The sequence below is a fragment of the Mesoflavibacter sp. CH_XMU1404-2 genome (assembly GCF_037029465.1).
Taxonomy (GTDB): Bacteria; Bacteroidota; Bacteroidia; order Flavobacteriales; family Flavobacteriaceae; genus Mesoflavibacter.
Genome location: NZ_JAYMEM010000003.1, coordinates 115,344 through 173,014 on the forward strand (window position 1 = coordinate 115,344; position 57,671 = coordinate 173,014).

Sequence of the window (57,671 nt, forward strand, 5' to 3'; positions counted from 1 at the left end):
AATCTATTACTAAAAAAATAATACTTTTGTAAGACTAAGTAAAGCATAATGAGTTACGAATTTACGATTATCGTTCCTGTTTATAATGAAGAGGATAATTTAGCTAGAGTTGAAGAAGAACTTTTAGCGTACACAAAAATAGCTAGCAAAACCACAAAAATATTATTTGTAAACGATGGGTCTAAAGACAAAAGTCAGCAACTAATCGAAGACATTTGTACACGTAATGATGCATTTTACTATATTCTTTTTAAAGAAAATAGAGGCTTAAGCGCTGCTATAAAAGCTGGTTTTGATTATGCAGACACAGCACTTGTTGGCTATATAGACTCTGATTTACAAACTGCTCCTTCAGACTTTAACCTACTTTTAGAACATATAAAAGACAACGCATTAGTAACTGGTGTTCGTTCTAACCGAAAAGATAGTTTTGTAAAAAATATGTCTTCTAAAATAGCTAACGGTATTAGACGTGCTTTTACTAAAGACGGTATGGATGATACAGGTTGCCCATTAAAAGTCATAAGAACAGATTATGCCAAACGTATACCCATGTTTAAAGGTTTGCACCGTTTCTTACCAGCTATGATTTTATTACAAAACGGTAACATAAAGCAAGTACCTGTTCAACATTTTCCGCGTATTGCTGGTCAAGCTAAATTTGGTTTATGGAATCGGCTTTTAGGTCCTTTGATGGATTGTTTTGCTTATTTATGGATGAAGAAAAAGTATATTAATTACGATGTTGCTAAGAAAAAATAAATGAGTGACTGGTTAATATATAGTATTGGTTTTTTGGCTCAAATCCTCTTTTCGTCTAGGCTAATCATACAATGGATTACTAGCGAAAAACAAAAAAGAGTTATTACTCCTACTCTATTTTGGACGCTTAGTTTAACTGCTTCTTTTTTACTGTTTATTTACGGTTATTTAAGGCATGACTTTGCAATAATGTTAGGTCAAGCACTTACATATTATATCTATATTAGAAATCTTCAACTACAAAATCAATGGAATAAGTATCCTACACTAATGCGATGGGTGTTACTACTAATGCCAGTTTTTGTGGTTATTTTTTATTTTAATAATAACCGTATAGATGTCAACCATTTATTTAAAAACGAAGCTATTCCGTTATGGTTATTAGTTTTAGGTATTGTCTCTCAAATAGTATTTACTTTAAGATTTGTGTACCAGTGGATGTATTCTGAAAAAAATAAAGAATCCTCTTTGCCTTTCGGGTTTTGGGCATTAAGTTTTATAGGCTCTTTACTTATTTTAACGTATGCTATTTTTAGAAAAGATCCCGTATTATTAGTTGGTCACTTACTTGGCGCAATTATTTATATTAGAAATCTTTTAATTTTGAAAAAACAAGATGCCTAAATTTATAAAAAACTATCCATTAATTTTACTTTGCCTTTTTATAGGCATTATGCTGTTACCTAATTTAGACAGCATACAGGTAACTATTATGGAAGCCCGTAATTTTATTACCGCCAGAGAAATGATTACAGATAGCAACTGGTTACTAACCACTATGAATGGTGTACCACGTTATCAAAAACCACCATTACCAACTTGGATTACTGCTTTATCTGCATTAATCTTTGGGATTAAAAGCGTATTTGGAATGCGTTTACCTGCTATATTAATGGTTATGATTTTAGGTGTTTTTACTTATAAATTATCAAAATTCATACTTAAAAGTAGAGCACATAGTTTAATAAATGCATTAATATTAATCACATCTTTTTACGTTATAGGTATTACTATAGAAGCGCCTTGGGATATTTTTACTCACGGATTTATGATGATTGCTATTTATTATTTATTTCTACTATTTAAAAGCGAAACAGTTAATTGGAAACACATTCTTTTAGCTAGTTTAGGTATTGCTGCTTCTCTATTAAGCAAAGGTCCTGTGTCGTTTTACGCATTGTTATTACCATTTTTAATTGCTTTTAGTTTCTCATTCAATTATAAAAACTTAAAAGCTAAAATTATTCCTTTTATAATCATATTAATTCTTGCTGTTATTTTAGGTGGTTGGTGGTATCTTTATGTAAGATTAGAAGATCCTCATACTTTTGAAGCTATAACAAGTAAAGAAACCGCTAATTGGACAAGCTACAATGTTAGACCTTTCTATTATTATTGGAGCTTTTTTACGCAAAGCGGAATTTGGACAATTCCAGCATTTATAGGATTATTGTATCCATATATGAAACGTAGAGCAATACATTACAGAGCTTATAAATTCACGTTTTTATGGACTATTGCTGCTGTAATTTTACTCTCAATAATTCCTGAAAAAAAGTCACGTTATTTAATGCCTGTCTTAATTCCGTTAGCATTAAACACAGGATTTTATATAGAGTTTTTAATTAGAAAATTTAAGTACTTAAATAATAAAAAAGATACTTTACCTGTATACTTCAATTTTACATTAATTGCTATTATCGGTATCGTTTCCCCTTTTGGATTAGCCTATTTATTTTATGAGCAATTTCATAGTAACATTATTGCATTTTCAATTTTTGGTCTAGTTTCTATAGTTATTTCATTTTTTATTTTAATACAACTATACAAAAAGAAAATTAAGTACGTATTCTTGTTAACAGTAGTCTTTTTTGCGAGTCTTTTTGTGTTTGGCTTACCTGTATTTAAAACATTTACTAGCAAAAATTATAAACCAGTGTCAAGGTTATTAAAGCAAAATGAAATCAACGATATTAAAACTTATAGCTTAGGTGAAGCAACGCCTGAAACCGTTTGGCAATATGGCGAAAAGATTCCGACAATTATTAATTTGAATACTATTGAAAATCTTCCAAAGGACTCAAAATTTGGATTATTAACTTATGGTCTTTCTGAAGAAAAAATTTCATTTTTAAGCTCCTATTTCAATGTTAAAAAGATAAATCATTATGATTTAAATGAAGCTGAGCCAGGTAGCAGGCAATACAGAGACAGATTAACTTTTGATTATTACGAACTAGAAAGGAAATAAAAATTACCTTAGCGTAAAGCGTTTATGTAAGTAGCTTTCAAATCTATAGAACATATAACCTGAAAATCCGCCAAAAATCATACCTGATAAAACATCTAACGGATAATGTACACCAATATATATACGGCTATAACCCATTGCTAAAGACCAAACAATTAATATATATATTAAATATTTAAATCGCTGTTTTAACATAAAACCTGAAAAAATAGCTACTGCCATACTATTACTGGCATGACCAGAAAAGTAACCATATGCTCCGCCACACCAAGATTTAACTAAACGCATAACATCTATCAAATCTGCTTCGTGACAAGGTCTTGGTCGTTTTAAACCATATTTAAATAAGTTTGTAATTTGATCTGTAAACAGGATCATTAAAGCAATAACTACAGCGGTTAGAATAATGGATTTATCATTTCTTTTTTTATACATAAAGAAGAAAAGCACTGCATAAAAAGGAATCCAATGCAATTTATCTGTATAAAACATCCAAAATCCATCCCAAGAAGGATTACCTAGATTATTAAGGAATAAAAAAACTTGTTTATCTAATTCTAAAATTTGTTCTAACATGTAATTAGTCTTCGTATCGTGCTACTTCTCTGTCATAAAATGCAGTAGCTTCGTTGATTAAATTTTCCATTTCTAGCTCTAATTCTTTTTCATCATGTTGATCAAAATCTTCAAGCCATTCTACTTCATCGTCTTCTAAGTTTATAATAAACCGAGGAAAATCGGTATGTATTACAAATATAGCGTTTGGAAAATCTGTATTGTCGCCTAATATGTATTTTGGTAGTTCCATTTAATTAGTGTCTAAAGTTGAAAGTATTTAAAGTGGCTAAAGTTAAAAGTATTTAGAGTATATTAAATTTTTAATATGTTTATTTTTCAAAGTTAAAACTTATTTGCGATAGAAGTGAAAAGTGCGAGTAGTTCTTTTGCTTCATTTCTTATTTCTTTTAAATTTTTACTTTCAACAAAACCTAATTCTTCTATAATTTCTAACCAATAATCTGTTTCGCTAGCTTCTGCTAAAGATATTTTTAGTTTATTAGAAAAGTCTTTTGTACTTCTACTTCTATTGGCTTCTCTATAATTTGCTCCAATGCTAGTTCCTGATTTTGATAATTGATTTCTCAATACAAGTGCTTCTGGCGTATTGGGTAAACTTCCTGATAATTTTAAGATTTTAATAGCAAATGTTATTGTTCTTTTTTCTAAAACTTTAGCAAATTCTTTATTGGTCATAATCACTTATTGTTTAAACAAATATAACCAACAGAAATAATTAATCTTGAGTATTATCCAATACTTTAAATACTTTAGACACTTATAACTTAGGCACTTTAAGAATGAGTAACTAAAAGTTTTTTTGTAAGATAATTAAACCTAATAAACAATAAAATTGCTGCACTAGTTAAGCCTGCTAATAAGCCAATCCAAATTCCAAAGCTTCCGTACGCATCTTCTTTTCCTAAAATCCAGCTTATAGGAAAACCTATTAACCAATAGGCAATAAAGGTAATTAATGTTGGTATTTTAACATCTTGCAAGCCACGTAAGGCGCCTAAAACAATAACTTGTAAACTATCACTGATCTGAAAAATAGCCGACGCAATTAGTAACTGTGATGCTATTGTGACAACTTCGGTATTGTCTTTAAAATTAATAACATCGTCAAAATCTACGTACAGTTTTGGCAGTGCTTCATTAAAAATTAAAAATAAAACTCCAAAAACAACAGCAAAAATAAACCCTAATAAAAACAAAGAAAAAGCGATACGACGTAATTCGAAATAGTGTTGTAATCCTTTTTGGTTACCGACTCTAATCATAGATGCTACACTTAATCCCATAGCTACCATAAAGGTCATAGAACTTAAATTTAAAGCAATTTGATTTGCTGCTTGCGGATTTTTACCTAACAAGCCACTTAACCAGATTGCTGCTGTAAAAATGGCTACTTCAAAAAACATTTGCATTGCACTTGGCGCACCAAGACCAATAAGTTTATTAATCATTGTTTTGTCTAAAACTAATATTTTAATATTGGTGACAAAATGTTTTGATTTTTCTCGTCCTTTTAACAACCACCAAATATGTGCTACCATTACAAAACGAGAAATTAAAGTCCCATAAGCTGCACCAACTATACCCATTTCTGGAAAACCAAACTTACCAAAGATAAGCACATAGTTAAAACCCACATTAACCACGTTAGCTACTATAGTAGCATACATTGGATATTTGGTTAAAGACAATCCATCACTAAATTGTTTAAATGCCTGAAAGACGACTAAAGGTATCAAAGAAAATGCTACCAAATCTAAATACGGAATAGCTAATTCTACAACCTCAACTGGTTGTTTCATTAAATACATTAATGGTTTGGCAAAAAACACTAACAGAAACAACAACACGCCTAAAACAGTACATAAAAATAATCCGTGTTTAAAAGCAGATTTTCCTTTAGCAAAATCGTTTGCTCCATCTGCTTCGGCTACCAAAGGTGTAATGGCTGTACTAAAACCAATACCTAAAGACATAGCTATAAACATAAAACTATTACCTAAAGATACTGCTGCTAACTGCGCCGTACCTAATTGACCTACCATAATATTGTCTATAAAACTAACAAAGGTATGTCCTAACATACCTAACATGACTGGTGCTGCTAGTTGCCAATTGTACTTAAATTCTTTTGTGTAATTGCTCAAAACCATTTTGCAAAAGTAGTGGTTTGAGAAAATTTATTTATAAGAAATCAACTTAAATTCACTTAAAAATTAGCCACTTCTTTTTTAGCCATTTCAAACTCCTCAACCATCTCTTTTACAATCTCAGCAACTGGTTTAATGTCATGAATTAATCCTGAAATTTGTCCAATTTCAAGCTCACCTTCATCTAAATCGCCTTCAAACATTCCTTTTTTTGCTCGAGCACGACCTAATAATTCTTTAAGTTGTTCTGGTGTTGGGGCTGATTTATACAACGCTTCAACATCATTAAAAAACTTATTTTTTACTAATCTTACTGGCGCTAATTCTTTCAAAGTTAATTGCGTATCGCCTTCTTTGGCATCTACAACGACTTGTTTAAACGCTTGATGCGCACTACTTTCTGTACTCGCCACAAAACGACTACCAACTTGCACGCCATCTGCGCCTAAAACCATACATGCAAGCATGGCTTTTCCTGTTGCAATACCGCCTGCTGCCAATAAAGGAATTTTTAAATGTTCTTTAACCATTGGTATTAGCGTAAGTGTTGTTGTCTCGTCACGACCGTTATGTCCGCCAGCTTCAAAACCTTCTGCAACAACAGCATCTACACCAGCGTCTTGAGCTTTTAATGCAAATTTTACACTACTAACTACGTGTACAACTGTTATTCCTTTGTCTTGCAACCATTTAGTCCATGTTTTTGGATTTCCTGCTGAAGTAAATACAATCTTTACCCCTTCTTCAACAATAATATTCATAATTTCCTCAATGTTAGGATATAACATTGGCACGTTTACTCCAAAAGGTTTATCGGTTGCTTGTTTACATTTTTGAATATGTTCTCTTAGCACATCTGGATACATACTTCCTGCGCCTATTAAACCTAAAATCCCTGAATTACTTGCAGCAGAAGCTAATCGCCAACCGCTATTCCAAATCATTCCGCCTTGTACTATTGGATATTTAATATTGAATAAGTCTGTAATTCTATTTTGCATATTTATTATTAAGTTGTTGATTTATGACCTCTCGACTGCGCTCGAGGTGAATTGGTTTTTACTTCTAGTTTTTTATGATTTTTTTGGTGATACTTAATCCGTTAGCTTCAATTTTTGCTAAATAAACACCTTTAGATAGATTACTTACATTGATTTTTTTCTGTGTTGAAGACACTGTTTTTTCAAGCACTTTTTTTCCTAAAATATCATATAATTTTACGGTTGCAGTGTCATATTGGCTAGGAATTTCAACATACAATAAATTATTTACTGGATTAGGATATACTTTTAGTTTAGTAGTTTCATTTTGAAATTCGACCAAAGACAATCCATTGGCTAATGCTAATGATAAATCAGGAATACCATAACCTAAAAAATTATCAGAATTATTGTATTGTGAAGCAGACTCACGAACCAATTGCATAATTTGTTGATTGTTTAATGTTGGTAATGCTTGCCACAAACATACAACGCCGCCAGCTAATATTGGTGAGCTAAACGATGTACCGTTTAATGTAATAATAGCATCGTTTGTACCAATAACATAACTTGCTTGACCTTGCGCTACAACGTCTGGTTTTTGTGTTGGTTGTGCGCTACTTCCTTGAGAACTAAACGAGGCGTAATTACCAGATGCATTTACTGCTCCAACACTTAATACGTTAGGCGAATCTGCTGGCGCACCAACAATTTGCCAAGAAGAATTACCTGAATTTCCTGCAGAATTAACCAATAACATTCCTTTTTGCGCTGCAAAATTAGCGCCACGAGTTATAAACGCAGTTTGTCCATTCATTTCGGCTGGAGTATAACTATAATTTGGATTATCAAAAGTGGTGTAACCAAGTGATGTATTAATAACATCTACACCTAAACTATCTGCACGTTCTGCAGCTTCAACCCAAAGTGTTTCTTCTATTGGTGTTTCTGTAGCTGCGTTTTCGGTTCTAAATAAATAATATTCTGCATCTGGTGCAGTACCAACAAACTGATCTTGTACATAACCTGCCATATCGCTTAAAACCCAAGTACCGTGAGCGTTTCCTGTATACGCATACACGTCTGGATTTCTGTCTACAAAATCATATCCGCCTAAAATTCCATTATTAGAATTTAAACGGTTAAAGCCTGACATGGTTGGCACATTAGGAAAACCTGAGTCTAACACAGCTACTGTCATTCCTGTTCCTGTAAAATCTGCAAGATGCAAATCGTCGCCATTAAACATTTCTATTTGGTTGGTAGCGCTTCCGTAATTAAAAACTGTTTGGTTAGTTTCGATATCAAATTTGTTTTGATTTTGAGATTGTCTTGCATTAAGATTACCATCTGCAAATTCGATATGATCAACAAAAGTTAATCCTGTTAACGCATTAATATCGGTTTCGGTTCCTAATACATGAACCACGTTTAACCATTTGGATTTAGCAAGAACTGTAATTCCTGTTTGGACTTTTATTTGAGTAATATATCCTTCGTCAACAGGTACATCATTATAATCTACAGTAACGTTGTGTGCTGCTTTACGATCCAACGCTTTTTGAGTTAAAATTGAAATTGGATTTGCTAACGCAGTTGCACTATTTGGTTTGTCATTAAGATAAACCCAAGCGTGCTCTTGAGCAAAAACTGAATAGCTTATTAGAAAAGCAATTATAAGTAAAGTCTGCTTCATTTCAGTAACCATTTATAGTTACTGCAATTTAAGAAATTACTCCGGAACCAACTAATTCTTCACCTAAATACCAAGCTACAAATTGACCTTCGGTAATTGCAGATTGCGCGTCTTTAAATTCAACATACAAACCAGTTTCTACTTTGTATAAAGTGGCATCTTGTAAGGGTTGTCTGTAACGTATTCTGGCTTTAACTTGCATAGTTTCGCCTTCATTAATTGCTAAATCTTCTCGGATCCAGTGTAATTCGTCATTAGACACAAATAACACGTTACGTAATAATCCTGGATGGTTTTTACCTTGACCTGTATAAATCACGTTTTCATTTACGTCGGTTTCAATCACAAAAAGTGGTTCAACAGTTCCTCCAACCGCTAATCCTTTACGCTGTCCTTTTGTAAAATAATGCGCACCTTGATGCTTGCCTACAACTTTTCCATCGGATAACGCGTAGCTTTTTTTCTGACTTAAGTAGTCTAATTCTTCTAATTTATTATTGAAGTTTGGCTGTGTTTGGTTATAAATTCCGTTAGATTTTTCAACCTCAACAATAACACCTTCTTTTGGTTTTAATTGTTGTTGAAGAAATTCTGGCAATCTCACTTTACCTATAAAACATAAACCTTGCGAGTCTTTTTTATCTGCTGTAATTAAGTCTTGCTCTTTAGCAATTGCTCTAACTTCTGGTTTTAAAAGTTCGCCAACCGGAAATAATGCTTTTGCTAATTGGTCTTGAGATAATTGACATAAAAAATAAGATTGATCCTTATTATCGTCTTTACCTGCTAAAAGTTGATGAATTTCTTTTCCGTCTTTTTCAATCGTGCTTTTTCTGCAATAATGACCTGTTGCTACATAATCTGCACCAAGGTCTAAAGCAATTTTCATAAAGACATCAAATTTGATTTCTCTATTGCAAAGTACGTCTGGATTTGGTGTACGACCTTTCGCGTATTCATTAAACATATAGTCTACAATACGTTCTTTATACTGCTCGCTTAAATCTACAGTTTGAAAAGGAATATCTAGTTTATTTGCAACTAACATGGCGTCGTTACTATCTTCTAGCCAAGGACATTCATCTGATATTGTTACAGAATCGTCATGCCAGTTTTTCATAAAAAGACCTATAACCTCATAACCTTGCTCCTTTAATAAATAAGCAGCAACACTAGAATCTACGCCTCCTGAAAGTCCAACAACAACTCTTTTATTCATCTGAAATCTTTTTTTGATTTGCAAAGATACGTCATTTTTTAAACTCAAATTTAGTCATAGTCACTTAATTCTGTACTTAATTCTGTACTTAATTAATTTATTGCAATTCATTGATTTTTAAAGTTTAACAAAACATTAAATATTTTTTGTTCAAACTTTATTTAGATTTGTTAAACAAAATTACAAACCAAAAAAAATTGCTATGAAAAATTTAAAATCACTCAAAACACTTCCCTTATTATTACTAGTTACATTATTATTTTGGTCATGCAGTAATGATGATGATGGAACTATTGTTATTCAAGAAGAATTTAACATTGTAGAATTAGCCCAAGCAAATCCAAATTTATCTAGTTTAGTTGATGCAGTTATCGAAGCTGATTTAACTGCTACATTAAGTGGACCAGGACCTTTTACTGTATTAGCACCAACTGATGAAGCTTTTGCAGAGTTTATGTCTGATAATGGATGGGCGACAGTACAAGATATTCCTGATGCTGCTTTAACGCAAACATTACTTAACCATGTTATTTCTGGAACGGTAACATCTTCAGATTTAGCTAGTATGGGACGAGGTTATACAAACACATTAGCTGATGGACCTTCAAATACTAATATTAGTCTTTTATTTGATACTAATAATGGTGTTATGTTTAATAATACAGCAGAAGTTACCGCAGCAGATGTTGAAGCATCTAATGGAATTATTCACGTTGTAGACAAAGTAATTACCTTACCTACAATAGTAGACCACGCAGTAAACAACACTAACTTTTCAAATTTAGTTGCTGCATTAGGCGCAGCTGATGGAAACTTAGTTGATGTTTTATCTGGCGTTGGTCCTTTTACAGTTTTAGCACCTGATGATACCGCTTTTACTACATTTTTAGATGGTGCTGCACTTGCTGATGTTGATACTGGTATATTATCTCAAATTTTACTAAACCATGTCATTAGCGGAACAATTACATCTACTGATTTGACAGGTTTAGGTGAAGGATATTCAAACACTAATGCTTCTGGACCTGATATGAACAATTTAAGTATCTATTTTAATACTTCTAATGGAGTAATGTTCAACGGAATATCAACAGTACAAACAGCAGATATTGTAGGTACAAACGGAATTATACACGCAGTAGATACAGTAATAGATTTGCCTACCATTGCTACATTTGCGACATCTAATCCTGCATTATCAAATCTTGTTGCTGCATTACAATATGCAGATACAGGAATGCCAACTGTACCATACATAGATACTGTATCAGATGCTGAAGCTGGTCCATTTACAGTATTTGCACCAACAGATAATGCTTTTGGAAATTTATTAACCGAATTAAATGTATCTGCTTTAACAGATATACCAACAGCAACAGTTGATGCTGTTTTAACTTACCATATTGTAGGTGCCAATGTACAGTCTTCTATGTTAACTAGCGGAACTGTAACTACACTAGGAGGAAATATTACAGCAGATGCTACAAACTTTACTTTAACAGATGCTAATGGAAGAGTAAGTGATATAGTCACTAGCTTAGTTGATATACAAGCTGTAAATGGAGTTGTTCACGTAATTGACAATAACGTTATTTTACCGCCACAATAGTTTTTAGATGATTGATGTTAAGTTGAATAAATTGAAACAAACAGTTTATTTGAAACAAACAGTTTATTCTTAAAAAAAAAACGCCTTAATTAATTAAGGCGTTTTTTTATTGTTCTTATATGGGTTTTTACTACGTCTAGTAAAGTCGTTTTCTTCAATAAGCTTACCGTCTTTATACGTTTTCCAGATACCATGTCTGTAATCATTTTGGTATTGTCCTTCTAAAACTAAGTTTCCTTTTTCGTCATAAGATTTATAAAAACCATGTAACATGTTATCTTTATAGGTGTACTCTCTAATTATAATACCTTCACCAGAAAACCATTGGGATAGTCCATTTAACTTTCCGTTTTTGTAGTTTGCTTTTTCAGCTACATTTCCGTTAAGATAATAGGTCGTTCTTAATCCATCTAATTCTCCTTTATTATTATAAAATTCAGAAGTCATTAATTGGTCACTATTTTTATGATAGTATAACCATTTACCTACGTAAGTTTTCCTACGCATTGTACCTTCACTTACCTTGTTTCCTGTAGACGTAAAAAATACAACTTGCGCCAAATCTGAATCTTTTTTAAACGTACGTGTTGCTGCTAAAACTGCTTTATTCTCATGGTTTTGGTAAAACTTGAATACACCAACTTCTTTACCATGTTCAAATTGTCCTTCGTATCTTAATACTTCTGTGCCGTCAAAGTTTTTTTTCCATTTTCCGTGACGTTTACCATTACTATCAAATTGGTTAAATTGTTGTGCCAACATTAATGTTGATGATAACGTGAAAATTAAAAGGGTTAAAATGTGTTTCATTATTAAATATTATATCGCTTTCGCGGAATTTAATTTACATCTATTATTTGTTAACGACATATAGCCAGTTTTGTTATAACAAAAAAGCTGCCAAATTTAATTTATTTTTTGACAGCTTTTATCTTTATAAGTTCTCGATACTATTTTTCGTTTTACTTCGACTTCGCTCAGCAACCACTAAAAATCACTAGAACTGACAATTATTTACGTTTCTTCTTTTGTTGCTCTTGCATTTGCTTTTGCTTTTCTGCCTGCTCCATCATTTCTTTCATCTTTCTTTGAAATTTACTTTCCTTTTTAGGCTGTGCTTTTTTCACTTGGATATTAGCATGGATTTTGTCTTCATCTAAAATAAAATTCTTGATGACTAATAAAATACCAATACTAATTAAGTTAGAAATGAAGTAGTACAAACTTAAACCAGATGCATATTGGTTAAAGAAAATAAGCATCATAATTGGTGCAAAGTAAATCATGTACTTCATCATCTTTGTCATGTCTGGCATGCCTTCTTGTTGTGGCGCAGACATTTGGTTTTGCCCAGTAGTTAACTTCATGTAGAAGAAAATAGCAATTGCTGCCAAAATCGGGAATAAACTTACGTGATCACCATATAATGGAATATTAAAAGGTAATTCTGCTATTACATCATACGATGATAAATCGTCTGCCCATAAAAACTTTTTCTGTCTTAAAGCAAATGCTGTTGGGAAAAACATAAACAAGGCGTAAAACACTGGCATTTGGATTAATGCTGGTAAACAACCTGCTAATGGACTTGCGCCTGCTTTGCTTTGAAGCGCCATAGTTTCTTGTTGTGCTTTTAACTTGTTGTCTTTGTACTTCTCACGAATTGCTTCTAATTCTGGCTTTAAAATTTTCATTTTCATTTGTGATAAATACTGTTTGTATTGCACAAATGACATAGCTAATTTGATTAAAACCGTCATTACAATAATAGCTACACCATATGGTAAAAAGCTACTTAAACCGCTAAATAACGGAATGAATAAAAACTTGTTGATCCATCCAAAAATTCCCCATCCAAATGGGATACTTTCAACAACATTATTGTCGTAATTCTTTAAGATTTCACTATCTGTTGGTCCATAATACAGTTGCATTTTGTTGTCTAAATTAGCACCACTTAAAGCCAATGTTGTTTTAGTTGAAAATTGCTTTGTAAAAATAGAGTCTACTTCTTCGTCTTCAACTAAATTTTTAGACGTAAAAGTAACACCATTTAATGGCTTATCTGACATTAATATAGAACTAAAAAAGTGTTGACGGTAACTTAACCAATCTACTTCATCTTCAGTTTCGTCATCATCACTCATTTGTGATAATTTGTCTACATCTCCATCTGTTTGGTAGGTTAGACGCGTGTATCTGTTTTCGTAACTAATACTTTGATCGTGTCTATATAATTTTTGCGTCCAATCTAAAGTAATTGGATTTGAAGTATTAATATTAGTCTCTATACCTTGAGATCTTATGGTAAAATCTACCATGTACTCATTAGGTTTAATCACATAATTATACTCAATAAACTTATCGGCTGCAGTTTTAAGTTTCATAGAAACTACAGTGTTTTCTCCACTTTTTGTAACCGTTGGTTGAAAGTATAAATCTTTTGTATTTAAAGTACGATTATCTGTAGTTTGAAATTGAAGATTGAATACCGAGTTACCATCTTTAACTAAGTAAATTGGTACAGAATTAAAATCTACAAACTGTTTTAATTTTACTTCTGAAAGATGTCCACCTTTAGTATTAAATTTTAAATCTAAAACTTCATTTTGAACTTCAATTTCTTTTTCTGAAGAAGTTGCTGTCGCTGCTGAATATGCAAAAGCACCAATTTTTGATTGAAGTACTGCCACTTGCGCAGAATCTTTTGCTTCTGTAAAGTCTTCTTCTGTTACTACTTTTGTATCTGCTTTTTCAGCTTCAGCTTTCTTTTTAGCATCAATTTTTGCTTGCTTTTCTGCTTCTTGAGCCTTTAATTCTTCTTCTGATGGTGCATTTTGCCACATCATGAATAATAAAATTCCGAAGATTAAGATAAATCCAATAATTGAATTAATGTCTAGTTTTTTTTCTTCCATAATTAATTAGTCCTCTAAGTTAAACGAGGAGATTAATGAGTTGTCAAATATACAACCACTTTTTAATTTAATGCCAAAGTGACATTATTTTGTCTTATGATGTTTTAAACTGGCTTTTACAAATGCAACAAATAATGGATGCGGATTAGCGACCGTACTTTTGTATTCTGGGTGATATTGTACACCAACAAACCAAGGATGTGATGGGTTTTCGACAATTTCTACCAGTTTAGTTTCTGGATTGTATCCTGTAGTTTTTAATCCTGCAGCTTCTATTTTTTCTTTATAATCACCATTAAATTCGTATCTGTGTCGGTGACGTTCTTTTATATCTTGAGATTGATACACATCGTATGCGATAGAATCTTTTTCTATATGGCAATCCCAAGCACCAAGACGCATTGTTCCGCCCATATCGGTGATATTTTTTTGGTCTTCCATAATATCTATCACAGGATTTGTAGTGTTAGGATCCATCTCTGTAGAGTTAGCATCTTTAAGCCCTAAAACGTTGCGACAAAATTCGATTACTGCCATTTGCATTCCTAAACAAATCCCTAAAAACGGGATATTGTTTTCACGAACATATCTTATAGCATCTATTTTTCCTTCTATACCGCGTTCTCCAAAACCTGGAGCGACTAAAACACCGTCAAGATGAGCTAATTTCATCTTAATATTATCTTCATTTAAGTATTCTGAGTGTACAGATTCTACATTTACTTTAACTTCATTTTCTGCACCTGCGTGTATAAATGCTTCTAGAATAGATTTGTAAGAATCTTGTAATTCTACATACTTACCGATAAGTCCGATAGTTATTTCTGACTTAGGGTTTTTATGACGTTGTAAAAATTTATTCCATTGGGTTAAATCTGGTGTATCTCCTTTTAAATCTAACTTTTTAAGTACAACAGTATCTAATCCTTGTTCTAACATTAGGTTTGGTACATCATAAATAGTTGATGCATCTATAGATTGTATGATAGCTTCTTCACGAACATTGCAGAATAAAGCTAATTTTCGTCTTAAATCGCTTGGTAATTCATGCTCTGTACGACATACTAAAATATCTGCTTGTACACCGCTTTCCATTAGGGTTTTAACACTGTGTTGTGTTGGTTTGGTTTTAAGCTCGCCTGCTGCAGATAAAAACGGAATTAACGTTAAGTGAATAACAATTGCATTATGTTCTCCTAAATCCCATTTTAATTGTCTTACAGCTTCTATATATGGTAAAGACTCAATATCTCCAACGGTTCCACCAATTTCTGTAATAACGATATCATAGTCACCAGAATTACCTAAAATTTGGACGCGGTGTTTAATCTCGTCTGTAATGTGCGGTATAACTTGTACAGTTTTACCCAAAAATTCACCACGACGCTCACGCTCTATCACACTTTGATAAATACGACCAGTCGTTACGTTATTAGCTTGACTGGTTGGTACGTTTAAAAAACGCTCGTAGTGACCAAGGTCTAAATCGGTTTCTGCACCATCATCGGTGACATAGCATTCGCCATGTTCATAAGGATTTAATGTTCCTGGATCTACGTTAATGTAAGGATCTAATTTTTGAATTGTTGTCTTATAACCTTGCGCCTGAAGTAACTTGGCTAGAGATGCTGCGATTATACCTTTTCCTAATGAAGAAGTTACACCTCCGGTTACAAATATGTACTTTGTTTTAGTTGTCATGTTGCGTTGTTAACGCGGGCAAATTTACAATTTTTAGTTGAAAACTTAGGCTGAATTTAGGATTTATTTTGAGTATCTTTTCTGTATCTCTCGTAGCAAATATTCTAGTCCATTTACTTTTAATGTATAAACAGTTTCTAGCATTTGTCCTAATTTATTTTTTGGAAAACCTTTATTATAATACCAAACTACATAATGTTCTGGCAGGTCTATTAAATACCTATCTTTATACTTACCAAAAGGCATTTTAGTGTGTGCTAATTTTATAAGAAAGTCTTTGTCTGGCTCTAGCACTAAGATTTAGATTTAAATTTTTCTAAAGTTTTTAATTGTTTGGCAACACTTTCCTGCCATTTAATTTGTGCTTCGGTATTTATAGAATGATTAGTTTCTTCATCATAAGAATTTTGCATTAAAGATAATTGCTTATTAATACTTTGATGTAGTTGGTTTAACTGATTATCTATGTCTAAACTTGGCTTTAATTTGGCTATTTGTTGTCTAAATAATCTGGCATGTAACTCTGTAATATCAAAATGAAGTTGTTCATGTCTCAAAATATTATCATCTACCATTTCTTTTTTACACCAAGAATGTTCTGGATAAAAGTGCGCTTTAACTAAAGTCCTAAAGCCATGTACTTTATTAGTTGTCTTTTTTATGGAATAGCTAAACGTAATCCCCGAAGCAGTTATAGCAACAGCATCTGTTTGGTTATTTGGTGCACCTTTAAAATCTGACCAATTTAATTTGTAATTTTCATTCCAAGAAACTTCTTCTATAACATCGCTATGAAATAGAATAAACAAACTTAATATTGAAATAAATTTTAACATAACCAATTAACGCTAAGTTAATTAAAAAATTACTCGGTTACTTCTACTATTTTTAAATCACTGTATTTTACTAAGTAAACAGCATCATTGTAATAACCGCCAAATAGCTTTTTCTTGTAAGCAAACTTATTTTCTACATAGGTTGTTAAAGGGTATTGGTTTGCAGACATATATAAATCTTCTGATGTAACTAAACGTAACACTATATCCATAGTTATATCAAAGCCTCTTGTTGCATAACTATTTGGTAATTCATTATAAGTACTTTTGTAGCGCTTTGCAAAACTATTGTTTTCGTCTTCGTTAAAAGATTTTTTAATATCTGAATACGTAAAGCTAAGATTAGATAAATGTGTATTTCTTACTTCTTCATCCTCAAACGCCTTATCCATTTTTGTAGTAGTTAAAATTATATTTGTTCCTGTTACAATTTTTGAATTTAAAAGACTTGAAACATTAGATACAAAACCTGGATTATCTGTTTCTAAAAACACCACATTTTTTCCTGGTTTTAACACGTTAATTATATCTTGATCTAATACATAATACGCATCTTTTCCTGTTTTTCTTTCTGTTCTTGAAGATAAAATTGATGCTCTTGTAAACTCTCTTTTTAATTTATCACTTATAGATTTATGTTTTTTATCTGAAATAATAATAACATGTGCTGTTGAGTCTTTTTTAAAGTAATTAATTATAGCGTCTTCTAACATATCTTCAGATGGTCTTGACTGAAAAACATTGTCTCTTAAATCTACTGTCTTAGTCAATGGTGAAATAATTGGTACGTTATCTTTTTTAAGACTTAATGCGACTTCATTAAATAATTTAGGCATTAATGGTCCAATGACTGCGCTAGTTTCTGAAAAATCATTTCTTCTTAAAATTGAAGTCACTTCGCTTTCTCTATTTTGTGTATCAAACACATCAACTTTTAGGTTTACTCCTAATTCTTGTAAAGAATCTAACGCTACTTTTACACCTGTATAAAAATCTAAAGACACACTTAAGTATCTATCTGTTTCGATTTGTTTTTTGGTGTCGTAAATAGAATCTGTATTTACCTTATTTAAACCAAAAGGAAGCATGATTGCTATCTTTTTAGTTTCAGGATTAATATTACTTTTTGTTAAATCTACTTTTCCTGCATTTGTAGTCATGCTACTTACAACACCTTCTATTGTCGAGTTACTTCCTTTAAAAGGTATTTTTAAAACCATACCTTCTTTTAGTCCTGTTTCTTCTAGTTCAGGGTTTAATTTTTCAAGGTCTTCTTGGGTTAACCCAGTTTTTAATTTAATACGATAAAAACCTTCTTTTGGCAAAACTGTATAGTAGCTATACTTTTCGTCTACTTCTTTTATGGTTTCAGCTTCTTTGTTTGGTACGTTTACAACATCACCTGGTTGTAAAACGTCTTTCATATCTGGATTTAAATCTTCAAGTTCTTGTACTGTAATTCCGTATTTATAAGCAATACGCCATTTTCCTTCTTTAGGTTGAACGGTGTAAGTAGTTAAAGGTGATTTTGTTACCACAACTTCTTTAACAATCTTATATTCTGGAATTTTTATTTGGTCGCCTTTACGTAAGTTATTAGCATACAATTCTGGATTGTGCTTTTTGATATCTTCTTGTGTAACGCCGTATTCTTTAGATAAACTGTATAGTGTTTCTTTACGTTTTACTTTATGAGTTATAAACCCTAACAGCGTTTTTGTTTCTTTTGTTGTGGTTTCTGATTCTTTTACAACTACACCTTGCTTTGGTATTATTAAAACAGAACTTACTTTTAACCCTTTTCTTGCATCAGGATTTAAGGCTAAAACAGAAGATTTTGAGACGTTGTATTGCTTTGCTATCTGCTCTAAAGTTTCTCCTGCTTGGACTTTATGGGTTTTGTAATTTTGCGCTTTCGCGGAAGCACAGCTAAAGACCATTAATAAGCCTAAAATATATAGTAATTTTCTCATATCTAATTATACGTTCTAAAAGTGCGTTAGGGATAGAACGGTTTGTTTAAGCTCTCCCAACTTTTGTTGGGAAGCGAGTAGTGAAAGCCCGACCCTTGTGGTAACGCCACTAATTTTATTAGATTTCTTTTTACAAAGAAATTTTATTCCCACTCTATTGTTGCTGGTGGTTTACTACTAATGTCGTAAACTACTCTATTAACGCCTTTTACTTTATTTATTATATCGTTACTTGTTTTTTGTAAAAACTCGTATGGTAAATTTACCCAATCTGCAGTCATACCGTCTGTACTTTCTACAGCGCGTAATGCTACGCATTTTTCGTAAGTACGCTCATCTCCCATTACTCCTACACTATTTACTGGAAGCAACATGGCGCCTGCTTGCCATACTTTGTCATACAATCCTGCTTCTTTTAATCCGTTGATAAAAATGGCATCTACTTCTTGTAAGATACGAACTTTTTCTGCTGTTACGTCTCCTAAAATTCTGATAGCTAAACCTGGACCTGGAAATGGATGACGACCTAAAAGGTTTTTATCCATACCCATTGAAGCACCAACACGTCTTACTTCGTCTTTAAACAATTCTTTTAGTGGTTCTACAATTTTAAGTTTCATAAAGTCTGGTAATCCTCCAACGTTATGATGACTTTTTATTGTTGCACTTGGTCCGCCTGTTGCACTAACACTTTCTATCACATCTGGATAAATTGTACCTTGTGCTAACCATTTTACGTCTTCTATTAAATGAGCTTCGTCATCAAAAACTTCGATAAATACACGTCCAATAGCTTTACGTTTTTTCTCTGGATCACTTTCATCTTTTAAGGCATCCAAAAAGCGTGCCGAAGCATCTACACCTTTTACATTTAAGCCCATTCCTTTGTATTGTTCTAATACATCTAAAAATTCGTTTTTACGTAATAATCCATTATTTACAAAGATGCAATATAGGTTTTTACCTATTGCTTTGTGTAAAAGCATTGCTGCTACGGATGAATCTACACCACCTGATAATCCTAAAACTACTTTATCGTTACCTAACTTTGTTTTTAAATCTTCTACAGTTTCTTCTATAAAAGCATTTGGTGTCCAATCTGGATTAACTTTTGCTATTTTTACTAAGAAATTTTCTAACAGTAATTTTCCATCTGTTGAGTGATATACTTCTGGATGAAATTGAATAGCGTAAGTTGTTTCATTTTCTATTTTATAAGCTGCGTTTTGCACATCGTGTGTACTTGCTAAAAGCACACCATTTTCTGGCAAAATCTTGATTGTATCACTATGACTCATCCAAACTTGACTACCAATATGTATGCCTTCTAAAAAAGTTTCGTTTTCTTCAACGTAACTTAAGTTTGCTCTACCGTATTCTCTGGTATTTGATTCTGCTACTTCGCCACCAGAAAAATGTGCTAAATATTGTGCACCGTAGCATACCGCTAGCATTGGTTTTTTACCTCTTATATCTGATAAATCAGGATGAAAAGCTTGCTCTGATCTTACAGACATTGGGCTACCAGAAAGTATTACCGCTTTGTAGTCTTCTAAGTTGTTTGGAATTTTGTTAAATGGGTGTATTTCGGAATAGATGTTAAGTTCTCTAACTCTGCGCGCAATAAGTTGTGTGTATTGCGATCCGAAATCTAAAATAAGTACTTTGTCGTGTTGCATGCACAAAAATAATAATTGCTTTGAAAATTACTATTTATGTCATGTGAAATTTCTACTTATTTTTTAACAAAACTATCAACTAAAGCATCGATTCTAATATTGCTTTTATATCTTGTTCTGTAGTATCTGGATTTATAAAGCAGAAACGTGAGACGGTTTCAAAAGTATTGCCTGTTTTCCATTTTGTAGGAGTCACTAATGCAAAACCTTTATCGTGATTTGTAAATGTCCAATTACGATAGTCTTCTGGTTGCCATCCTTTTCTTCTATACAATACGCACGATAAACTTGGATCTCTAACTAACTCTACATGATCATAATTTTCTATCATTTTACCTGCTATATTAGCTAATTCAATACCACGTTCTACAGCTTCTTTATATCTATCGGTACCGTGTGTAGCCAAACTAAACCAAAGAGGCAAACCTCTAACACGACGTGTTAATTGTATTTGATAATCTGTTGGATTGAATCCATGCGCACCTTCATCTTTAAAAATTTCTAAATATGATCCTTCTTGAGAATGTGCTTTTTTTGCTAATTCTGGTTGTTTGTATATTACTGCTCCGCAATCATACGGAGAAAACATCCATTTATGAGGATCTATTGTGATGCTATCTGCATGTTCAATTCCGTTAAATAAATGTCTTACAGAATCTGCTACCAAAGCGCCTCCACCATATGCGGCATCTACATGAAACCATAACTTTTCTTTTTGACAGATATCTGCAATTGCACTTAAATTATCAATAATACCGGCATTTGTTGTGCCACCAGTTGCAACAACTGCAAATAAACGTTGACGTTGGTGCTGGGTTAAACTGTTAATCGTACTTTGCAAAGCTTCTCCTTCTAAACGGTCTTCAGTATCTACCAATAATACATCTACATCCACCACTTTTGCCATAGCTTTTATTGAAGAATGCGCACCAATAGAGGTTATAATTAGTCCTTTTTCGTTTTTATTTTGCTCATTTAGGCTTCTCCAATATTCACGTGCAGTAACTATTGCTGATAAATTTGCTGCAGTACCGCCACTAGTAAAAACTCCAAAAGCACCTTCAGGCAAGCCTGTTAAGGATACAATCCATTTCATAGCTTCGTTTTCACAAAAAATACCGCCAGCACCTTCCATCCAATACGCACCATGAATACTTGATGCTGAAGCTACCAAATCAAACATTACAGCAGCTCTTGTAGGCGATGCTGGCACAAAAGCCAAATGACGTGGATGATCAATTTTTACATTAGCATGCATTAAATGTTCTTTCCACATATTAAATGCCGTTTCGCCTCCAATTCCTTTTTCTGTTATGGTCTCTCCTACTAAAGCTTTTAACGTTTCTGCTTTTTGTGGTTTACCAATAACATCATCTGTTTTAGAAATTCGGTCTATCGTATATTTCATGACATCTAATGTCATATCTACTAAGTCTATATCTATTTTATGCATTGTCTTGTAATTGAAGGACTAAAAACTCACTTTTTAAAGGCTCTAAATTATTAATTAATTGCGGAATTAAACGGTCTCCATACTCTAAATAAAATTGAGAAAAGTTAACACTACGCTCTTGCAAACTCTGATTTGGAAACAGTTGATTTTGCAAATCCGTAATTCGTTCTACATGATCTTTTAACTTTCTTTTTTGCGCGGTAAGCAGACGTTTTTCTAAATGTTCTAAACCTTTTATTTGCTTACGTCTTTGTGCATCTACTGCGCCAATAAATGATTTATCGGTTTGCTCTGCCAATGTATATAAATCTTCAAACTGTTGCTTTAAATGATTGATTTGAGGCGAAAAATCGATATCTATATTTGAAATTTCTCGAACACGTTTGTTAATAAACGTATCACGTTTTAAAAACAAAGAAGCATCTGAAATATTTAATTTTTCAAGTTTTTTGGCTTGTCTTTCGGTTTTTAATAATACCGAATTACGCAATAGCAACATAGGAAAGACGACATTATTTGCTTTAAAGTTTTCTTTTAACTGAAACCAATACGCTAATTCTCCGCCACCTCCAATATAGCAAAGGTTAGGTAAAATAACTTCTTGATATAACGGACGTAAAATTACATTTGGACTAAAACGTTCTGGATGATTTTTAATTTCTTCTTTAATTTCAGCAGTTGCCCACGTAATGTTTGTATTTAATACGCTATACCTTTCATCTTCAAAAACAATACGTTCTCTTAAATTTTTATCTATATAAAACAGGTTAATTTCTCTTGGATTAACTTGTATTTTATAGTCTTCGGAAGTTTTTTCAATTTCAGCATTGGTCTGCATCACTTTATCAAAAGACGTTTGCTCTATGAGTTCTTTCTCTATATAAGGCGCAAATAATTGCTTTAATTTTTTATGATTAGCATCAACAATTACCAATCCGTAATCTTTGAAAAGTTGGTTTGCTAAAAACAAGGTTGCTTTGGCTAAATTACCGTGTTTTAAATATGCTTTTTCAAACCATTCTCTTAACCTATTGGCATTGTTACCAAGCCCTAATTCTTGAGAGAAAACATCAAAAATCTCTTGCAATCCATCTGTAGATAATTCGCCAACTGCACCAGATGCTTTTTTGTTCCATCTAATCTTTTTTCCGTTGAAATTGAAATAATTAATTTCTTCAAAATCATGGTCTTCGGTTGCCATCCAATAAATGGGTACAAAATTGTATTCTGGATACGTCGCTTTTAAATTTTTAGTAAGATTTATGGTTGAAATAATTTTATATAAAAAATACAAAGGTCCAGTAAATAAATTTAGCTGATGTCCTGTAGTTACTGTAAACGTATTGTCTTTACGTAAGGCTTCAATATTATTTAAAGTTTGCAAAGATGTATCAAAAGACTGGTATTGCTCTATTAAAGTTTCTGCAAGAATTTTTCTATTTTCTGAAGGAAAAGAGGCTTGTTTTTCTTCAATTTGAAATTTAAAATTTTGAAGCTTTGGAAAGTGATTATAAAATGATTTTAGCTCTTCTTTTTCTGAGAGATAATCGGTTATTAAAGTAGAAAAATATCCTGTGTCTTTAAATGGAATACAGTCTGTTGGCATAAATGTAAAATTCTACTACAAATATAACACAGAATAGACTATTCTATGTCTTAAAATTAACATAAATCCTCAATAAACATGTTGCTTTTTTACGTATATTTATAGATAGCTCTTTAATTAAAAACGTTATGAAAACGATTAATTTTACATCACAAAAGATTATATTTTTAATGTTTACCTCTTTATATTGCTCGATATGTTTTGCTCAAAACTTAGTTGAATATAAAGGTGTTGTTTTAGATCAAAATAACAAAAACGAATTAGCTTTAGCAGACATAGCTCTTACAAACAGCAACATTAGTACGATTACGAACAGAGAAGGAGAATTTTCTATTAAAATTCCAGAAAACCAACTTAATGAGCGTTTAATAATTTCATTTTTAGGCTATAAACAGCAAGAAGTAAAACTATCTGAAATAGGTAAAAATAACGCAAAAATATACCTACAACCAGCTGCAACCATATTAGCTTCTGTAGATATTGTTAGACCTAAAAATGCGTATGATTTAGTTAAAAAAACATTATCCTTAAAAGGTGAAAATTATTTAGCTGAAAATGCATATATGACAGGTTTTTATCGTGAAACCATAAAAAAACGAAACAGAAATGCTTCTTTAGCAGAAGCTATTGTTAGCATAGAAAAACAAGCATATACCAATTCAAAATCTGATAAAATCACTTTAATAAAGTCTAGAAAACAAACTAATTATAATAGACTTGACACTTTAGCATTAAAATTACAAGGTGGACCTTTTGGCTCTTTATACGCAGATATGATTAAATACCCTGATTATGTTTTTAATAACGAAACTATCAAATACTATGATTTTAGTTTTGAACAATCAACTGAAAAAAATGGCAGAATGGTTTACGTTGTTAACTTTAAACAAAACTCTAATTATACCATGCCGCTTTACTATGGGAAACTATATATAGATTCTCAAACTTACGCACTTACAAGTGCTGATTACAACTTAAATGTTGAAAACAAAGCTAAAGCATCTTCTTTTTTTGTAAAGAAAAAACCTAATAGAGTCGAAATAACTCCTACAGAAGCTAATTACAAAGTAACTTACAGAGTTAAAAACGGAAAGTGGTATTACAGTTACAGCAACATGTTGTTAACTTTTATAGTAGATTGGAAGGGTAAACTTTTTAATAGCAAATACACATTAAATAGTGAAATGGCTATTACAGATTGGAATTTAGATAACAATACTATAAGCTCTAATGAAAATAAAAGATTAAGACCATCTAGTATCCTTCAAGATGAAGTTTCTGGTTTTACTGACCCAGAATTTTGGGGCGAATATAATATTATTGAACCCGAAAAATCTATTGAAAGCGCCATTAGAAAAATTAGTAGGCACTTAGACAAGTCTTAAATTATTCTACAACTTGTGCATACAAGTCAAAATCTTCTGCTTCTGTAACTTTAACGTTATAAAAATCGCCAGTTTTAAGGTAAGTTGTAGTTGCGTCGATTAGCACTTCGTTATCCACATCTGGACTATCAAACTCGGTACGACCAACAAAGTAATTACCTTCTTTACGATCTATAACCACTTTAAAGGTCTGTCCTATTTTTTCTTGGTTTAATTCCCAAGAAATTTGCGACTGTATTTCCATAATTTGATTTGCACGATCTTGCTTTACATCTTCAGGCACATCATCTTCTAGATTATACGCGTGTGTATTTTCTTCGTGAGAATATGTAAAACAACCTAAACGTTCAAAACGCATATCTGTCACCCATTGTTTTAAGGTTTCAAAGTCTTCTTCTGTTTCACCTGGATAACCAACTATTAAAGTGGTACGAATAGTCATTTCAGGCACAGCAGCTCTAAATTCTTTTAACAACTTAGTTGTTTTTTCTTGTGTTGTACCACGACGCATGCTTTTTAAAATCTTATCAGAAATATGCTGTAAAGGAATATCTAAATAGTTACAAATTTTTGGTTCACGATTCATAACATCTAATACATCCATCGGGAAACCAGTTGGGAATGCATAGTGTAATCTTATCCATTCTATACCTTCAACTTTTACAAGGTTTTCAAGTAATTCGGCAAGATTTCTCTTCTTATATAAATCTAATCCGTAATAAGTTAAATCTTGAGCAATTAAAATTAATTCTTTAACGCCATTTGCTGCTAATTTTTCAGCTTCAATCACTAAATCTTCAATTGGTGTAGACTTGTGTTTACCACGCATTAAAGGTATTGCACAAAAACTACAAGGTCTATCACAACCTTCTGCAATTTTTAAATAAGCATAGTTTTTTGGTGTTGTTGTTAGGCGTTCGCCTATTAATTCGTGCTTATAATCTGCTCCTAATGCTTTTAATAAACCTGGTAATTCTGTTGTTCCAAAATATTGATCTACATTAGGGATTTCTTTCTCTAAATCAGGTTTATAACGTTCACTTAAACAACCGGTTACAAACACTTTATCAACTTCGCCATCTTCTTTTTTCTGCATATAGTGTAAAATAGTATTTACACTCTCTTCTTTAGCGTTATTGATAAATCCGCAGGTATTAATAACCACAACGTTACCTTCTTGCTCATGCACCACTTCTTTACCATTAGCTTTAAGCTGCCCCATCAATACTTCACTATCGTACACGTTTTTACTACAACCTAAAGTAACAACGTTAATTTTATTTTTTTTAAGTGATTTAGTTCTCATACCTTAATTTTGGTTGGCAAAGATACGTAATGATTTATGAATTTTGATTGTTGAAACAGAATTAAAAATTATACATTAAACCTATTTAAATTAAATTAGTCTAAAATTGAAAACCAAACTGTTATGAAAAAACTGCTTTTTCTATTTTCATTTTCTTTTTTAATATTGAATTGCAGCAGTAATGACAATAATAAAATTGATGAAACACCAACTACCTATGAAGAGAGTTTATATTTTCCACCTATAAATTCAGACACTTGGGAAACTAAAACTTTAGCAGAAGCAGGTTGGAATGAAAGCCAACTTCAATCGTTATTAGATTTTTTAGATGAAAAAAACACAAAAGGTTTTATTATGCTTCATAACGGTAAAATAGTTGTAGAATCTTATATGAATGGTCATAACGCCAATAGTATTTGGTATTGGGCAAGTGCAGGTAAAACATTAACCGCAACTGTTTCTGGTATTGCTCAAGACGAAGGTTTTTTAAATATTGAAAATAAAGTTTCTGATTATATTGGTACAGGTTGGACAAGCGCTACATTAAACAAAGAAAACCTAATTACTTGCAAACATTTATTATCAATGACTTCTGGTTTAGACGATGAAACTGGAGATGATGTTTCTCCTGAAAATCTTCAATATTTAGCAGATGCTGATACACGTTGGGCTTATCACAATGTGTATGTGAAAATGCAAGATGTTGTTGCACAAGCTACTGGACAAGATTGGGATACCTATTTTAATGAAAAATTACGTGATAAAATAGGAATGACTGGTAGCTGGGTAAATTTAAATGCGTTAAGTGTGTATTGGAGTAACACACGAAGTATGGCTAGATTTGGTCTAATGACGTTAGCTAACGGTAAATGGGAAGACCAACAAATTATTAATGAAAGCTACACCAACCAAGCCACTAACACATCTCAAAACATTAATTTAGCTTACGGATATTTATGGTGGTTAAATGGTAAATCAAGCTTTCACTTACCAACAACGCAAGTTGAATTTACAGGTGAATTAATCCCAAATGCTCCAGCTGATATGTTTGCTGGTTTAGGTAAAAACGATCAAAAAGTTTACGTTGTACCTAGCAAAAACATAGTAGTCATAAGAATGGGAGAAGTTGCTAATCCTGACAACTCTTCTTTTGGTTTATCTGGTTTTGATAACGACCTTTGGCAAAAAATTAATGCGGTAATAAACTAAAAAAAAGCCTCTTTAAATAAGAGGCTTTTTTTATAATAATTTATGTTGAAAAACTTCTACTTAAAGAAAGAATCTACAAATTCATATTTATTAAACACTTGTAAATCTTCTATACCTTCTCCAACACCTATATATTTTACTGGTATTTGAAATTGGTCACTTATACCAATAACTACACCACCTTTTGCTGTACCATCTAACTTGGTAACAGCTAGACTTGTAACTTCAGTAGCTGCTGTAAATTGTTTTGCTTGTTCAAAAGCGTTTTGACCAGTACTACCATCTAAAACTAGTAACACATCATGTGGCGCGTCTCCAACTACTTTTTGCATCACGCGTTTCACTTTAGTTAACTCGTTCATTAAATTAACTTTGTTATGTAAACGTCCTGCAGTATCAATAATAATAACATCAGCATCTTGAGACACGCCTGATTGTAAAGCATCAAAAGCGACACTTGCTGGGTCAGATCCCATTTCTTGTCTTACCATTGGTACGTCTACTCTATCTGCCCAAACTTGTAATTGATCTATTGCAGCAGCTCTAAATGTATCTGCAGCACCAAGTACCACTTTAAGTCCTTTCTTTTTAAACTGATATGCTAATTTACCTATGGTTGTTGTCTTACCAACACCATTAACACCCACAACCATTAATACATAAGGAGTTTTTTGTCCGTTTGGTTGTGCTGGTAAATTTGGTATTGTGTATTCGGTTTCTTCTCCAGAATTGGTTTCGGATAACAACCCTGCGATTTCTTCGCGTAAAATTTTATTTAATTCGTCTGTACCTAAATATTTGTCTTTAGCTACACGTGCTTCAATACGCTCAATCACTTTTAATGTTGTATTTACACCAACATCACTAGTGACTAAAACTTCTTCTAGATTATCTAAAACATCATCATCTACTTTAGATTTTCCTGCAACTGCTTTACTTAGCTTACCTAAAAAGCTAGTACTAGACTTTTCTAATCCTTTGTCTAGTGTTTCCTTTTTTTCTGAAGAAAATATTTTTTTAAAAAAACTCATTTATTTTATTGTTAGTTTGTCTTGCGTTAGGGATTGAGCTATTGTTGGAGCACATCTTTGATTGCGACTAGCGAAAGCCCGACCCTTGTGGTAACGCCCTAAAATATATAACAATTTTAAGACCTAAATGATTAACCTGCTACATTGTCATAATTACATTGTAAAGAAACACAATATTTTAAAATAAAAAAAGCCACTTTCGGACAGAAAGTAGCTTAAGAGGATTGCGAAAGCGCAATTCTTATTTTTTTAACCAGTCGTTTACTAAGTCTGGCGCTATAATAGTTTCTACAAACATGTAAGCTCCTGTTTTTGGAGACTTAACCATCTTTATAGCTTTTGATAATCTCTTTGATCCTGTTTGTAAGGTTGCTACTGATTTCTTTGCCATCGTTTATCGTTTTAAATTCTTTGCAATAAAGAATATTACTTAATTTCTTTATGAACTGTCATACGCTTTAAGATTGGGTTAAATTTCTTTAACTCCATTCTGTCTGGCGTATTCTTTTTATTTTTTGTTGTAATATAACGAGATGTTCCTGGTTGTCCAGACTCTTTGTGCTCTGTGCACTCTAATATTACTTGTACTCTGTTACCTTTCTTTGCCATAATTACTATTCTTTACCTATTAGGCTAATATTATTTTACAAATCCGTTAGCTCTTGCTTTTTTTAATGCAGCAGAGATACCGATTTTATTGATTGTTTTTAACGCTGATGTAGATATTTTTAAAGTTATCCACTTATCTTCTTCAGGAATGTAAAAACGTTTCTTTATTAAATTAGCATCAAATGTACGCTTAGTTTTATTCATAGCGTGAGACACGTTGTTTCCAACCATTGCCTTCTTTCCTGTAAGTTCACAAACTCTTGACATTACTATATAACTTTAAAAGTGTTATTAAAAATCGAGGTGCAAATATACTAATAATTTACTATTTGACAATAGCTAAATAATTAATTTTCAAAAATTTCTTTTTGAAGCAACTCTAAAGTCTTATTTACGGTTTTATTTATCACGCGTTCGCGATGATTTCCCATATTAAATTGAAAGGCTTTTACGCCTTCTTTAGTGGCAAATCCAATAAAAACTGTTCCGACGTCTGCATCTGAATCGCCTTTTGTCGGTCCTGCATTACCTGTTGTTGAAATCCCTATATCTGCTTTTAATTTTTCTCTTACCTGACTTGCCATAGCTTTTGCAACTGCTTCACTAACTACAGAATGTTCTTCTATAATTGCTTGATCAACACCCAAAATATCAACTTTACTTTGCGTTGCGTAAGTAACTAATCCTCCTTTAAAATAGGCTGATGCTCCAGAATGTTGTGTAAAAGTTTGGGTTAATTTCCCGCCAGTACAACTTTCGGCAATAGCCAATGTTTGATTGGTTTTTACTAATTGATTGGATATAATTTGCTCTATACTATTATTATTATCTTCAAAACCAATAAAAATATCTTTTATTAAGGGTAAGATGTTATCTACTTGCGTTTGAATATCTGCACTTAATATATCTTCATCATTGCCTTTACCTGATAATCTTAAACGTACACGACCTAAACTTGGCAAATACGCTAATTTAATATGTTTTGGTAATTGTTCTTCTATTTGCTCTAAACGTTCGGCAATTGCACTTTCACCTAAACCATAGGTTAAAATGGTTTTATGTAAGATAAATGGTCTTTTGTATTTGTGTGCTAGTTTTGGCAGTACTTCGTCATCAATAAGCGCTTTCATTTCATAAGGTACGCCAGGTAAAGAAATAAATACTTTGTTTCCTTTTTCTATCCACATTCCTGGTGCTGTACCATATCTATTCATTAAAACTTCACAGGTTGAAGGCACTAAAGCTTGTTTTCTATTTAAGTCAGAAATTGAAGTCGTTATATACTTCTCAAAAAGCTGCTCTACATGTGCTAAAATCTCATCATTTTGCACCAAAGTATCATTAAAATACTCGGTTAATGTATGTTTGGTAATATCGTCTTTGGTTGGTCCTAATCCACCTGTAATGATAATAATATCTGCATTTTCTTCGGCTTCTTTAAAGGCTTTGATTAGGTGTTCTTTTTCGTCTTGAATAGAAGTAATTTGATATATAGAAACACCTATTGAGTTTAGCGCTTTACCAATAAACGCTGAGTTGGTATCGATAATTTGACCAATGAGAATTTCGTCTCCAATGGTTATTATTTCGGCTTGCATTATAAATTAAAATCTTCTTTAATTTCTTGACTTGCATTGTCTACTGCTGTCAACACAATAGCTAATTTGTCAGAAACATCTTTATCGGTTTGCTCAAATTTGCCCCAATCTTGTACTTCTATCAAATCGTTTAACACGCCAAGTTCAAACATATCTACTGTTGGTTTCATCTTGTGCGCTGTTTGGTAAGATAGCTTGTAGTTTTTATTTTCTACTGCTTCTTTTAAGATAGCTGCATCTGCTGGCACTTCTTCTAAAAATGTTTGCGCTAACGCCATAATAAAATCTTGATCGTTATCTGCCAGCTCTTTTATTCTATCTAATTTATAGTGTTGTTCCATTTATTTAACTTTAATCGAAAACATTTCTTTGTCTTCTATAAAACCTTTTAGCTCGTCATTAGCAACAACTTTGCCAACTCCAGCAGGCGTACCCGTAAATATAATATCTCCTATTTTTAATGTGAAATATTTTGACACATATTCGATAATCTCGTCAATTTTATAGAGCATGTGACTAGTGTTACCGGTTTGTACGGTTGTTTCGTTTTTTTGTAAGCTGAAATTTAAGTTGTTTATGTCTGAAATTTCTGATTTATCCATCCATTCTCCAATCACTGCTGCACCATCAAAAGACTTTGCTTTTTCCCACGGTAATCCTTTTTCTTTTAGTTTTTGCTGAAGGTCTCTTGCTGTAAAATCGATACCTAAGCCAATTTCTTCATAGTATTTATGCGCAAACTTTTTGTCTATATGTTTCCCAACACGATTTATTTTTACCAATACTTCTACTTCATGATGCACATCTTCTGAAAAATCTGGAATAAAAAACGGTTGCTTTTTCAACAGTATAGCTGTATCTGGTTTGATAAACACCACTGGTTCTGTTGGACGCTCGTTTTGTAATTCTTCTATATGTTTGGTGTAATTACGACCTATGCAGATTAATTTCATATTTAGATTGACTAGATTTTTAGATTACTTGATTGTTGGATTTTTAGATTTTCTTATGATTACTTAAACTGATATATTTCTGTTTAAAATTAGGTCTCGACTGCGCTCGACCTGACAAACTGCCTACTGTCTACTGCTTACTGTCTTCTGCCTACTGTCTTCTGCCTACTAACTTAATTTATTATTAAACGCTCTTAGCTTAATTGCGGTTAGCACTTTTTTAGTATACAACGGAAAATCTGCATTTAGCAACCATCCAAAATAACCTGGTTCGGTTTCTAAAACATCGGTTACTAATTTGCCTTTATGCTTTCCAAAACTAAACACTTCTTGTCCTTCTTTATTAAATGCAATAAAACCGGCAAAGTCGGCAAAACGCTTGCGTGAGCTAAACTCGGCTAAAAACTTCGCATTGTTTTCTAAATCTTCGTAACGCTCTACTTGCGCTTCTAACACTTCATAAGTTGCCAATGTATCTGCTGCTGCAGTATGTGCGTTTTCTAGGTTTTTATCGCAGTAAAATTTGTACGCTGCACTAAGTGTACGTTGTTCCATTTTATGAAAAATAGTCTGTACATCTATCGCAAGGCGAGATTTCATATCAAAATCCATATCGGCACGTAACATTTCTTCGGCTAACAACGGAATATCAAAACGGTTAGAGTTAAAACCTGCCAAATCTGCATCTTTAATCATGTTGTTAATCTCTGTTGCTAATTGCTTAAACGTTGGCTCGTTTGCTACTTTATCGTCAGTTATACCGTGTATTGCAGAGACTTCTGCTGGAATTGGCATTTCTGGATTAACCAGCCAAGTTTTACTTTCTTTATTTCCGTTTGGATAGACTTTTAAAATTGAAATTTCGACAATTCTATCGGTTGTAATATTGATTCCGGTAGTTTCTAAATCGAAAAAACAAAGTGGTTTTGTTAATTGTAAAGACATGTATTTTGCTTTAATTTATGCAAATATAAATGTAATCTGTTACTTTTACTTTGTAAAGCTTTTTTAATTTTGAAACCTTTAATTGTTTTATTTACAAACCAAATGTCATGCTGAGCTTGTCGAAGCATGATTGTTATTAATAAGCACTTCGACAGGCTCAGTGTGACAATGTAGATAAGCTCAGTGTAACCATATAGAAAAGCATTACTAGATAACTAGAATAACCTATTTAACTAATGAAAAACTATATACTTCTTTTACTTTTAACCCTTTTTACTATTAGCGCTAACGCACAAAACGACCATAAATACGTTAAGCTAACCGAAAAAATTAAAGGCAAACGTTATGAGTTATATATAGAAAACACAGACTCTATCTCTTATGATATTTTTTTAAAAGTAGATACCGAAGATTTTAGACGCAGTAGCGAAAGACCTATTTTAAAAACCATACCACCTAAGTCCAAACAACGCGTGCTAACTATGGTTGTTTTAAACGGAAAAGAAGGTAAATACACCTATACGTTAATCATAAACGAAGTAGCTTACGCCTTACAATTTGATAAAGATTTTGAGCTGTTAGACACCAAATTAGATGAAGCCTTAACATCTAAAACTGTTGAAATTTACACCCAAAACGATTGCAGTATTTGTCCTGATGCCAAGCGTATTTTAACCAAAAACAAAATTGGCTACCAAGAGTATAACATAGACCAAGACACAACCCATTACAATAAATTAATTAAAGAATTTAAAACCTTAAAACCCAATAGCGCTGTTAACCACATTCCTATTTTAAAAGTGGACAATAAAGTGTATAACCAAATTGAAAGTTTAGAAGATTTTATTGAAGCTTTGCGTGATGGGTTTAACTAAAAGTTTGGTTAATTGAATTTTTACTCTAACTTCGTTTAACTTTAAAAATAAGAAGTAAAAACTCTCTTTACGATTAAATTGTAACACTTTAAATTAAGTAACTGATGAAAACGTTTAATCAGAAAAAATTATTTACTAATAATGAATTCAGAATAACTGAATCAAAACTATACTACAATGTTACAAAATTTGGAGATGGCAACGAAATTGACATCCCTTATGAAAACCTTGTCGGAGACAAAGTATCTTTCAAATCTTCAAACGGTTTTGCTCTAGCTATTTCTATAGTTCTTTTCGCTGTTGGAATAATGACACATATAGATAGTTATAGCTACGGTGAGAATAGAGATCCATATTTAGCATTTTTTTGGATTGCATTAGGAATAATTATGCTAACTGTATATTTTTTTTCTAAAAAAGATTATTGGAAAATCAAACTATCTAATAACAGTCATTTATATATACATAAAAAAATACCTAGTGAAGAAAAAACAAACCAATTTTTATCTGACTTAATTGATACTAGAAATATTTACCTAAGAGAAAATTATGCTTATATCGACGAAAACCTAAATTATGAAAATCAATTAAGTAATTTTCGTTGGCTAAAATCAATAAACGCGATTACAAAAGAGGAGTTTGACCAGAAATATGCTGAATTAAAAAAAACCGTAAAACCTGATAAACCAAATATTGGATTTGGGAAGTAACGCTTTACAAAAACACATACAATTCATTGCATGTTAATTCAATATGATTAACTAACTATATAAAATGCTAAAATAACAACTAAAAAAGCACAATCTAAAAGTTGTGCTTTTTTTATATCATTGAGATACCTGCCTGCGCAGGTATTTTTAAATCTCTCTATTACTATCCCAAGCTTCTAAATAGTTTTTAACCGCTTGTACAAATTGTCCACCAAGCGCACCATTTACAACACGGTGGTCGTAACTATGCGATAAGAACATTTTGTAACGTATACCTATAAAATCGCCTTCTGGTGTTTCTATAACTGCAGGTACTTTACGTATAGCACCTAAAGCTAAAATACCAACTTGTGGCTGGTTAATAATTGGCGTACCCATAACGCTACCAAAGGTACCAACATTAGTTACAGTGTATGTTCCGCCTTGTATATCGTCTGGTTTTAACTTATTTTCTCTAGCTCTTCCTGCTAAATCATTAACTTGTTTTGCCATACCAACTAAGTTTAATTGGTCTGCATTTTTTATAACTGGTACAATTAAATTACCATCTGGTAAAGCTGCTGCCATACCAAGGTTAATGTTTTTCTTTTTAATAATTTTGTCACCTTGCACGGAGATATTCATCATCGGGAAATCGCGTAACGCTTTTGCTACAGCCTCCATAAATATTGGTGTAAAGGTTAAGTTTTCGCCTTCGCGCTTCGCAAAGTCGTTTTTAACTTTTTTACGCCAGTTCCAAATATTAGTAACATCGGCTTCTATAAAACTTTGTACGTGCGCACTTGTTTGTACCGACTCTACCATGTGATGCGCAATTAATTTGCCCATTCTGGTCATTTCTATAATCTCATCACCACCATTTACGCTAACTGGCGCAGCAGTTTTTGGTGCTGATTTTGGCGTTTCTGTTTTTTGTGGTGTTGCTGGTGCTATTTGTGTTGTTGCAGGTTGGCTACCTCTATTTTCTAGGTAAGCCATCATGTCGTTTTTAGTCACACGACCATCTTTACCTGTTCCAGGAATAGCGTCTAACTCCGATTGGCTAATACCTTCTGTTTTTGCCATATTTTTTACTAATGGCGAGTAAAAACGATCTCCGTTAGATGTGATAGGCTCTGCAGTTTCTTTAGCAACCTCAACTGTTTTTGCAACTTCTTGAGCCGCTTCAGGTTCTGGTGTACTTTCTTCTTTTGGTGCAGCAGCAGTTTCTGGTGCGTCACCATCGGTTTCTATAATTGCAATGGTTTGTCCAACGTTTACAACATCGTCTACGTTAAACAATTTTTCAACTAAAACACCATCGACTTCGCTCGGTACTTCGCTATCTACTTTGTCGGTTGCAATTTCTAAGACTGCTTCATCTGCTTCAATAGTATCGCCAACTTCTTTAAGCCAAGAGGTAATTGTTGCTTCTGCAACACTTTCTCCCATTTTTGGTAATTTTAGTTCAAATCTTGCCATATTAATAATTGAAATGTCATTTTATTGTTTCGTTTTGCAAAATTAATAAAAAATAAGCTAATTTACTGTTTATTATTTATCATTTTGAAATTTTAAAAGTGAATGACTTCACCTCTATTTTTTGAGGAATTACTTCCGAGTATAAAATTAGAGTTTTTTGGAAGAATTTTAAATGTTATGTTTTGATTTTTTTCTGAAGCCGAAATACAAGTTATTATCTGCTTGAAACTTAAATAATTTGCATCTAAAATAACTTGTGTATTGGCTTGAAAAACTTCAATTTTTGTTTGAATCCGGAATGGCTTTTTGAAAATTTCTGCCAATTTTGGATAATTTTTATCGCTAATTAACACGTATCTATCTACTGGCATTTTTTCCAAGGAAGTGTGACCTTTAAACAGTTTTACTAGTTTTATACCCAAACTAATCACGGTTTTGGTTAGCACATTACTTTTAAAGTGTTTTTTGTAAAATATCTGCATAGCACCGTAAAAACGTTTAGCATAAACACTGTCTTTTAAGGTGCTTTCGCCTTTAAAATGAATGGCTTTTATTGGTCCATAATACATATTATCGTAACCTGCTTTGGTGACTTTGTAGGACAGATCAATATCTTCTCCGTACATAAAATAGTCTTCGTCAAAACCTTGTACTTGTTGATATACTTTGGCTTTAACCATCATAAACGCACCAACAAGAATAGGTACAATACCTGTAGAGTCTTCTTCAACTTCTGTTGCATAATAGCTTTTGGTAAAACCCAACATTTTTTTAATTGCCACTTTTGGCGTTGGAATATGGCGTTTGCTTTCAGGTAAAAATGTGCCTGTTCCATCAATTAATCGGCAAGCAAATAAACCTAAATCGTTTTTGATTTCGGAGAATTCAAATAACTCTTTAAAACCATCTTCTGGCACAACGGTATCTGGATTTAAAATGCACAGATACTCGCCTTTTGCATGTTGTACGCCAATGTTATTTCCTTTTGAAAATCCTAAATTTTCAGTATTTTCAATGAGTTTTACCTTCGGAAAATTTTGCTTTACCATCGCACAACTTTCATCTGAAGAGTTGTTATCTACTACAATAATTTCGGCATCCAAATCTTTTATAGCCGCTTCCACACTTTGCAGACAAAGCTCTAAAAAATAACGCACGTTGTAGTTGAGTATGATGATGGATAACTTCAAAAAGCGCTTATAATTTTAATGAATTTTCAAAAGGAATTCGGTTTAAAATACTTCTTCCAAGAGTGATTTCGTCTGCGTATTCTAGCTCGTCTCCAACCGAAATACCACGAGCAATCGTAGATGTTTCTACTTCAAACTCTTTGATTTGCTTGTAAATGTAGAAGTTTGTGGTATCGCCTTCCATAGTTGGGCTTAGTGCAAAAATAAGCTCTTTAACGCTTCCGCTTTTTACTTTTTCAACTAAACTAGAAATGTTTAAATCATGCGGACCAACACCATCCATTGGCGATATTTTTCCGCCAAGAACATGGTATAACCCTTTATGAGACGCTGTATTTTCTATTGCCATAACATCTCTAATGTCTTCTACCACGCAAATAACATCGGTTTTTCGCATTGGGTTTGCACAAATATCACAAAGCTCGGTATCGCTAATATTATGACACGATTTGCACAATTTTAAATCGTCTACCATTTGGTTTAGTGCTTTGCTTAAACCATGGGTATTCTCTTTAGGTTGACGCAATAAATGTAGCGCCAAACGTAATGCGGTACGCTTACCAATACCTGGTAATTGCGAGATTTCGTTAACTGCGTTTTCTAGTAATTTTGAAGAAAATTCCATAGTTGCGAATTTACGACATTGCAAGATATTATTTTAGATTTTTGGATAAATTAATAGTTAGACACGAATTTCACGAATTGGCACTAATTATTTAAGTAAAGCGCAAAACCACTCGCTACTATCTACTAACTACTCACCACTAACTGAAGTCAAAACTTATTTCGTATTTTGGCAATCAGAAAATTCAATTTATGACATCTACTCAAATCATTTTATTAATCGCTGCCTATTTTGGTGTACTAATTTTAATTTCTTATTTCACCGGAAAAAAATCTGGAAACGACGCTTTTTTTAAAGGCAACAAGCAATCACCGTGGTATGTTGTCGCTTTTGGAATGATTGGCGCTTCTTTATCTGGCGTAACCTTTATATCGGTACCTGGTTGGATTGAAGCCTCAAAATTTAGCTACATGCAAGTGGTTTTTGGATATATGTTAGGCTATTTGGTGATTGGTACGGTATTGCTTCCGCTGTATTATAAAATGAATTTAACCTCTATTTACACCTATTTAGAGGAACGTTTTGGTAATTACGCTTATAAAACTGGCGCATCTTTTTTCTTATTATCGCGTGTGGTTGGTGCTAGTTTTAGATTGTATTTAGTAGCTAATGTGTTACAACTTATTTTGTTTGATGATTTAGGTATTCAGTTTTGGCAAACGGTAAGCATAACAGTCGCTTTAATCTGGTTGTATACTTTTAAATCTGGTATAAAAACAATTGTTTGGACCGATACTTTACAGACTCTTTTTATGCTAATTGCTGTTGGTGTTGCTATCTATTTTGTGAGCTCTGAAATGGATTTAGGCGGACAAAGTATTTTTGCTTTTGTTAATGATAGCGAACTGAGTAAAATTTTCTTTTTTGATGATATTAAATCAGGAGATTATTTTTGGAAACAGTTTATTTCCGGAGCATTTATAGCTATTGTCATGACTGGTTTAGACCAAGATATGATGCAAAAAAATCTAACCTGTAGATCTTTAAAAGATGCTCAAAAAAATATGTTTTGGTTTACGCTTGTGCTAACTGTAGTTAACTTTGTGTTTTTAAGTTTAGGGCTACTTTTAACGGTTTATGCACAACAAAACGGAATTGATGCACACAAGGACGATTTGTTCCCAATTCTGGCTAAAAACCATTTAGGTTTTGGTGTATTTGTATTTTTCTTATTAGGGTTAATTGCTGCTGCTTACAGTAGTGCAGATAGTGCTTTAACATCATTAACGACATCTTTTAGTATTGATATTTTAGACATTGAAAAAAAGCACAATACAGAAAAACAGGTTAAAATAAGAAAGCGTATTCATATCATGATTTCGTTACTACTTATTTTAGTCATTATAGCATTTAAATACATTATTAAAGATGAAAGTGTAATCTCTAAACTCTTTGTTTTTGCTGGATACACTTACGGTCCATTACTTGGTCTTTATGCTTTTGGATTATTTACTAAATGGCATGTTAAGGATAAATTCATCCCTATTATTGCTATTCTCTCTCCAATTCTATCCTACTTTATTAGTGTAAATAGCTTAAAATGGTTTGGGTTTGAGTTTGGTTTTTTCATCTTAATTCTTAATGGATTTTTGACGTTTTTAGGACTAATACTGATTAGTAGACAACAAAACTAACGTACAAGCTATCTCATAGCTAATATTGTTTTCTTCTAAAATTTTATAAAATTCAGGATTCTCTGTTCCTGGATTAAAAATAACGCGTTTTGGTTGCAGACCAACAACATAATCATAATACTCTTGTTGACGTGTTGGATTTAAATACAAGGTTACAGTATCTATATTTTTATAATCTTTTAAATCTGTATCAATACCAACATTTGCAACATCTCCTTCTTTTAAACCAAAAGCTACAGTATGTATGTTTTTGGCTACTAACCTATTAATAGCAATATTAGAATAACGTGTTGGATTTAATGATGCGCCAAGTACTAATGTTTTCTTCTTCATAAATGTTAAAATTTCTTAAAATTAAATTTTATCGGTAACAATCTTAAATAAAAGTAGTCTTAATAGCATAAATAAATTCATCAATCAATTAATCATTAAACCAAAAAATGAAAAAAATTCTAACCTTTGTTATGCTATTAGTAGCCTTTAGCATGCAAGCCCAAGACAATTCACAACCCAAAATCGGTACCGTTACCGGTAATGTATTAGACGCAAATTTACAACAACCCTTACCTTATGTAAATGTCGTTATAAAAGACGTAAATCAAAAAATTATAACTGGAGGAATCACAAACGAAGACGGAAGCTTTTCTGTAAATCAAATTCCTGTAGGAAAATCTGTTGTAAGCATAGAGTTTTTAGGTTATCAAACCGAAAGTAAAAACATTGAAATTACTAGTAGTAATAAAAATATCAACCTAGGTACTATTAATTTAAGTGAATCTGCTGAAAGCTTAGAAGAAGTAACCGTTGTTGCAGAAACCTCAACCATTCAACAAAAAATAGATAGAAAAGTCATTACCATTGGTAAAGATTTACAAACGGCAGGTGCAAATGCAAGCGATATTATGAATAACATACCATCTGTTAACGTAGACCAACAAACAGGAAATATTAGCTTACGCGGAAACGAAAACGTACGTGTTATGGTAGATGGTAAATTATCTAACGTACCAATTGCTCAATTATTAAAACAAATACCATCTACAGCAATTAAAAGCATCGAGTTAATTACTAATCCTTCGGCAAAATATAACCCTGAAGGAATGAGCGGAATTATCAATATTAAACTTCATAAAAACACAAAATTAGGCTTTAATGGAAACTTAAATGTTGGTCTTACTAATGAGGTTTATGCAAAATTTAATAGTTCTATAGACTTAAACTACCGCAACGGAAAATTCAACTTTTATGGTAGCTACGGTAATAATATTGGTAAATATGACAACTTTGGATACATCAGTCAATCTAATGATAACTCAAGACAAGATTTTCAGTTTTATAACAACAATAAATCTCATTTATTTAAGGTTGGTGTAGATTATTATTTAAATGACAATAACACATTATCTTTCTTTACCAATCAAAATATTTTTGAAGGAAATGGTATTGGTACAACCAATTTAAGTTTTCCAGATCAAAACCTTTATCAAAGACAATTTTTTGGTAGTGATTCAGAGAATAATTCAGGTCAATACAACTTTGTTTACAAACACCTTTTTAAAGACGAAAACGAAACTTTAGATATTGAAGTAGATTACAACGATTTTACTAATACAGAAGTAGCAGATTTTAATTATATCAACTTTAGTTTTCCCCCAGATTACAACGATTATGTTGACACAGAAAGAGACCAAACTACTATTAATGTAGATTACGTAAAGCCTATTAACGAGAGTTCAAAATTAGAAATTGGTGCAGAAGCAAGACTTTTTAATACCGATTTAGGATACAGATCTACAGGGTTTACTTTTAATAATCAAGGTAATGTTATACCTACACCAAGTACAGCGTTTGATTACAAAAGAGATATATTTTCTGCTTATGTCACTTACGGTAAAACTATTAATGAAAAATGGAGCTATCAAGTTGGTGCGCGTGCAGAGCAAGTAAAAGTAGAAGCAGAAGCTTTAAACATGTTTACAGATGGTACTACTGAAGTATTACCTTTTACTAACGATTATTTTCAAATATATCCTTCGGCATTTTTAACTTATACTGCTTCAGATAAAAACTCATATCAATTTAGCTTAAGCAGACGTGTTGACAGACCAGGTTTACAACAAGTTAACCCAATTAGAGAATGGAGCACACCAAGAGTTTCTTCTTACGGAAACACTGAGTTGCAACCACAATTCACAAATTCTGCAGAAGTAAACTACACAAGACAATTAAAAAAAGGAAGCATTACTGCTGGTGTGTTTTATAGAATAATCGAAGATAACATTAATCGTTTTGTAACTGTTGACAGAACAAATGTTCCTGCAGGTAACACAATATTATCTTATGACAACTTTGATAATATATCGGCATACGGCATAGAACTTTCTAGCAATTATAGACCTACAAAATGGTGGAATTTTAATACAAGTTTTGATTTATATTCTCAGTCTCAAAAAGGTCTAACGGAATATATAGACAAAGAAGATACAAATAATGCAACAGCAGATGATATAAAAACCTTAAATACCGAAGTACAAAATATAGTTTGGAACTTTAGAATGTTTAACAACTTTAAAGCTACTAAAAACTTAAGCTTATCATTATTCGCAATGTATCGCGGAAAAGAGAAAGGTATACAAATGACAAGAAAACCAATGTATTTTGTAAACACTGGTGTACGCTACACGTTTATGGAAAACAACAGAGCAACTATTAGCTTTAATTATAATGATATTTTCAATACTATGAGATGGGAATTTGAAGCTGACACACCTTATCCTTCTACAGGACAATTTAATTGGGAAAGTAACACATGGAACGTTGCATTATCCTATAGATTTGGAGGCGGAAAATACCGCGCATTACAACGTAAACAACGTGATGATAACGAATCTTCTGGTGGTGGCGGATTTATGTAAAAATCTTCTAGAAGTTTAGCAGTTTACTTAATAGTTGATGGTTAGTGTTAAGGTAAACTTGCTAAATAAAGGAGAACCCAAAGCCTGATCGACTTTGGGTTTTCTAATTTAAAATTAACTTATTTTAAGATAATTTTTTGTTTAATATTTAAGGTTTGTTAAATAAGCGTTAAATATTGACAATCAGTGTAATAAAACACGATTTTAATCGTCTTATATTAAACAAAGCAAACCAAAGTTTTATAATTTATTTGAATTAGTCCTCAACCTATAAAACAAAAGTTTAGTTAGTTAAGTTTTAATTATAAAAAAAATCCGAAACTCACGTTTCGGATTTTTTTATTTTTAATTGCGAGGACGCAGAAATTATTTACCACTTAATAATAACGCTTCCCCAAGTAAATCCACTTCCAAAAGCTGCTAAAACAACAGTATCTCCTTCATTAATTTTTCCTTCTTCCCAAGCTTCACATAAAGCAATTGGTATAGAAGCTGCTGTTGTGTTACCGTATTTCATAATATTATTAAATACTTGATCATCTCCTAAACCAAATTTCTTCTGGATAAATTGAGCAATTCTCAAGTTAGCTTGATGCGGAATTAACATGTCAATATCTTCCTTTTGCAACTTATTTTTCATCAAACCTTCCATAATAACTTCGCTAAAACGTACCACTGCGTTTTTAAACACAAACTGTCCGTTCATGTACGGGAAGTAACTTTCGTCATTTTCATCATTATCAGTAATAATATCGGTTACCCAACGTGTTCCCATACCTGGTGCCTTTACTACCAATTCTTCAGCATGTTCACCTTGACTATGTAAGTGCGTTGATAAAATTCCTTTACTATTATCCTCTTCTCTACTCACTACTACTGCTCCTGCTCCATCACCAAAAATAACAGATACACCTCTTCCTCTTGTCGTTTTATCAAGACCGTGAGAATGCAATTCGCTACCAATAACAAGCACATTTTTATACATACCTGTTTTTATAAAATTATCTGCAACAGAAAGCGCATACACAAATCCAGAGCATTGGTTACGTACATCTAATGCTCCAATAGTTTTTATATCTAAAGCATGTTGTACTTGCACACCTGGACCTGGAAAATACATATCAGGACTTAAGGTTGCAAAAATGATAAAATCAATATCGTCTTTATCTAAACCAGAGCGTTCTATAGCTTGTTTTGCTGCTTTTACACCCATTGTAGCTGTAGTATCATCGCTACCTGGTTTTACCCAACGTCTTTCTTTAATTCCGGTACGTTCTGTAATCCATTCGTCGTTGGTATCCATCATTTTAGACAAATCGTCGTTTGTTACCACATTGTCTGGCACATATTTACCAACACCTATTATCTTAGAATTATACATAACAATTTTTATTTAAACTCTTTTTGTATGAGTAGTTTGTCGTTAGTCGTGCAATTTAAGGTTTTACAACATAATGTTTATAATATTAATTTCTATTCGTTATGCACGCATAATACTTTAAAATTAATGTCAGTTTGTCACAATACTGTCATTGGCATTTTTGTTGCCTACTGAAGAGAAAATATTAATCATAACTTTTTGTTCTTTTTTTAGAACTGAAATAAAAAATAATACATCATGGCAAAAGGAAATATTAACGTTTCGGTAGAAAACATTTTCCCTTTAATTAAAAAATTCTTGTACAGCGATCACGAAATCTTTTTACGTGAGCTTATTAGTAACGCGACAGATGCTACGCTTAAATTAAAACATTTAACAAGCATTGGTGAAGCAAAAACCGAATATGGTAATCCTATTATCGAAGTAAAAATTGATAAAGAAGGAAAAAAATTACACATCATTGATCAAGGTTTAGGTATGACTGCCGAAGAGGTAGAAAAATACATCAACCAAGTTGCTTTTTCTGGTGCCGAAGAGTTTTTAGACAAATACAAAGACAGCGCAAAGGATAGCGGAATTATCGGTCACTTTGGGTTAGGTTTTTACTCAGCGTTTATGGTGGCAGATAAAGTTGAAATTATCACAAAATCTTTTAAAGATGAGCCTGCAGCATATTGGATTTGCGATGGTAGTCCAGAATTTACTTTAGAAGAAGCCGATAAAACTGAAAGAGGTACAGAGATTATTCTTCATATTTCTGAAGGTGAAGAAGAATTTTTAGAAGACAACAAAATCAACGAACTTTTAGTGAAGTATAACAAGTTTATGCCAATACCAATTAAGTTTGGTACAAAAACTGAAACTTTACCAAAACCAGAAGACGCTAAAGAAGATGATCCAGCACCTACAAAAGAAGTAGACAACATTATAAACAACCCAAATCCTGCTTGGACCAAACAACCAACCGAGTTAGAAGAAGATGACTATAAAAACTTCTATCGTGAGCTGTATCCAATGCAATTTGAAGAGCCACTTTTCAACATTCATCTTAATGTAGATTATCCGTTTAACTTAACAGGAATCTTGTATTTCCCTAAGTTATCTAACGATATGCAAATACAAAAAGATAAAATTCAACTATATCAAAATCAAGTATTTGTAACAGATAATGTAGAAGGTATTGTACCAGAATTTTTAACCATGTTACGTGGTGTTATAGACAGTCCAGACATTCCTTTAAATGTGTCTCGTTCTTACTTACAAGCAGATGGTGCTGTTAAAAAAATTAGCTCTTACATTACACGTAAAGTTGCCGATAAATTAAAGTCGTTATTTAACAGTAACCGCAAAGATTTTGAAGCAAAATGGAATGACATTAAAATTGTTATTGAATACGGAATGCTTTCTGAAGAAAAATTCTTCGAAAAAGCAGAAGCTTTTGCTTTATACCCAACTGTAGACGGTAAATACTACACTTACGACGAACTTTACAATGCAATAAAAGCAAAACAAACCGATAAAGATGATAAGTTAATCATCCTTTACGCAAGTAATGAAGATGAGCAACACAGTTATATTGAAGCTGCTAAAGACAAAGGTTACGAAGTTTTATTACTAGACAGTCCTATTATTTCGCATTTAATGCAAAAATTAGAAGGTACTAAAGAAAACATATCATTTGCTCGTGTAGACGCAGATCATATAGATAAATTAATTCAGAAGGAAGAAAACACGATTTCTAAATTAGACGAAGATCAACAAAAACAGTTGGACGAGTTGTTAAAAGAAGTGATTCCTTCAGAAAAATTTATGGTGCAATTAGAAGCTATGGACAGCAACGCAACACCATTTATGATTACGCAACCAGAGTTTATGCGTCGTATGAAAGAGATGCAACAAACTGGTGGCGGCGGTATGTTTGGCATGGGTAATATGCCAGAAATGTACAATCTTGTTGTAAATACAAACTCTGAATTAGTAAACGAAATTTTAAACACAAAAACGCGTAAAAAACAAGAACGTTTAATAAATCAAAGTTTAGATTTAGCACGTTTATCGCAAGGTCTTTTAAAAGGTAAAGAACTTAGCGACTTTATAAAACGTAGCTACGAAATGATAAAATAATTAATTCGCTAAATCGGAAAATTTAAAAAACCACTTCAATTAAGAAGTGGTTTTTTGTTTTGGTTGTATTCGATTAAAATGTTAAAATTAAACGATTTTAAAAAAAATAAACACCAAACCATCACTTAAAACTGATAAAACTTTACTTTTAGATGATAAATCAATAATTTTTTTAGACAACAACCATCAATGAAGTTTTTTTACATTTCTCTATTTTTCTTATTTACACTACAATTTTCTCACTCTCAATGCAATAACAAAATACTTTTCATTATTGACGATTCTGGATCTGTCAATGATGTGGAAAGAAATGATATGCAAACATCTATTCAGACACTATCAGACCAACTATATGCTGATAATCCTTTGACTGAAATTGGGATTATTCAATATGGACAACCTTCAAGCAACTCTACATCCCAACCAAGCTATTACATAGCACTTCCTTTTACCGTAAACCCAACTATAATACTTCAAAATGATGCTGGTGGTTTTAGTATGATGCAAGACGTTTTTCCTAATTCAATTAATACAATGATAAATGACGGTATTTTTAGTGCTGGTGGCGAATTTGAAGATACAACAGCTATTTTTTTATTTACAGACGCATCTGTAAGTGGCGGATGCACCTCTGTTTTAGCTAATTGTACCTCTTGCAATGTTCCTGCATTATCTTGTGGCTATGATTATCTATTTGATTTAAGTCAAAGTCTAGGCGGAATACCATTTTCAGTTTATAGAGTTATATCAAATCCTTGGCAAGTAACAGCTGAAGGTATACAACAAAATGGAGGAATATTAATCGAAGATAGTAGTTTTGATGTATCATCAGTACAGCTTAATCAGTTAATGGGTAGTCTAGCTTGCATAGATGGATATTTTGAAGTTTTAGATAATTGTTTAGGAGAAACTACTCAATTTAATCTAACAACCAATGATACTGTAACTTCTGCTTCTTGGGATTTTGGTGATGGCGCTACATCTTCAGATTTTAATCCAACACACACCTACTCTAACCCTGGAACATATGATGTCTCCTTAATAATTAGCAACGATACAGAAACCTTAACAATTAATGAAACGGTTACAATTTATGACAATCCGGTTGCTAACCCAATACCTGATTTTATAATTTGTGATGATGCTAATGACCAAGTTGAATTATTTGATTTAACCACAAGAGATCAATATATTTTAGGTTCTCAATCTGATATGACGTTTTCAATCAACTATTTTTCAAGTTTAACTGATGCAGAAAACAATGACAACCCATTAAGTACAAATTATTATAATACTATTATGGAAGAAGAGATTTTTGCAAGAATTGAAAATTCACAAAATAACCAATGTTACGAGATTACTTCCTTTAATGTCATTGTCGCTGCTTTACCAACAGCTTTTCCTGTTGCTGATTTTGTAGTTTGTGATGACGAAAGCAATGACGGTATAGCCTCTTTTGATTTAACTTTGATAAACGACCAAGTTTTAAATGGTCAATCCTCAACAACATTCAGTACAACTTATCACACAACTTACATAGATGCTATTGATGGGTCAAATAGCTTGCCTAACAACTATACCAATCAATCTGCAAATGAACAGGTTTTCATACGAGTTTTCAACTCAGATTATCCTGATTGTTTTAATATAACTAGCTTTAACCTTAAAGTAAGCCAACAACCTGTAGCAAATGCTATCACAGATTTTGTAATGTGCGAAAATGATATGTTTGATTTAGATTTGACTATTTTTAATCAAGATGTTTTACTAAATCAAGATAGTAGCGACTTTTCAGTGAGTTATTATTACAATCAAAACGACGCTATTAATAATGTAAATGAAATTAATACTGAAATTGTTTATACTGAAGACATCATTGTGTTTGCTAAAGTAGAAAACAATAGCAATTTAGATTGTTATGCAATTACACCAATCAAACTTACTATTTACAGATTTCCTTTTGAACCTTATGAAGAAATTAAAAATTGTTTCCAAAGAAACTTTACACTAGAAGCTAATTCAAACTCTGAAGAAGCTACTTACCTGTGGAATACTGGTGAAACTACAGAGTCTATAACTGTCAACAATTTTGGCACTTATGAAGTAGAAATAACCATAAACAACTGTACAGAAGTGAAAACAATAGACTTTATACAGGATACCGATTGTAATATTCCTCAAGGAATTTCACCTAATGATGATGGTTATAATGACTTTTTAGATTTAAGTTTCTTAGATATGGATTCAATAACAATTTATAACAGATATGGTACCGAAGTTTATTCTAAAGATAATTATATAAACGAATGGAAAGGACAGACCAATGACGGCAAAAAACTTCCAACAGGTACTTATTTTTATGTTATAAAAACGCTTTCATACAAAACACATACAGGTTGGATTTATTTAAATAGATAAACCTTTTGAATCTAAATAACGTAACAAAAAGTCACACATAATAGTGTGACTTTTTTATTTAAGTCTAAAAAAATAAATACATTTTTATAAAATGTATTTAAAAAATATGTATATTAGCAGCATGTATAGCAAAGAACTTACAAAAGGAACACTTAAACCAATCATTTTAAAGCTTTTAAGCCAAAGCGACAAAATGTATGGTTATGAGATAACACAAAAGGTAAAAGATATTACCAAAGGAAAAATAGACATTTCTGAAGGTGCATTATACCCTATTTTACACAAATTAGAAAAGGAAAAGGTGTTAACTACAGAAAAAGTATTTATAGGTAAACGTGTAAGAAAATATTATTCGGTCACCAATAGCGGCAAACAAGTAATTGCCGAACAAACCAATCAAATAAATGATTTTATAAACACGTTATCGTTAATTTTTAACCCAAAACCAACTTTAAAATGATACTTACAGAGCAACAAATTAACTACATAGATAAAAATTTAGAGTTGTATGGATTAAAAAACCAAACACTTAAAGAGGATATATTAGATCACATTTGTACCTATATTGAAAATACAGACGAAACTAACTTTGATATTGCCTATCAAAACGCAATTAATCAATTTGGTGGTTACCTAAATATTAATCAATTACAAAGAGAAACTAATGCGCAGTTATATTTTAAATCGGCTAAAAACCGTACTAAATTTTTGTTTATCATTGGGTTTATTACTGCGGTATTAATTTCTGTAGGAAGTATTTTCAAAATTATGCATTTTCCATTTGCAGGAATAATAATGGTTTCGGGATTTGCTGTGTTAATTTTTATCACCTTGCCTTTATTTTTCTACACAAAATATAAAGACACCATTTTAAAATATCAATCTTAACATTAATTATAAATCAATCAAAAAATGAAAAAATCAGTTTATGTATTAGGCATTATCGCCTTATTTATTTTAAGTACAGGTCTTATGTTTAAAAGTATGCATTGGCCTTTTGCAGGTATAATTACGGTTGTTGGATTTGTACTTTTCAACTTTATGTTCTTACCAACGCTTTTTTATAAATTATACAAAAGCAACTAATTAAAAAACCACTTCTTAACCGAAGTGGTTTTTTATTTATATTTAGAGAAAATAAATCTGATATGAAAAAAATTTTGTTTCTAATTTTTGTTATAAGCATTAGTAGTCAAGCTCAAAAAAACTTAAAAATTGATAACGATCATATTTATGTTTTTAATAAAGACCTTGAATTTAGTATCATTAAAATAAGTAAAAATAGAACTACAAGCAGGTATAACACCACTTATGTCGCAAAAAAGGGCACACGATTTATATCGATGTATTTAAAGTTTAAAAATACGTCTAACGAAACAAAGACAATAGATTTTTCTAATATATTATTGCTAACCGACAATAATCAAACAATTAAAATTGACTTTGTTGTTAAAGCAATGAAATTGACTGCAAATACAGATAGATTAAAAATAAAATTAAAACCTGGTAAAAAAAGAATGATCGCTATAGAATTTGAATCTCCTGTTGAAAAAGACGAAAAAATAGATCAATTAATAATTAATGAAAAAGTTGTTTCTCTTTCTTATAATTAACTTATTCTTAAAATTAAGTCTATTTCCCTAACCAAAAAGTAGCACTCACTCAATATCACTTTTAAACACTATTGTTACAATGTAAGTTTGATGTATAACATTAAAACTTACAATTATGAACAATGCCATTAAATTAGACATCAAATCACCTTGTAGTGAAGATTTTAATCAATTTAAACCAACTACTAAAGGCGGATTTTGCGCCACTTGCACCAAAGAAGTTATTGATTTTTCTAAAATGAATTCTGAAGAAATAATTAACTATTTCAACACTAAAAATACAGATAATACTTGCGGAAGATTTAAAAGTGAACAATTAACAACTCATCAAATTCCTGTAAAAAGAAGTAAATTAAGTTGGTTAACCGGTATTGGATTAGCCTGTTTATCTTTTTTCTCTTTCGTAACAGCTAATGCACAAGTAAAAACTACTGAAAATAATACAATAGAAAGTGCTTCTTCTAAAGAAAACTTAACCATTAAAGGAACAATTACAGACCAAGATGGAATACCACTTCCTTCTGCAAATGTATTGCTAGAAGGTACTTCAATAGGAACATCAACGGACTTTGACGGTAATTTTGAATTTCCTCAAAAATTAAAAAAAGGTGATGTGTTACAAATAAGTTATGTTGGTTACGAACCTAAAAAAGTAGTAATAGACGGCAAATCTAAAGACCAAACCATTCAGCTAAATATTAATATGAATGTTGGCTCTGTAATAATGATGGGCAAAGTATCTTCTAAAAAACTATACAAATCTAAAAAGGATTAATAGCTATGAGAAATGTCATTACTTTCATTTCTATTTTAATCTTAAATATTGCTTTTGCGCAAGTTTCAGATTTTAAATCTATAGATTTTACCGTTGCAGATAATATTGCAAACCTAAAAAATGGTAGAAACTTAGATAATTTGCCACTGCTTGCGCATGAGCTAACTTATAAATTAGATACAGATGTTGAGAAATTTAGAGCCATCTACACGTGGGTTTGCACCAATATTAAAGGTGATTTAAGTGTTAGCGATAAAGTAATACACAAAAGAAAAAAACACAAAAATGACAGTTTAAGCTACACACAATGGAACAACAACTATCTAAAAAAAGCATTTAAAAAACTATTTAAACACAAAAAAACAATGTGTACTGGTTATGCATATTTAATAAAGCAACTTTGCTTTTTAGCAAATATTGAATGTGAAATTATTAACGGTTACGGAAGAAGTTTTGATACTAATGTTGAAAGTTTAGAGCTTATCAACCATTCTTGGAATGCGGTAAAACTAAACAATAAATGGTATTTATGTGATGCCACTTGGTCTAGCGGCTATTTTTTAGGTACAATTTTTATTGAAGATTATAATTTAGGATACTTTTTAACCGAGCCTACATTATTTGCAAAAAACCACATTCCAAAAGACAAAAAATGGTTGCTTAATGAAACTTTAATTAATAGTGAATACTCAGTCGCTCCAATAGTTTACGGCGAAACTTTTAAACACAAAACGCTTCCTATTAGTCCACAAAATATGCATGTAGAATTAAAAAAAGGAGAGCATCTAAATTTCAGTTTTAAAACTTTAGACTCTATTGATATCAACAAAGTTTCGTTACTGCAGTTTGTTGGAATAAATCCTATAGACTTTGAAATAAACAACTTAAAAGAAGACAACGGAATGGTTTCATTTTCAACTACATTTAAGCACAAAGGGTTTTACGACGTACATTTAGCTATTGGTGATGATGTAGTTGCAACCTATACTGTAAAGGTCACTAAATAATCGTAAATAATTTAGCTACCTTTGTATAAATAAATTAGCTAAATGTCATTTAAAGACTTACAATTAAACAAACCTTTACGTCGTGCAGTTGCAGAAGCTGGTTACGACAACCCAACTTTGGTGCAAGAAAAAGCAATTCCTGCTATTTTAGACAAAAAAGACGTTGTTGTTTCTGCGCAAACAGGTACTGGTAAAACGGCTGCATTTGCATTACCTATTTTACAATTACTTTTTGACCAACAAGACGCACCAAAACGCGGTAAAAAAATTAAGGCACTTATTGTAAGTCCAACACGCGAATTAGCCGTTCAAATTGCAAAAAACTTCGAAACCTACTCTACTTACACCAATCTTAGAACAACGGTGGTTTTTGGTGGCACATCGGTAGAGCCTCAAAAAGATATACTAAAAAAAGGCGTAGATATTTTAATTGCTACACCTGGTCGTTTGTTAGATTTACACAAACAAACAGCGCTACATTTAGATCAAGTTGAAGTATTGGTTTTAGATGAAGCCGATTTAATGCTAGACATGGGATTTATTGATGATGTAAGAAAAATTGAACGCTTATGTCCTACCGAAAAACAAACACTTTTATTTTCGGCAACTATACCTTATAAAGTTGAAGATTTAGCAAAAACTATTTTAAATAATCCAGAGCGTATTTTGGTTGCTCCAAATGCTTCAACTTCAAAAAAGTTAGAACAACTATTATATTACGTACCAAAACGCAACAAAATAGAACTGTGTTTACACTTACTACGTAACACTATAAAAGGTCATATTATTATTTTTAGACGTACCAAATTTGGAGTTACTAAATTAGAGCAAACGCTACTTAAAAACGGCTATAAAGTAGATAGCATACATGGTGATAAAAGTCAAAGTGCAAGACAGGAAGCACTAAATAAATTCACAAAAAAAGAAGTTAACATTTTAATAGCTACAGATGTTGCTGCACGTGGTATAGATATAGACAGTTTGGATGCAGTAATCAATTTTGATTTACCAAATATACCAGAAACTTATGTACATAGAATTGGTCGTACAGCACGCGCTGGTCAAACTGGTGTTGCACATTCGTTTTGTAGTGTAGACGAAAAAAATTATATTAAAACCATCCAACAATTAATTGGTTTACAATTAGATATTATTGAGGATCATCCGTATCCATTAGACCCAAAAGCAAAACCTATTGTGCATACCTCAAACAAAAAGAGTAAACACAAAAAAGGCAGAAAAGGACAAGGAAGTAAACAGAAGAAAAAACGTTGGTATTAAACACATTACTTTTTTAGATGAAATATATATCATTTTTAATTTTCATAGTTTCTATACAATTAGGCTTTAGTCAAACTTTTGTAAAAGACAGTTTAAACAATCAACCTGTATCTTTTGCAACCATAGATTTTGGTAACGGTTACGGAACTTTTGCTGACGAAGATGGTAAATTTTATTACAGCGAAAAACTTTATAAAGGCATTGACACGTTAGTTATTTCGGCATTAGGCTACAAGAAGAAAAAAATTGCTACTAACAAACTAACAGATACTATCAAATTACCTCACGAAGCATCAATATTAGAAGAAGTGATAGTCACAGCAAAACCTAAAGGAAAATTTAAAATAATGACTATAAAACCTAACGGTCACGAAGATTATTTTAAATGTTGGCTACCAACTATTGAAAGTGAAATTGCAGTATTTTTTCCAAATACATCTTCTAATCCCAAACGTATTTCAAAACTACTATTACCTATAAAAACTGAAGCTAAAAACTGGGATAAACGTAATAGAGACAAACACGAAAAAAGACCATTTTCAACACTTTTTAGAGTTCACTTTTATGAAAATAACGAAGGTTTGCCAGGCGATGTTTTAACTTACGAAAAGATTTTATTCATCGCTAATCAAGATACAGATCCTATTTTTGAGTTAGATGTTACCGAAAGTAATATCATGATTCCTAAAAATGGTATTTTTGTATCCATTCAAGTATTAGGATATACCGATAAAAACGGAAAATTATTACCAAACAAAAAATACAAAGAAGTCGAAACCAAACGTGGTATTGTAAGAGTATCTACAACGTTTAGACCTTTATTACCGTTTACCGATCAAATAGCAACCAAACAAACGTTTGTAAAACGAATTTTTCATAATGATGGAAAATGGGTGTTATTCGACTTAAAAAACATCAATAACTCTAATCTTTTAAAAACCGGCTTAAATAATTACGGAATGGGATTAGAAGTAGAAGTTTATAAAGAAGATTAAAACGTTTACTTATTATTTCTTCTAAAAAAACACACTATTTAGTTTTGTTTAAAATTACTCAAAAACCGCTTGTACATTAACATTTTTGTAGTATTTTTATTATTCATTCATAATAAAATTGAAGGCTATCGTTTATGACCGAAATTGATATTGAAAAAGAAAATGCAGCAATTGCCAAAGCCTACAAAGAACTTTTAAAGGTTAGTTATCGCACGCTTTCTAAAGAAGATAAACAACTGATTAGAAAAGCATTTAACGTTGCAGTAGAAGCACATAGCGAACAACGTCGTAAAAGTGGCGAAGCTTATATCTTCCATCCTATTGCAGTTGCAAAAATTGTTGCGCAAGAGATTGGTCTTGATGCCATATCTATCGCTGCAGCATTATTACATGATGTTGTTGAGGATAATAAAAATTACACCGTAAAAGACATCGAAGAGCTTTTTGGAGAAACGGTTGCCAAAATTGTTGACGGATTAACTAAAATTTCGTCATTAAAAAAAGACATGAATGTCTCTCTGCAAGCAGAAAACTTTAGAAAAATGCTACTTACCCTTAATGATGATGTTAGGGTAATTATTATAAAAATTGCAGACCGTTTGCACAACATGCAAACTATGGACTCTATGCGTCCTGATAAACAAGAAAAAATTGCAAGCGAAACGCTATATATCTATGCACCTTTAGCTCATAGAATTGGACTTTATAACATTAAAACAGAACTTGAAGATCTTGGCTTAAAATATACAGAACCAGAAGTATACAACGACATCTTAACCAAGATGAAAGAAAGTAAAGAAGAACAAGATGCTTATATACACGAGTTTAGTGACTTACTTAAAAAATCCTTAGACAAAGAAGGTTTAAATTACATTATAAAAGGACGACCAAAATCTATTTTTTCAATTAAAAGAAAAATGGATAAGCAAGGCGTGTCTTTTGACGAAGTATATGACAAATTTGCTATTAGAATTATCTACAAATCAGATCGTGATAACGAAAAATTCTTAGCCTGGAAAATATACTCTATTGTTACCGATCATTTTAGACCAAACCCAACACGTTTACGCGATTGGATTTCGTCACCAAAATCTACAGGTTATGAAGCTTTACATATTACCGTAGTAGGCCCAAAAAGTAGATGGGTTGAAGTGCAAATACGTAGTGATCGCATGAATGAAATAGCCGAAAAAGGTTATGCAGCACACTACAAATACAAAAATGCAGATGAAAACGATGATAATCTTGACATGTGGATTAATCGTCTTCAAGATGCTTTAGAAAACGCATCTACAAATGCAGTAGATTTTGTAGAGCAATTCAAGCTTAACTTATATTCTAAAGAAATATTTGTTTTTACACCTAAAGGCGAATTAAAATCACTACCAAAAGGTGCAACACCTTTAGATTTCGCATTTAGTATTCATACCGAAGTTGGTAGTAAAACTAGAGGCGCAAAAGTTAACGGTAAATTAGTACCGCTAAGTCACATTTTAAATAGTGGTGATCGTGTAGAAATTATTACTTCAGAAAACGCTAAACCAAACCCAAACTGGCTAGATTATGCTACAACAGGTAAAGCAAGAAGTAAAATTAAATCACTTCTAAAAGAAGACACCAAAATAATAGGCGAAGAAGGAAAAGAAATTTTAAGAAGAAAACTAAAACAGCTTAAAATTGAACTAAACGAAAAATCGGTTAACGAAATGGTTAACTTCTTTAAACTTAAAACAAGTTTAGACCTTTTTTATCGCGTTGGTACTGGTAACATAGACAGTAAAGCACTAAAAGAATACGCAGCTTCAAGAAGCAATGCGCTGGTAAGTTTCATAAAAAATAAAATTAACAGAAAGCAAACCATTGTTCCTGAGGAACTCAACAAAGACGAAATCACTCACAAATACGATTTACTTGTCTTTGGTAAAGAAGAAGAAAAACTAGACTATAAGTTTGCTAATTGCTGCAATCCAATTCCTGGTGATCCTGTATTTGGTTTTGTAACTATTAATGATGGTATAAAAGTGCATAAAAAATCATGTCCAAATGCTGTTAGCCTTCAAGCCAATTATGCGTATAGAATTATGCAAGCCAAGTGGATAGACTCTTCTCAACGCGAATTTGCAGCACAAATAAGACTTTCTGGTATAGACAATTTAGGTTTGGTTAATGAGATTACTAAAGTCATTTCATCAAACATGCACGTCAACATGAAAAGCCTAAGTTTTGATAGTGATGACGGTATTTTTTCAGGTAAAATAAATGTTGTTGTTCGTAATAATACTTTACTTAAAAAATTAATGGAAAACCTTAAAAAGATTAACGGTATAGATAAGGTGACAAGAATTTAATCTTCAAGTTGTTAATAACTATTAATAACACATCTTCTAATCCATCAAAAAATAGCATTCAACCTCAAAAAAAAATGTAAATTTGTGAGATAATTATGAGTGCAAATACGGACATAAAAAATCAAGAAATCGTTAAAAATGTGTTTACCGCTTTTTTAGAAGAAAAAGGGCATCGTAAAACACCAGAACGATATGCTATACTTCAAGAAATCTATTCTAGTAATGAGCATTTTGATATCGAATCTTTATATCTAAATATGAAGAACAAAAAGTATCGTGTTAGTCGTGCAACACTTTACAACACCATTGATCTTTTATTAGATTGTGGTTTGGTTAGAAAACATCAGTTTGGAAAAAATCAAGCACATTACGAAAAGTCTTATTTTGACAAACAACACGACCACGTTATTTTACAAGATACAGGAGAAGTTATAGAATTTTGCGATCCGCGTATTCAAGCAATCAAAAAGACCATTGAAGAAGTGTTTGATATAGAAATTAACAAACACTCTTTATACTTTTACGGCAACCGAAAAAAATCACAAAACAACTAAATATAATGGCAGTAGATTTACTACTTGGTTTACAATGGGGCGACGAAGGCAAAGGAAAAATTGTCGACGTATTAACCTCTAAATATAATATAATTGCGCGTTTTCAAGGTGGACCAAACGCAGGTCACACACTTGTTTTTAACGGTAAAAAACACGTGCTACACACAATTCCATCAGGAATTTTTCATGATGATGCAACTAACTTAGTTGGTAATGGTGTAGTAATAGATCCTGTTATCTTTAAAAAAGAATTAGATAAGTTAGAAGAACAAGATGTAGATTACAAAAAGTCATTATTAATTTCGCGTAAAGCGCATATCATTTTACCTACGCACCGCTTATTAGATGCTGCTAGTGAAGCTTCTAAAGGAAAAGCAAAAATTGGTTCAACATTAAAAGGTATTGGACCAACTTACATGGATAAAACCGGTCGTAATGGCTTACGTGTAGGAGATTTAGAATTAGATAATTGGCAAGAAAAATACCGTAGCTTAGCAGATAAACACGAGTCTATGATTGACTTTTACGATGCTAAAATTGAATACGACTTAAAAGAATTAGAAAACGAGTTTTTTGAAGCTGTAAAAGTTTTAAAAAGCTTAACGTTTATAGATTCTGAAGAATATGTTTTTCAAGCACAAAAATCTGGAAAAAGTATTTTAGCAGAAGGTGCTCAAGGATCATTACTAGATATCGATTTTGGAACCTATCCTTTTGTAACCTCTAGCAATACGACTGCTGCTGGTGCTTGTACTGGTTTAGGTGTAGCGCCAAACCAAATAAAAGACGTATTTGGTATCTTTAAAGCTTATACAACACGTGTTGGTTCTGGACCTTTCCCAACAGAATTGTTTGACGAAGATGGAGCAACTATGGCTCGTGTTGGGCATGAGTTTGGTGCAACAACTGGAAGACCAAGGCGTTGTGGCTGGTTAGACTTAGTCGCTTTAAAATATGCTTGTCAAGTTAACGGTGTTACGCAATTAATGATGATGAAAGCTGATGTTTTATCTGGTTTCAAAACATTAAAAGTAGCTACAGCATATAAATATAAAGGTGAAACTATTAGTCACTTACCATATAATATCGAACCTGAAAATGTAGAGCCAGTTTACACTGAGTTTAAAGGCTGGGCAGAAGATTTAACAGAAATGTCAGATGCTGCTACATTACCAAAAGAACTTAATGATTACATCGCATTTTTAGAAAAAGAATTAGAAATTCCTATTACTATAGTTTCTGTTGGACCAGACAGAAAGCAAACTATTTTTAGATAATAATTTCTTTTAAAAAAGTTTTAAAAACCTGCTAACAATTTAA

The 57,671-nt window shown here is 32.0% G+C and carries 54 protein-coding genes (1 of these 54 only partly in view); 24 read left to right on the forward strand and 30 right to left on the reverse strand.

Features of this window, described 5'->3' with window-relative positions:
• The 4 genes in view from WA327_RS02105 to WA327_RS02120 are tightly spaced (at most 35 nt apart) and all read left to right on the forward strand, a layout consistent with a single transcriptional unit that may run on beyond the window.
• Window positions 1-13 carry the final stretch of a glycosyltransferase family 39 protein gene (locus tag WA327_RS02105; protein ID WP_304143303.1) on the forward strand. 1,607 nt of this gene lie to the left of the window's left edge, so only the last 13 of its 1,620 coding nucleotides appear in the window; its start codon lies beyond the left edge, outside the window; it ends in the stop codon at window positions 11-13.
• 35 nt (window positions 14-48) lie between these two features.
• Window positions 49-762, forward strand: a complete 714-nt coding sequence (locus tag WA327_RS02110) for a glycosyltransferase family 2 protein (RefSeq protein ID WP_336065916.1) — start codon at window positions 49-51, stop codon at window positions 760-762.
• Window positions 763-1,386 (forward strand): lipid-A-disaccharide synthase N-terminal domain-containing protein, encoded by a 624-nt coding sequence (locus WA327_RS02115; RefSeq protein ID WP_336065917.1) that lies wholly within the window; start codon window positions 763-765, stop codon window positions 1,384-1,386.
• Window positions 1,379-3,013 (forward strand): glycosyltransferase family 39 protein, encoded by a 1,635-nt coding sequence (locus tag WA327_RS02120; protein ID WP_336065918.1) that lies wholly within the window; start codon window positions 1,379-1,381, stop codon window positions 3,011-3,013. The genes WA327_RS02115 and WA327_RS02120 overlap by 8 nt, the downstream gene beginning before the upstream one ends.
• Before the next feature lie 3 nt (window positions 3,014-3,016).
• On the opposite strand, the gene WA327_RS02125 is transcribed toward WA327_RS02120, so the two are convergent.
• The 7 genes from WA327_RS02125 to mnmA form a co-directional block, all read right to left on the reverse strand.
• Complete coding sequence (locus WA327_RS02125) at window positions 3,017-3,589, reverse strand: phosphatase PAP2 family protein (protein ID WP_106679443.1); 573 nt, start codon at window positions 3,587-3,589, stop codon at window positions 3,017-3,019.
• 4 nt (window positions 3,590-3,593) lie between these two features.
• Window positions 3,594-3,821 carry a hypothetical protein gene (locus tag WA327_RS02130; RefSeq protein WP_027880073.1) on the reverse strand — a complete coding sequence of 76 codons (228 nt, stop codon included), beginning with the start codon at window positions 3,819-3,821 and terminating at the stop codon, window positions 3,594-3,596.
• Window positions 3,822-3,913: 92 nt separating this feature from the next.
• Window positions 3,914-4,267, reverse strand: coding sequence for a four helix bundle protein (locus WA327_RS02135; RefSeq protein ID WP_223076370.1), 354 nt, complete (start codon window positions 4,265-4,267; stop codon window positions 3,914-3,916).
• A 98-nt stretch (window positions 4,268-4,365) separates the two neighbouring features.
• Complete coding sequence (locus tag WA327_RS02140; protein ID WP_336065923.1) at window positions 4,366-5,742, reverse strand: MATE family efflux transporter; 1,377 nt, start codon at window positions 5,740-5,742, stop codon at window positions 4,366-4,368.
• A gap of 56 nt (window positions 5,743-5,798) precedes the next feature.
• The gene (locus tag WA327_RS02145; RefSeq protein WP_336065925.1) at window positions 5,799-6,740 is read right to left on the reverse strand and encodes a nitronate monooxygenase; all 942 of its coding nucleotides are present in this window, start codon (window positions 6,738-6,740) and stop codon (window positions 5,799-5,801) included.
• A 64-nt stretch (window positions 6,741-6,804) separates the two neighbouring features.
• Window positions 6,805-8,415, reverse strand: a complete 1,611-nt coding sequence (locus tag WA327_RS02150; RefSeq protein WP_336065927.1) for a S8 family serine peptidase — start codon at window positions 8,413-8,415, stop codon at window positions 6,805-6,807.
• A 28-nt stretch (window positions 8,416-8,443) separates the two neighbouring features.
• Window positions 8,444-9,634 (reverse strand): tRNA 2-thiouridine(34) synthase MnmA, encoded by a 1,191-nt coding sequence (gene mnmA / locus WA327_RS02155; RefSeq protein WP_336065930.1) that lies wholly within the window; start codon window positions 9,632-9,634, stop codon window positions 8,444-8,446.
• A 202-nt stretch (window positions 9,635-9,836) separates the two neighbouring features.
• Here mnmA and WA327_RS02160 point away from each other — a divergent pair, with 202 nt between their 5' ends.
• Entirely contained in the window at window positions 9,837-11,243 is a 1,407-nt protein-coding gene (locus WA327_RS02160; protein WP_336065933.1) for a fasciclin domain-containing protein, read from the forward strand.
• A 93-nt stretch (window positions 11,244-11,336) separates the two neighbouring features.
• Here the strand turns inward: WA327_RS02160 and WA327_RS02165 are convergent, their stop codons facing one another.
• The 9 genes from WA327_RS02165 to bshC form a co-directional block, all read right to left on the reverse strand.
• On the reverse strand, window positions 11,337-12,053 hold the full coding sequence (locus tag WA327_RS02165) for a toxin-antitoxin system YwqK family antitoxin (protein WP_336065936.1): 717 nt from the start codon (window positions 12,051-12,053) through the stop codon (window positions 11,337-11,339).
• Between the two features lie 200 nt (window positions 12,054-12,253).
• Window positions 12,254-14,161 (reverse strand): membrane protein insertase YidC, encoded by a 1,908-nt coding sequence (gene yidC / locus WA327_RS02170; protein WP_336065938.1) that lies wholly within the window; start codon window positions 14,159-14,161, stop codon window positions 12,254-12,256.
• Window positions 14,162-14,245: 84 nt separating this feature from the next.
• Window positions 14,246-15,862 carry a CTP synthase gene (locus WA327_RS02175; protein ID WP_336065940.1) on the reverse strand — a complete coding sequence of 539 codons (1,617 nt, stop codon included), beginning with the start codon at window positions 15,860-15,862 and terminating at the stop codon, window positions 14,246-14,248.
• 63 nt (window positions 15,863-15,925) lie between these two features.
• Window positions 15,926-16,156 carry a DUF3820 family protein gene (locus WA327_RS02180; protein WP_336065942.1) on the reverse strand — a complete coding sequence of 77 codons (231 nt, stop codon included), beginning with the start codon at window positions 16,154-16,156 and terminating at the stop codon, window positions 15,926-15,928.
• Window positions 16,156-16,698 (reverse strand): DUF922 domain-containing protein, encoded by a 543-nt coding sequence (locus WA327_RS02185; RefSeq protein WP_336065945.1) that lies wholly within the window; start codon window positions 16,696-16,698, stop codon window positions 16,156-16,158. Before WA327_RS02185 ends, WA327_RS02180 begins: the two co-directional genes overlap by 1 nt.
• A 29-nt stretch (window positions 16,699-16,727) precedes the next feature.
• Window positions 16,728-18,671 carry a LysM peptidoglycan-binding domain-containing protein gene (locus tag WA327_RS02190; RefSeq protein ID WP_336065947.1) on the reverse strand — a complete coding sequence of 648 codons (1,944 nt, stop codon included), beginning with the start codon at window positions 18,669-18,671 and terminating at the stop codon, window positions 16,728-16,730.
• A 143-nt stretch (window positions 18,672-18,814) separates the two neighbouring features.
• Entirely contained in the window at window positions 18,815-20,350 is a 1,536-nt protein-coding gene (gene guaA / locus WA327_RS02195) for a glutamine-hydrolyzing GMP synthase (protein WP_336065949.1), read from the reverse strand.
• A 79-nt stretch (window positions 20,351-20,429) separates the two neighbouring features.
• Window positions 20,430-21,803, reverse strand: coding sequence for an aminotransferase class V-fold PLP-dependent enzyme (locus WA327_RS02200; RefSeq protein WP_336065951.1), 1,374 nt, complete (start codon window positions 21,801-21,803; stop codon window positions 20,430-20,432).
• The gene (gene bshC / locus WA327_RS02205; RefSeq protein WP_336065953.1) at window positions 21,796-23,409 is read right to left on the reverse strand and encodes a bacillithiol biosynthesis cysteine-adding enzyme BshC; all 1,614 of its coding nucleotides are present in this window, start codon (window positions 23,407-23,409) and stop codon (window positions 21,796-21,798) included. Before bshC ends, WA327_RS02200 begins: the two co-directional genes overlap by 8 nt.
• A gap of 128 nt (window positions 23,410-23,537) precedes the next feature.
• Between bshC and WA327_RS02210 the strand changes: the two genes are divergently transcribed.
• Window positions 23,538-24,794: a carboxypeptidase-like regulatory domain-containing protein gene (locus tag WA327_RS02210; RefSeq protein WP_336065955.1), complete on the forward strand. Its 1,257-nt coding sequence runs from the start codon at window positions 23,538-23,540 to the stop codon at window positions 24,792-24,794.
• A gap of 1 nt (window position 24,795) precedes the next feature.
• Here WA327_RS02210 and rimO read toward each other — a convergent pair whose 3' ends face one another.
• The gene (rimO, locus tag WA327_RS02215; RefSeq protein ID WP_336065957.1) at window positions 24,796-26,100 is read right to left on the reverse strand and encodes a 30S ribosomal protein S12 methylthiotransferase RimO; all 1,305 of its coding nucleotides are present in this window, start codon (window positions 26,098-26,100) and stop codon (window positions 24,796-24,798) included.
• Window positions 26,101-26,223: 123 nt separating this feature from the next.
• Here rimO and WA327_RS02220 point away from each other — a divergent pair, with 123 nt between their 5' ends.
• Window positions 26,224-27,309, forward strand: a complete 1,086-nt coding sequence (locus tag WA327_RS02220) for a serine hydrolase (RefSeq protein ID WP_336065959.1) — start codon at window positions 26,224-26,226, stop codon at window positions 27,307-27,309.
• Window positions 27,310-27,365: 56 nt separating this feature from the next.
• On the opposite strand, the gene ftsY is transcribed toward WA327_RS02220, so the two are convergent.
• The 8 genes from ftsY to WA327_RS02260 form a co-directional block, all read right to left on the reverse strand.
• On the reverse strand, window positions 27,366-28,340 hold the full coding sequence (gene ftsY / locus WA327_RS02225) for a signal recognition particle-docking protein FtsY (RefSeq protein ID WP_336065962.1): 975 nt from the start codon (window positions 28,338-28,340) through the stop codon (window positions 27,366-27,368).
• 241 nt (window positions 28,341-28,581) lie between these two features.
• Window positions 28,582-28,731 (reverse strand): DUF4295 domain-containing protein, encoded by a 150-nt coding sequence (locus WA327_RS02230; RefSeq protein WP_106687202.1) that lies wholly within the window; start codon window positions 28,729-28,731, stop codon window positions 28,582-28,584.
• Window positions 28,732-28,766: 35 nt separating this feature from the next.
• Window positions 28,767-28,949 (reverse strand): 50S ribosomal protein L33, encoded by a 183-nt coding sequence (gene rpmG / locus WA327_RS02235; protein ID WP_154194477.1) that lies wholly within the window; start codon window positions 28,947-28,949, stop codon window positions 28,767-28,769.
• A 30-nt stretch (window positions 28,950-28,979) separates the two neighbouring features.
• A complete protein-coding gene (rpmB, locus tag WA327_RS02240; RefSeq protein WP_336065969.1) occupies window positions 28,980-29,216 on the reverse strand; it encodes a 50S ribosomal protein L28 in 237 nt (78 codons plus the stop codon).
• Between the two features lie 80 nt (window positions 29,217-29,296).
• A complete protein-coding gene (locus WA327_RS02245; RefSeq protein WP_336065970.1) occupies window positions 29,297-30,547 on the reverse strand; it encodes a competence/damage-inducible protein A in 1,251 nt (416 codons plus the stop codon).
• Window positions 30,547-30,888, reverse strand: coding sequence for an Hpt domain-containing protein (locus WA327_RS02250; RefSeq protein WP_336065973.1), 342 nt, complete (start codon window positions 30,886-30,888; stop codon window positions 30,547-30,549). Before WA327_RS02250 ends, WA327_RS02245 begins: the two co-directional genes overlap by 1 nt.
• Complete coding sequence (locus WA327_RS02255) at window positions 30,889-31,500, reverse strand: fumarylacetoacetate hydrolase family protein (RefSeq protein ID WP_336065976.1); 612 nt, start codon at window positions 31,498-31,500, stop codon at window positions 30,889-30,891.
• Window positions 31,501-31,668: 168 nt separating this feature from the next.
• Window positions 31,669-32,445, reverse strand: coding sequence for a 3'-5' exonuclease (locus tag WA327_RS02260; protein ID WP_336065979.1), 777 nt, complete (start codon window positions 32,443-32,445; stop codon window positions 31,669-31,671).
• 236 nt (window positions 32,446-32,681) lie between these two features.
• On the opposite strand from WA327_RS02260, the gene WA327_RS02265 reads away from it, so the two are divergent.
• Complete coding sequence (locus WA327_RS02265; protein ID WP_336065981.1) at window positions 32,682-33,320, forward strand: glutaredoxin domain-containing protein; 639 nt, start codon at window positions 32,682-32,684, stop codon at window positions 33,318-33,320.
• Window positions 33,321-33,424: 104 nt separating this feature from the next.
• Entirely contained in the window at window positions 33,425-34,030 is a 606-nt protein-coding gene (locus WA327_RS02270; protein WP_336065983.1) for a hypothetical protein, read from the forward strand.
• A 147-nt stretch (window positions 34,031-34,177) separates the two neighbouring features.
• Here the strand turns inward: WA327_RS02270 and WA327_RS02275 are convergent, their stop codons facing one another.
• The 3 genes from WA327_RS02275 to recR all read right to left on the reverse strand — a co-directional run bounded on the left by WA327_RS02275 (window position 34,178) and on the right by recR (window position 37,306).
• Window positions 34,178-35,491, reverse strand: a complete 1,314-nt coding sequence (locus WA327_RS02275; protein ID WP_336065985.1) for a dihydrolipoamide acetyltransferase family protein — start codon at window positions 35,489-35,491, stop codon at window positions 34,178-34,180.
• 92 nt (window positions 35,492-35,583) lie between these two features.
• Window positions 35,584-36,681: a glycosyltransferase family 2 protein gene (locus WA327_RS02280; protein ID WP_336065988.1), complete on the reverse strand. Its 1,098-nt coding sequence runs from the start codon at window positions 36,679-36,681 to the stop codon at window positions 35,584-35,586.
• A 7-nt stretch (window positions 36,682-36,688) separates the two neighbouring features.
• On the reverse strand, window positions 36,689-37,306 hold the full coding sequence (gene recR, locus WA327_RS02285) for a recombination mediator RecR (protein ID WP_027880102.1): 618 nt from the start codon (window positions 37,304-37,306) through the stop codon (window positions 36,689-36,691).
• 191 nt (window positions 37,307-37,497) lie between these two features.
• On the opposite strand from recR, the gene WA327_RS02290 reads away from it, so the two are divergent.
• A complete protein-coding gene (locus tag WA327_RS02290) occupies window positions 37,498-38,940 on the forward strand; it encodes a sodium:solute symporter (protein ID WP_336065991.1) in 1,443 nt (480 codons plus the stop codon).
• Here the strand turns inward: WA327_RS02290 and WA327_RS02295 are convergent.
• Window positions 38,911-39,273 (reverse strand): CoA-binding protein, encoded by a 363-nt coding sequence (locus WA327_RS02295; protein ID WP_336065993.1) that lies wholly within the window; start codon window positions 39,271-39,273, stop codon window positions 38,911-38,913. The two genes, WA327_RS02290 and WA327_RS02295, sit on opposite strands and share 30 nt — an antisense overlap.
• Window positions 39,274-39,380: 107 nt before the next feature.
• On the opposite strand from WA327_RS02295, the gene WA327_RS02300 reads away from it, so the two are divergent.
• Entirely contained in the window at window positions 39,381-41,855 is a 2,475-nt protein-coding gene (locus WA327_RS02300) for an outer membrane beta-barrel family protein (RefSeq protein ID WP_336065995.1), read from the forward strand.
• A 370-nt stretch (window positions 41,856-42,225) separates the two neighbouring features.
• On the opposite strand, the gene WA327_RS02305 is transcribed toward WA327_RS02300, so the two are convergent.
• Entirely contained in the window at window positions 42,226-43,236 is a 1,011-nt protein-coding gene (locus WA327_RS02305) for a beta-ketoacyl-ACP synthase III (RefSeq protein WP_336065997.1), read from the reverse strand.
• A 237-nt stretch (window positions 43,237-43,473) separates the two neighbouring features.
• Between WA327_RS02305 and htpG the strand changes: the two genes are divergently transcribed.
• The 13 genes from htpG (at window position 43,474) to WA327_RS02370 (ending at window position 57,628) form a co-directional block, all read left to right on the forward strand.
• On the forward strand, window positions 43,474-45,360 hold the full coding sequence (gene htpG, locus WA327_RS02310; RefSeq protein ID WP_336066000.1) for a molecular chaperone HtpG: 1,887 nt from the start codon (window positions 43,474-43,476) through the stop codon (window positions 45,358-45,360).
• A 189-nt stretch (window positions 45,361-45,549) separates the two neighbouring features.
• A complete protein-coding gene (locus WA327_RS02315; protein WP_336066003.1) occupies window positions 45,550-47,778 on the forward strand; it encodes a gliding motility-associated C-terminal domain-containing protein in 2,229 nt (742 codons plus the stop codon).
• Window positions 47,779-47,899: 121 nt separating this feature from the next.
• Window positions 47,900-48,238 carry a PadR family transcriptional regulator gene (locus tag WA327_RS02320; protein WP_336066311.1) on the forward strand — a complete coding sequence of 113 codons (339 nt, stop codon included), beginning with the start codon at window positions 47,900-47,902 and terminating at the stop codon, window positions 48,236-48,238.
• A complete protein-coding gene (locus WA327_RS02325) occupies window positions 48,235-48,666 on the forward strand; it encodes a hypothetical protein (RefSeq protein WP_336066005.1) in 432 nt (143 codons plus the stop codon). The genes WA327_RS02320 and WA327_RS02325 overlap by 4 nt, the downstream gene beginning before the upstream one ends.
• A gap of 24 nt (window positions 48,667-48,690) precedes the next feature.
• Window positions 48,691-48,864 carry a hypothetical protein gene (locus WA327_RS02330; protein ID WP_336066006.1) on the forward strand — a complete coding sequence of 58 codons (174 nt, stop codon included), beginning with the start codon at window positions 48,691-48,693 and terminating at the stop codon, window positions 48,862-48,864.
• A gap of 62 nt (window positions 48,865-48,926) precedes the next feature.
• Window positions 48,927-49,391: a DUF4352 domain-containing protein gene (locus WA327_RS02335; protein ID WP_336066007.1), complete on the forward strand. Its 465-nt coding sequence runs from the start codon at window positions 48,927-48,929 to the stop codon at window positions 49,389-49,391.
• 115 nt (window positions 49,392-49,506) lie between these two features.
• A complete protein-coding gene (locus tag WA327_RS02340; RefSeq protein WP_336066008.1) occupies window positions 49,507-50,166 on the forward strand; it encodes a carboxypeptidase-like regulatory domain-containing protein in 660 nt (219 codons plus the stop codon).
• 5 nt (window positions 50,167-50,171) lie between these two features.
• Window positions 50,172-51,173 (forward strand): transglutaminase domain-containing protein, encoded by a 1,002-nt coding sequence (locus WA327_RS02345; RefSeq protein ID WP_336066011.1) that lies wholly within the window; start codon window positions 50,172-50,174, stop codon window positions 51,171-51,173.
• A gap of 42 nt (window positions 51,174-51,215) precedes the next feature.
• The gene (locus tag WA327_RS02350) at window positions 51,216-52,454 is read left to right on the forward strand and encodes a DEAD/DEAH box helicase (RefSeq protein ID WP_336066014.1); all 1,239 of its coding nucleotides are present in this window, start codon (window positions 51,216-51,218) and stop codon (window positions 52,452-52,454) included.
• Between the two features lie 17 nt (window positions 52,455-52,471).
• A complete protein-coding gene (locus WA327_RS02355; protein ID WP_336066016.1) occupies window positions 52,472-53,449 on the forward strand; it encodes a carboxypeptidase-like regulatory domain-containing protein in 978 nt (325 codons plus the stop codon).
• Between the two features lie 134 nt (window positions 53,450-53,583).
• Complete coding sequence (locus WA327_RS02360) at window positions 53,584-55,797, forward strand: RelA/SpoT family protein (RefSeq protein ID WP_336066018.1); 2,214 nt, start codon at window positions 53,584-53,586, stop codon at window positions 55,795-55,797.
• Between the two features lie 95 nt (window positions 55,798-55,892).
• The gene (locus WA327_RS02365) at window positions 55,893-56,351 is read left to right on the forward strand and encodes a Fur family transcriptional regulator (RefSeq protein WP_027880118.1); all 459 of its coding nucleotides are present in this window, start codon (window positions 55,893-55,895) and stop codon (window positions 56,349-56,351) included.
• A gap of 5 nt (window positions 56,352-56,356) precedes the next feature.
• The gene (locus WA327_RS02370; RefSeq protein ID WP_336066022.1) at window positions 56,357-57,628 is read left to right on the forward strand and encodes an adenylosuccinate synthase; all 1,272 of its coding nucleotides are present in this window, start codon (window positions 56,357-56,359) and stop codon (window positions 57,626-57,628) included.
• Window positions 57,629-57,671 lie beyond the last annotated feature (43 nt).

Coding starts and splice junctions, on each gene's coding strand:
- WA327_RS02210 (WP_336065955.1), top strand. CDS start 23,538: ATGAAAACGATTAATTTTACATCACAAAAGATTATATTTTTAATGTTT.
- WA327_RS02110 (WP_336065916.1), top strand. CDS start 49: ATGAGTTACGAATTTACGATTATCGTTCCTGTTTATAATGAAGAGGAT.
- mnmA (WP_336065930.1), bottom strand. CDS start 9,634: ATGAATAAAAGAGTTGTTGTTGGACTTTCAGGAGGCGTAGATTCTAGT.
- WA327_RS02185 (WP_336065945.1), bottom strand. CDS start 16,698: ATGTTAAAATTTATTTCAATATTAAGTTTGTTTATTCTATTTCATAGC.
- WA327_RS02345 (WP_336066011.1), top strand. CDS start 50,172: ATGAGAAATGTCATTACTTTCATTTCTATTTTAATCTTAAATATTGCT.
- WA327_RS02335 (WP_336066007.1), top strand. CDS start 48,927: ATGAAAAAAATTTTGTTTCTAATTTTTGTTATAAGCATTAGTAGTCAA.
- WA327_RS02120 (WP_336065918.1), top strand. CDS start 1,379: ATGCCTAAATTTATAAAAAACTATCCATTAATTTTACTTTGCCTTTTT.
- WA327_RS02245 (WP_336065970.1), bottom strand. CDS start 30,547: ATGCAAGCCGAAATAATAACCATTGGAGACGAAATTCTCATTGGTCAA.
- WA327_RS02330 (WP_336066006.1), top strand. CDS start 48,691: ATGAAAAAATCAGTTTATGTATTAGGCATTATCGCCTTATTTATTTTA.
- WA327_RS02230 (WP_106687202.1), bottom strand. CDS start 28,731: ATGGCAAAGAAATCAGTAGCAACCTTACAAACAGGATCAAAGAGATTA.
- WA327_RS02290 (WP_336065991.1), top strand. CDS start 37,498: ATGACATCTACTCAAATCATTTTATTAATCGCTGCCTATTTTGGTGTA.
- WA327_RS02365 (WP_027880118.1), top strand. CDS start 55,893: ATGAGTGCAAATACGGACATAAAAAATCAAGAAATCGTTAAAAATGTG.
- bshC (WP_336065953.1), bottom strand. CDS start 23,409: ATGCCAACAGACTGTATTCCATTTAAAGACACAGGATATTTTTCTACT.
- WA327_RS02350 (WP_336066014.1), top strand. CDS start 51,216: ATGTCATTTAAAGACTTACAATTAAACAAACCTTTACGTCGTGCAGTT.
- WA327_RS02125 (WP_106679443.1), bottom strand. CDS start 3,589: ATGTTAGAACAAATTTTAGAATTAGATAAACAAGTTTTTTTATTCCTT.
- WA327_RS02305 (WP_336065997.1), bottom strand. CDS start 43,236: ATGTATAATTCTAAGATAATAGGTGTTGGTAAATATGTGCCAGACAAT.
- WA327_RS02190 (WP_336065947.1), bottom strand. CDS start 18,671: ATGAGAAAATTACTATATATTTTAGGCTTATTAATGGTCTTTAGCTGT.
- WA327_RS02220 (WP_336065959.1), top strand. CDS start 26,224: ATGAAAAAACTGCTTTTTCTATTTTCATTTTCTTTTTTAATATTGAAT.
- WA327_RS02325 (WP_336066005.1), top strand. CDS start 48,235: ATGATACTTACAGAGCAACAAATTAACTACATAGATAAAAATTTAGAG.
- WA327_RS02275 (WP_336065985.1), bottom strand. CDS start 35,491: ATGGCAAGATTTGAACTAAAATTACCAAAAATGGGAGAAAGTGTTGCA.
- WA327_RS02150 (WP_336065927.1), bottom strand. CDS start 8,415: ATGAAGCAGACTTTACTTATAATTGCTTTTCTAATAAGCTATTCAGTT.
- WA327_RS02355 (WP_336066016.1), top strand. CDS start 52,472: ATGAAATATATATCATTTTTAATTTTCATAGTTTCTATACAATTAGGC.
- rpmG (WP_154194477.1), bottom strand. CDS start 28,949: ATGGCAAAGAAAGGTAACAGAGTACAAGTAATATTAGAGTGCACAGAG.
- WA327_RS02130 (WP_027880073.1), bottom strand. CDS start 3,821: ATGGAACTACCAAAATACATATTAGGCGACAATACAGATTTTCCAAAC.
- WA327_RS02250 (WP_336065973.1), bottom strand. CDS start 30,888: ATGGAACAACACTATAAATTAGATAGAATAAAAGAGCTGGCAGATAAC.
- WA327_RS02140 (WP_336065923.1), bottom strand. CDS start 5,742: ATGGTTTTGAGCAATTACACAAAAGAATTTAAGTACAATTGGCAACTA.
- WA327_RS02260 (WP_336065979.1), bottom strand. CDS start 32,445: ATGTCTTTACAATTAACAAAACCACTTTGTTTTTTCGATTTAGAAACT.
- htpG (WP_336066000.1), top strand. CDS start 43,474: ATGGCAAAAGGAAATATTAACGTTTCGGTAGAAAACATTTTCCCTTTA.
- WA327_RS02255 (WP_336065976.1), bottom strand. CDS start 31,500: ATGAAATTAATCTGCATAGGTCGTAATTACACCAAACATATAGAAGAA.
- WA327_RS02200 (WP_336065951.1), bottom strand. CDS start 21,803: ATGCATAAAATAGATATAGACTTAGTAGATATGACATTAGATGTCATG.
- WA327_RS02320 (WP_336066311.1), top strand. CDS start 47,900: ATGTATAGCAAAGAACTTACAAAAGGAACACTTAAACCAATCATTTTA.
- recR (WP_027880102.1), bottom strand. CDS start 37,306: ATGGAATTTTCTTCAAAATTACTAGAAAACGCAGTTAACGAAATCTCG.
- WA327_RS02270 (WP_336065983.1), top strand. CDS start 33,425: ATGAAAACGTTTAATCAGAAAAAATTATTTACTAATAATGAATTCAGA.
- WA327_RS02340 (WP_336066008.1), top strand. CDS start 49,507: ATGAACAATGCCATTAAATTAGACATCAAATCACCTTGTAGTGAAGAT.
- WA327_RS02115 (WP_336065917.1), top strand. CDS start 763: ATGAGTGACTGGTTAATATATAGTATTGGTTTTTTGGCTCAAATCCTC.
- WA327_RS02300 (WP_336065995.1), top strand. CDS start 39,381: ATGAAAAAAATTCTAACCTTTGTTATGCTATTAGTAGCCTTTAGCATG.
- WA327_RS02265 (WP_336065981.1), top strand. CDS start 32,682: ATGAAAAACTATATACTTCTTTTACTTTTAACCCTTTTTACTATTAGC.
- WA327_RS02295 (WP_336065993.1), bottom strand. CDS start 39,273: ATGAAGAAGAAAACATTAGTACTTGGCGCATCATTAAATCCAACACGT.
- rimO (WP_336065957.1), bottom strand. CDS start 26,100: ATGAGAACTAAATCACTTAAAAAAAATAAAATTAACGTTGTTACTTTA.
- rpmB (WP_336065969.1), bottom strand. CDS start 29,216: ATGTCAAGAGTTTGTGAACTTACAGGAAAGAAGGCAATGGTTGGAAAC.
- WA327_RS02145 (WP_336065925.1), bottom strand. CDS start 6,740: ATGCAAAATAGAATTACAGACTTATTCAATATTAAATATCCAATAGTA.
- WA327_RS02135 (WP_223076370.1), bottom strand. CDS start 4,267: ATGACCAATAAAGAATTTGCTAAAGTTTTAGAAAAAAGAACAATAACA.
- WA327_RS02315 (WP_336066003.1), top strand. CDS start 45,550: ATGAAGTTTTTTTACATTTCTCTATTTTTCTTATTTACACTACAATTT.
- WA327_RS02165 (WP_336065936.1), bottom strand. CDS start 12,053: ATGAAACACATTTTAACCCTTTTAATTTTCACGTTATCATCAACATTA.
- ftsY (WP_336065962.1), bottom strand. CDS start 28,340: ATGAGTTTTTTTAAAAAAATATTTTCTTCAGAAAAAAAGGAAACACTA.
- WA327_RS02160 (WP_336065933.1), top strand. CDS start 9,837: ATGAAAAATTTAAAATCACTCAAAACACTTCCCTTATTATTACTAGTT.
- WA327_RS02175 (WP_336065940.1), bottom strand. CDS start 15,862: ATGACAACTAAAACAAAGTACATATTTGTAACCGGAGGTGTAACTTCT.
- guaA (WP_336065949.1), bottom strand. CDS start 20,350: ATGCAACACGACAAAGTACTTATTTTAGATTTCGGATCGCAATACACA.
- yidC (WP_336065938.1), bottom strand. CDS start 14,161: ATGGAAGAAAAAAAACTAGACATTAATTCAATTATTGGATTTATCTTA.
- WA327_RS02360 (WP_336066018.1), top strand. CDS start 53,584: ATGACCGAAATTGATATTGAAAAAGAAAATGCAGCAATTGCCAAAGCC.
- WA327_RS02370 (WP_336066022.1), top strand. CDS start 56,357: ATGGCAGTAGATTTACTACTTGGTTTACAATGGGGCGACGAAGGCAAA.